Source organism: Aeromonas sp. 602658, from assembly GCF_049173005.1.
In the GTDB taxonomy this organism is placed as follows: Bacteria; Pseudomonadota; Gammaproteobacteria; order Enterobacterales; family Aeromonadaceae; genus Aeromonas; species Aeromonas veronii_A.
In genome coordinates, this window is sequence record NZ_JAAKRF010000026.1 from 1 (window position 1) to 50138 (window position 50138).

General features: G+C 59.5%; 45 protein-coding genes. 18 read left to right on the forward strand and 27 right to left on the reverse strand.

Annotation, left to right across the window (positions count from 1 at the left end; translation table 11 throughout):
• Positions 1-755, reverse strand: a 755-nt coding sequence (gene metF, locus G5253_RS15605; protein ID WP_421203699.1) for a methylenetetrahydrofolate reductase, incomplete at its 3' end; no start/stop codon positions are given.
• Positions 756-1084: 329 nt separating this feature from the next.
• Between metF and G5253_RS15610 the strand changes: the two genes are divergently transcribed.
• Complete coding sequence (locus G5253_RS15610) at positions 1085-1885, forward strand: GNAT family N-acetyltransferase (protein ID WP_201952761.1); 801 nt, start codon at positions 1085-1087, stop codon at positions 1883-1885.
• 73 nt (positions 1886-1958) lie between these two features.
• Here G5253_RS15610 and G5253_RS15615 read toward each other — a convergent pair whose 3' ends face one another.
• The 12 genes from G5253_RS15615 to G5253_RS15670 all read right to left on the reverse strand — a co-directional run bounded on the left by G5253_RS15615 (position 1959) and on the right by G5253_RS15670 (position 16376).
• Entirely contained in the window at positions 1959-3428 is a 1470-nt protein-coding gene (locus G5253_RS15615) for an ABC transporter substrate-binding protein (RefSeq protein ID WP_266134876.1), read from the reverse strand.
• Between the two features lie 8 nt (positions 3429-3436).
• A complete protein-coding gene (locus G5253_RS15620; protein ID WP_201952765.1) occupies positions 3437-5416 on the reverse strand; it encodes a HAMP domain-containing methyl-accepting chemotaxis protein in 1980 nt (659 codons plus the stop codon).
• Between the two features lie 222 nt (positions 5417-5638).
• Positions 5639-6235, reverse strand: a complete 597-nt coding sequence (locus G5253_RS15625; protein WP_005340187.1) for an OmpW family outer membrane protein — start codon at positions 6233-6235, stop codon at positions 5639-5641.
• A 458-nt stretch (positions 6236-6693) separates the two neighbouring features.
• Positions 6694-8367 carry a diguanylate cyclase gene (locus G5253_RS15630; protein WP_266134877.1) on the reverse strand — a complete coding sequence of 558 codons (1674 nt, stop codon included), beginning with the start codon at positions 8365-8367 and terminating at the stop codon, positions 6694-6696.
• A gap of 121 nt (positions 8368-8488) precedes the next feature.
• A complete protein-coding gene (uvrA, locus tag G5253_RS15635; protein WP_266134878.1) occupies positions 8489-11317 on the reverse strand; it encodes an excinuclease ABC subunit UvrA in 2829 nt (942 codons plus the stop codon).
• Between the two features lie 89 nt (positions 11318-11406).
• Complete coding sequence (gene csgH / locus G5253_RS15640; protein ID WP_266134879.1) at positions 11407-11697, reverse strand: curli-like amyloid fiber formation chaperone CsgH; 291 nt, start codon at positions 11695-11697, stop codon at positions 11407-11409.
• A 134-nt stretch (positions 11698-11831) separates the two neighbouring features.
• A complete protein-coding gene (locus G5253_RS15645; RefSeq protein ID WP_227341854.1) occupies positions 11832-13283 on the reverse strand; it encodes a curlin in 1452 nt (483 codons plus the stop codon).
• A gap of 34 nt (positions 13284-13317) precedes the next feature.
• Entirely contained in the window at positions 13318-13839 is a 522-nt protein-coding gene (locus G5253_RS15650) for a curlin (RefSeq protein ID WP_201952781.1), read from the reverse strand.
• 186 nt (positions 13840-14025) lie between these two features.
• Positions 14026-14865 (reverse strand): CsgG/HfaB family protein, encoded by an 840-nt coding sequence (locus tag G5253_RS15655; protein WP_005355003.1) that lies wholly within the window; start codon positions 14863-14865, stop codon positions 14026-14028.
• 7 nt (positions 14866-14872) lie between these two features.
• Positions 14873-15274 (reverse strand): curli assembly protein CsgF, encoded by a 402-nt coding sequence (locus tag G5253_RS15660; protein ID WP_042063493.1) that lies wholly within the window; start codon positions 15272-15274, stop codon positions 14873-14875.
• Positions 15275-15285: 11 nt separating this feature from the next.
• Positions 15286-15729, reverse strand: a complete 444-nt coding sequence (locus tag G5253_RS15665) for a curli production assembly/transport protein CsgE (protein ID WP_201952785.1) — start codon at positions 15727-15729, stop codon at positions 15286-15288.
• A complete protein-coding gene (locus tag G5253_RS15670; protein ID WP_042080923.1) occupies positions 15729-16376 on the reverse strand; it encodes a LuxR C-terminal-related transcriptional regulator in 648 nt (215 codons plus the stop codon). Before G5253_RS15670 ends, G5253_RS15665 begins: the two co-directional genes overlap by 1 nt.
• Positions 16377-16802: 426 nt before the next feature.
• Here G5253_RS15670 and G5253_RS15675 point away from each other — a divergent pair, with 426 nt between their 5' ends.
• Positions 16803-17390 carry a single-stranded DNA-binding protein gene (locus tag G5253_RS15675; RefSeq protein WP_005340181.1) on the forward strand — a complete coding sequence of 196 codons (588 nt, stop codon included), beginning with the start codon at positions 16803-16805 and terminating at the stop codon, positions 17388-17390.
• 149 nt (positions 17391-17539) lie between these two features.
• Positions 17540-18283, forward strand: a complete 744-nt coding sequence (locus G5253_RS15680; RefSeq protein WP_266134923.1) for a substrate-binding periplasmic protein — start codon at positions 17540-17542, stop codon at positions 18281-18283.
• Positions 18284-18355: 72 nt separating this feature from the next.
• Here the strand turns inward: G5253_RS15680 and G5253_RS15685 are convergent, their stop codons facing one another.
• Complete coding sequence (locus G5253_RS15685) at positions 18356-18478, reverse strand: hypothetical protein (protein WP_005306071.1); 123 nt, start codon at positions 18476-18478, stop codon at positions 18356-18358.
• A gap of 464 nt (positions 18479-18942) precedes the next feature.
• Here G5253_RS15685 and G5253_RS15690 point away from each other — a divergent pair, with 464 nt between their 5' ends.
• From G5253_RS15690 to G5253_RS15725, 8 genes are all read left to right on the forward strand, one after another.
• Entirely contained in the window at positions 18943-19845 is a 903-nt protein-coding gene (locus G5253_RS15690) for a cation diffusion facilitator family transporter (RefSeq protein ID WP_266134882.1), read from the forward strand.
• A 146-nt stretch (positions 19846-19991) separates the two neighbouring features.
• Positions 19992-20276 carry a DUF3811 domain-containing protein gene (yjbD, locus tag G5253_RS15695; RefSeq protein WP_005340165.1) on the forward strand — a complete coding sequence of 95 codons (285 nt, stop codon included), beginning with the start codon at positions 19992-19994 and terminating at the stop codon, positions 20274-20276.
• A gap of 596 nt (positions 20277-20872) precedes the next feature.
• Positions 20873-21085: a transcription antiterminator/RNA stability regulator CspE gene (gene cspE, locus G5253_RS15700; protein WP_005316548.1), complete on the forward strand. Its 213-nt coding sequence runs from the start codon at positions 20873-20875 to the stop codon at positions 21083-21085.
• 304 nt (positions 21086-21389) lie between these two features.
• Positions 21390-22748 (forward strand): NCS2 family permease, encoded by a 1359-nt coding sequence (locus G5253_RS15705; RefSeq protein WP_005356503.1) that lies wholly within the window; start codon positions 21390-21392, stop codon positions 22746-22748.
• Between the two features lie 238 nt (positions 22749-22986).
• Entirely contained in the window at positions 22987-24057 is a 1071-nt protein-coding gene (gene dhaK, locus G5253_RS15710) for a dihydroxyacetone kinase subunit DhaK (RefSeq protein WP_064341830.1), read from the forward strand.
• A 9-nt stretch (positions 24058-24066) separates the two neighbouring features.
• On the forward strand, positions 24067-24696 hold the full coding sequence (gene dhaL / locus G5253_RS15715) for a dihydroxyacetone kinase subunit DhaL (protein WP_021231630.1): 630 nt from the start codon (positions 24067-24069) through the stop codon (positions 24694-24696).
• A gap of 1 nt (position 24697) precedes the next feature.
• Positions 24698-25414: a dihydroxyacetone kinase phosphoryl donor subunit DhaM gene (gene dhaM, locus G5253_RS15720; protein ID WP_216952176.1), complete on the forward strand. Its 717-nt coding sequence runs from the start codon at positions 24698-24700 to the stop codon at positions 25412-25414.
• A gap of 131 nt (positions 25415-25545) precedes the next feature.
• The gene (locus tag G5253_RS15725) at positions 25546-26628 is read left to right on the forward strand and encodes a glycerol dehydrogenase (protein WP_216952177.1); all 1083 of its coding nucleotides are present in this window, start codon (positions 25546-25548) and stop codon (positions 26626-26628) included.
• 89 nt (positions 26629-26717) lie between these two features.
• Here G5253_RS15725 and dhaR read toward each other — a convergent pair whose 3' ends face one another.
• The 5 genes from dhaR to G5253_RS15750 form a co-directional block, all read right to left on the reverse strand.
• On the reverse strand, positions 26718-28619 hold the full coding sequence (dhaR, locus tag G5253_RS15730) for a dihydroxyacetone kinase operon transcriptional regulator DhaR (protein ID WP_216952178.1): 1902 nt from the start codon (positions 28617-28619) through the stop codon (positions 26718-26720).
• Between the two features lie 110 nt (positions 28620-28729).
• Positions 28730-29590: a patatin-like phospholipase family protein gene (locus G5253_RS15735; RefSeq protein ID WP_216952179.1), complete on the reverse strand. Its 861-nt coding sequence runs from the start codon at positions 29588-29590 to the stop codon at positions 28730-28732.
• 277 nt (positions 29591-29867) lie between these two features.
• A complete protein-coding gene (locus tag G5253_RS15740; protein ID WP_227341848.1) occupies positions 29868-30767 on the reverse strand; it encodes a hypothetical protein in 900 nt (299 codons plus the stop codon).
• 74 nt (positions 30768-30841) lie between these two features.
• Entirely contained in the window at positions 30842-31531 is a 690-nt protein-coding gene (locus tag G5253_RS15745) for an LrgB family protein (RefSeq protein WP_005341581.1), read from the reverse strand.
• A complete protein-coding gene (locus G5253_RS15750) occupies positions 31524-31925 on the reverse strand; it encodes a CidA/LrgA family protein (protein WP_041202734.1) in 402 nt (133 codons plus the stop codon). Before G5253_RS15750 ends, G5253_RS15745 begins: the two co-directional genes overlap by 8 nt.
• 134 nt (positions 31926-32059) lie before the next feature.
• Between G5253_RS15750 and G5253_RS15755 the strand changes: the two genes are divergently transcribed.
• Positions 32060-32944, forward strand: coding sequence for a LysR family transcriptional regulator (locus tag G5253_RS15755; protein ID WP_103252113.1), 885 nt, complete (start codon positions 32060-32062; stop codon positions 32942-32944).
• Here G5253_RS15755 and G5253_RS15760 read toward each other — a convergent pair.
• From G5253_RS15760 to argE, 6 genes are all read right to left on the reverse strand, one after another.
• Entirely contained in the window at positions 32938-33822 is an 885-nt protein-coding gene (locus tag G5253_RS15760; protein ID WP_216952182.1) for a transporter substrate-binding domain-containing protein, read from the reverse strand. The genes G5253_RS15755 and G5253_RS15760 overlap by 7 nt on opposite strands.
• A gap of 111 nt (positions 33823-33933) precedes the next feature.
• On the reverse strand, positions 33934-34725 hold the full coding sequence (locus tag G5253_RS15765; protein ID WP_216952183.1) for a substrate-binding periplasmic protein: 792 nt from the start codon (positions 34723-34725) through the stop codon (positions 33934-33936).
• 67 nt (positions 34726-34792) lie between these two features.
• A complete protein-coding gene (locus G5253_RS15770; protein WP_216952184.1) occupies positions 34793-35686 on the reverse strand; it encodes a hypothetical protein in 894 nt (297 codons plus the stop codon).
• 136 nt (positions 35687-35822) lie between these two features.
• Positions 35823-36287 (reverse strand): Cys-tRNA(Pro) deacylase, encoded by a 465-nt coding sequence (gene ybaK, locus G5253_RS15775; RefSeq protein WP_005336092.1) that lies wholly within the window; start codon positions 36285-36287, stop codon positions 35823-35825.
• A 351-nt stretch (positions 36288-36638) separates the two neighbouring features.
• Positions 36639-39272: a phosphoenolpyruvate carboxylase gene (gene ppc, locus G5253_RS15780; RefSeq protein WP_216952185.1), complete on the reverse strand. Its 2634-nt coding sequence runs from the start codon at positions 39270-39272 to the stop codon at positions 36639-36641.
• A 231-nt stretch (positions 39273-39503) separates the two neighbouring features.
• Positions 39504-40649: an acetylornithine deacetylase gene (argE, locus tag G5253_RS15785; protein WP_101530028.1), complete on the reverse strand. Its 1146-nt coding sequence runs from the start codon at positions 40647-40649 to the stop codon at positions 39504-39506.
• Positions 40650-40920: 271 nt separating this feature from the next.
• Here argE and argC point away from each other — a divergent pair, with 271 nt between their 5' ends.
• The 5 genes from argC to argH all read left to right on the forward strand — a co-directional run bounded on the left by argC (position 40921) and on the right by argH (position 46699).
• Complete coding sequence (gene argC / locus G5253_RS15790) at positions 40921-41928, forward strand: N-acetyl-gamma-glutamyl-phosphate reductase (RefSeq protein ID WP_110304444.1); 1008 nt, start codon at positions 40921-40923, stop codon at positions 41926-41928.
• Positions 41929-42058: 130 nt separating this feature from the next.
• Positions 42059-42862 (forward strand): acetylglutamate kinase, encoded by an 804-nt coding sequence (argB, locus tag G5253_RS15795; RefSeq protein WP_266134883.1) that lies wholly within the window; start codon positions 42059-42061, stop codon positions 42860-42862.
• 25 nt (positions 42863-42887) lie between these two features.
• Positions 42888-43799, forward strand: coding sequence for an ornithine carbamoyltransferase (locus G5253_RS15800; protein ID WP_104016515.1), 912 nt, complete (start codon positions 42888-42890; stop codon positions 43797-43799).
• Positions 43800-43867: 68 nt separating this feature from the next.
• A complete protein-coding gene (locus G5253_RS15805; protein ID WP_033115910.1) occupies positions 43868-45103 on the forward strand; it encodes an argininosuccinate synthase in 1236 nt (411 codons plus the stop codon).
• Positions 45104-45313: 210 nt separating this feature from the next.
• Entirely contained in the window at positions 45314-46699 is a 1386-nt protein-coding gene (gene argH / locus G5253_RS15810) for an argininosuccinate lyase (RefSeq protein ID WP_266134884.1), read from the forward strand.
• Between the two features lie 434 nt (positions 46700-47133).
• Here argH and G5253_RS15815 read toward each other — a convergent pair whose 3' ends face one another.
• Positions 47134-47589 (reverse strand): hypothetical protein, encoded by a 456-nt coding sequence (locus G5253_RS15815; protein WP_266134885.1) that lies wholly within the window; start codon positions 47587-47589, stop codon positions 47134-47136.
• 442 nt (positions 47590-48031) lie between these two features.
• On the opposite strand from G5253_RS15815, the gene G5253_RS15820 reads away from it, so the two are divergent.
• Positions 48032-48724: a B3/4 domain-containing protein gene (locus tag G5253_RS15820; protein WP_266134886.1), complete on the forward strand. Its 693-nt coding sequence runs from the start codon at positions 48032-48034 to the stop codon at positions 48722-48724.
• A 63-nt stretch (positions 48725-48787) separates the two neighbouring features.
• On the opposite strand, the gene G5253_RS15825 is transcribed toward G5253_RS15820, so the two are convergent.
• Complete coding sequence (locus G5253_RS15825) at positions 48788-49960, reverse strand: CD0519/CD1768 family membrane protein (RefSeq protein ID WP_005336104.1); 1173 nt, start codon at positions 49958-49960, stop codon at positions 48788-48790.
• Between the last annotated feature and the right edge of the window lie 178 nt (positions 49961-50138).

The following is a 50138-nucleotide window of genomic DNA, read 5'->3' on the forward strand; positions in this document are numbered from 1 at the left end:
ACCAGATTGCGGGTCATCTGATCGTTATCCAGCCCCTCGAAACGCTGATGCATCCAGCGCGGGATCTTCACGTTGGTAAAACCGGCAAACTTGGCCAGGGTCTGATAGTTGGAGACCGGCAGGATCCCCGGCACGATTTCGGCATCGATACCGATGGCAGCGCAGCGATCCCGAAATCGCAGATAGGTCTCCACATCGAAGAAGAACTGGGTGATGGCGCGGTTGGCACCGGCATCAATCTTGCGCTTGAGGTTGAGCAGGTCGGATTGCGCACTCTTGGCCTCCGGGTGCCCTTCCGGATAGGCAGCAACCGAGATATCGAAGTCCGCCTCTGACTTGAGCAGGGCAACCAGGTCGGTGGCATACATATCCGGCTTCTCCAACCCCTGCGGCAAGTCACCGCGCAGAGCCACAATATGGCGAATGCCGCTGTTCCAGTAATCGCGGGCGATGGTGCGCAGCTCGTCGCGACTGGCATCGATACAGGTCAGGTGCGGCGCCGCAATCAGGCCTGTCCGTTCCTTGATGTCCTTTATCACCTTGTGGGTGCGATCACGGGTGCCAGAGTTGGCGCCATAGGTGACGGAGACGAACTTGGGTTCCAGCACTTTCAGCCGTTCGATGGACTGCCAGAGGGTATTCTCCATCCCTTCACTGTTGGGCGGAAAAAACTCGAAACTGACCGATATATCGCCATTCAAATCTGCCAAGCTCTGGTTGAGCGCCTCAACCTGACGTGCACTGTGAAATCCCATCTGCTCTTCTCCCTGTCCTGCAATCCATCTGCCTACGTCAAAACGGATGTTTGGACGTCTAAACGTCTTTATATTTATGAGCAAAACGACACAAAGTCAACAGGGATTTACCTCACATCCGATCTGACGAACTTCATATTTACAAAATTAACGGTACGTAACCGAAAAGTGCCCATCCCAAAATCGCCCCAGTCGAGTTATGATGGGGGTAGATCGTCCTGGACGTTCTGAATCTGCGTGTGATTGTTTGGCCGGAGGTTTCTCCGGCCCCTTTTCATCTATTTCCCACTCCTGCCGATAACAGAATGAGTCTTTGCAGGAGCACCATCATGGATACCCACCCCGGCTTTGCCACCGACTTGCTGTTCGATCGCTACCAGGGCGAGGTAACCCAGCATGAGCAGTTCTGGGCGGTTCGCACGCCGGATGCTCCCGACTATTACTTCGGCAACTACCTGCTGCTCCCCACCCCGCCCAGCGACCGCGACAAAGGCTGGCTGGAAGCCGCATTCGATCAGTTGATCGGCCAGGATCCTCGGGTGCGCCACCGCACCTTCCAATGGCCACTCGCAGCCGGACAAAACAGCCGGATCGCAGGTTTTGTCGCAACGGGTTACCAATATATGGAGTGCGTGGTACTGGCGCTGGATGAACAGAGCTGCCCACCTCCTCACGACGACATGAACAAGGTTGAGGCACGCACCTTCACCACTGCTGATTGGCCTGAGTGGCTCGACTTCGAACTCCATGAGCGGGATGAGGGGCACTCGGAACAGAGTTACCTCCCCTATCTTCGATCCCGTCAGGCGCTCTATCAGGCCATGATTGCCGATGGTCTCGGGGACTGGTGGGGGATCTGGCAAGAGGGGCAACTGGTCGCTAGCTGTGGCCTCTTCTTTTGCGGCACACTTGGGCGCTTCCAGTTGGTACGCACGCACCATGCCTGGCGCAACCAGGGGTTATGCAGCCAGCTGCTGAGTCAAGTGGCTCGCGCAGGATTGTCCCGCGCCAAACAACTCATCATAGTGGCTGACGAGCACTACCATGCCCAGCGCATTTACCGCTCTCTGGGGTTTGCCCCGGTAGCCCGCATCGGCAGCCTCTGCCGCTGGCCCCACGAAGCACAATAAAGCGATACCTGCTGGCCGCGAGCCATAAAAAAACGGGAGGCTGATGCCTCCCGCTCTTATTGATGCAGATGACCTATTGCTGTGGCTGCTGTGGCGCCTCCAGCTCGTTGGAAAGCGCCTGCTCCACCTCATCCGACGGCGCCGGTAATGGGGCAGCGGCCGCTGATGCGGGTTCTGCGGGAGTCACAGCTGGTGCCACCACGGCCGGTGTTTCACTGGTCGCGGGGGCTGCTGACACCTCAGCTGTCGGTGTTGAAACCGAGGCAGGGGCAACCGTATCACACTGACAATCCGCGCTCTTGGCCTTATTGCCCTGATGAGGGGCATACCACCCCTTCAAACCACTTTCCAGTCGATCCGCGGCAGCTTTGGGCTCCATCTTGCCAAGCAGCACAGCCTGACTCACCTCTGCCAGTTCATCCCCCAACTTGGGCGTACCACGGGAGAGGATCTGGGTCGCCACCCGAATGGTGGAGTCACACAGATCGCGCCACTCCATCATCTCTTTGGCCGCCGGATTGGTGACATCGAAGAAGTGGTTGGAGAGGGAGAAGAATCCCGGCAGCGAGTTGGTATAGAGCTCGGCAAATTGCGGCGTCGTCAGCCACTGCAGGAAGGCCATTGCCCCCTCTTTGTTCTTGCTGGCCGGGTTCATCCCCATACCGATATCGGTGTGGTCGGTAAAGAAACAGCCATCACCCTGTTTGGCCACCGGCGGACGCATGACGCCAAAATCGACCTTGCCGGTGAAGGGGGCAATCTCCCAGGAGCCCGCCACGTAGAAGGCGGCCTTGCCCGAGGTGAACAGCTCGTTACTGGTCGCATAATCGCGGCTCTCGCCACCTTCACCGAGGTAGGAGCGCCAGCGCGCCAGCTCATCGAACACCTTCACATATTGCGGGTTGTCCAACCGCTCCTGCCCGCCGATCAGTGCCAGACGGCCGTCCTCTCCCTTCCAGTAGTTGGGGCCAATGTTCTGGAACCCCAGTTCGGAGGCAACCCAACTCTCGGAACCGCTCATGGCCAGCGGCACATAGCGACCGTCGGCCTTGATCTTGTCCAGCACGGCAAAGAACTGATCGCGGGTTTGCGGCAAGGTGAGCCCCAACTCACTGAAGATCTTCTTGTTATAGAAGAAGCCATGAATCACCGAGGCCATGGGTACGCAGAAGGTCTGGGCACCGGAGTCAGTCTGCCAGGGTGACTGGGCAAAACTCGGGAAGTTCTCCATCCCTGCCATTTCGGTCAGCTCGGCCAGATGGCCCGCCTTGAACAGGGCGAGCGAGTCATCAAACGGACGACAGGTAATGAGATCCCCCGCCTTACCGCCTTTCAGGCTCTCCCACAGGGTGGGCATGTAGTTAACGTTCTGTACCGGATGAAAACTCACCTTGATACCGGGATGCGCCGCTTCAAAGGCCGGGATAATTTTCTGCTCCCACAACGCCTTGTCATCGGTTCGCCAGCTTTCAATCACCAGCTCGCTGGCCATCAGCTGGCCACACAACAGGAGACTCAGGGCTCCAATCCACTTTTTAGACATAAGCCCTCCTAGACCTTGAAATGTGCGATCAATTGCTGCTGTTTGGCGACCAGGTCGGCCAGTACTTCACTGCTGCTGGCGGATTCGCGCGCCTCCCGCTCGGTCTCATATGCCACATCGGCAATACCGGCGATATGACGAGCGACCCCCTGACTGACGGAGATCTGCTCCTGAGCGGCATGGGCCACCTGATCAGCCATCGATTTGATGGCACCCATCCGATCAGCAATGGATTGCAGCGCCACATCCATCTCGCGAGTCTGCTCAACACAGCTCTGGGTCTGCTCCTGGCTACGCCCCATCACTTCAACCACATGCTTGCTGGAGTTCTGCAGATTCTCAATCATCCCCTGGATCTCTTCGGTCGAAGTCTGGGTGCGATTGGCCAGCGCCCGCACCTCATCGGCTACCACCGCGAAACCGCGGCCGGCATCGCCAGCACGGGCAGCTTCGATGGCGGCGTTCAAGGCCAGCAGGTTGGTCTGCTCGGCAATACTGCGGATCACATCGAGAATGCTGCCGATGTTGTTGCTGAATTCGCCCAGCTTGTAGGTGATCCCGACCGCCTCCTCCATGGCGCCAGCCAGCTGCTCGGTGATCCGGCGAGTGGTGGCCACTTTCTGGCGACCATTGCGCGCCTCTTCATCGGCCAGATCCACTTCCCGCTTGGTGCCATCGGTAGAGCGGGCCACCTCGGTGGCGCTCACTTCCAGCTCGGTAATGGCGGCGGCCACCTGATCGGTCTGGCTCTTCTGCTCCTGTACCCGGGACATGGCCCGTTCGCTGATCTCGGCGGCGCGGCTCGCTTCATCCACCAGATGACGGGAGCCCGCATTGATTTGAGAGAGCAGCTCGCCGGTCTTGCCCGCCAGCGTATCGATGGAGCGAGAGAGGCTGCCAAATTCGCAACTGCTGCGGTAGTTGATGCGGCGGGTCATGTCGCCGGCCGCCATGCAATCGAGCTCCTTGTTGATCATCTGCAACGGGCGCTGAATGCTGCGCGCCGTGGTATAGCCGATCACCAGTGCGGCAGCGGCCGACATCGCGGCAACCACCAGGATCCAGAAGCTGGCACTGCTGACCGCGGCATCGGCGTTGATCCGACTATCGCTAGCGATGGCACCGGCGGACTTGCCCATCTCATCGAGCAAATTGAGGCTGTTGACCAGACTGGCATCCAGCTGCTGATTTTGCGTGGCCAGCGACAGCTCCAGTTGCTGAGCCTGACGCATGGTCGCCAGCAAGCCCTGAGCGCCGAGCGCCAACTCCTGCATCCGATCCAGATTGGAGACAAAGCGCGCTTTTACATCATCGGGCACCACTACCCGCTCCAACCGCTTGCGGGCCATCTCGATATCCTTGCTGAGTACCTTTTCCAGCTCGTTCAGGTCGGTTTTGGCATCGGCACGGCGAATATTCTTCAGATCGCGGGCGATACCCGAGGTAATAAGCTCCGCCTTGTTGCGCATGGAGCGTTTGCTGGCGGTCTGTTGCAGCAGCAGATCTGCCGCCCACTGGTAGGTATCCTCAAGGCGGATAAATTCCATCTCCAGCTTGTGGCGCTGCTCCAGCGCGCTGACCCACTGCCGATGCTGGGCCAACACCTGATCTGCCAAGCCATAAAATTGGGTGGTAGCACTCTCGACCTGTTGGAAGCGGGCACGAGCATCCGCTACGTCGGTAAATTTACCCATCTCCTGACTCAGCTGGGCGAAGCGGTTCTGCTGCTCCTTGAACTGATTGGCCAGCTGCGGCAACTGGGCGGCATCTTCACTGGTGCGGTAGACCAGCACCCAGCGGTTACTATCCTGCAGTGCCCCCTTTAGACCTGCGACAGCCACTACCAGCGGGGTTGCCCGGTCAGATACGGCAGAGAGGCCGTCATTTATACCCTTGATTTTAAAGGTACTGATCACACCAAGCAGGATCAGCAACAGCAGCATCAACACGAATCCGGCGATGATCCGCTGCACAATAGATAAGCCCATGGAGACATCCTCACTCATTGGGGGAAGGTAAAGTGAACATAGTCACTATCGGCAAGGGTGGCGAATAACTGAAATAAAGCGACAGGGATTTAATTGATTTGTATCGGGTTGGATCACAGTCCAGACAAAATCAGCAATACGAAAAAAGCCCGGCAAAAGCCGGGCTGAAAGAGACGTACTTTGCTATCTTCCGCGGTCCGATCAGAGCCGCAGTCAGAATCATTAGAAGCGGTAGCCAACACCCACCATAAAGGCCATCGGGTCGACCTTGGTATTAATGGTGCCAATCGCAGTATGCACATCGGTATCGATATCCATGATCCAGGCTGAACCGTTGACAAACCAGCGGTCAGTGATCGCCATATCGATACCAACTTGTCCGGCAACACCCCAGGAGTCATCGACTTTGACATCGGTTCCTGACAGTGCACCACGACCCTCTTCATCAAAGAAGGTGGTGTAGTTCACGCCAATACCGACATACGGGCGAACCTTGCTTTGAGCATCGCCAAAATAGTACTGACCCATCAGAGTCGGCGGCAGATGCTTGATCTTGGCAACTTCAGCGCCACCCAGTTTGACTGAATGAGAGAAGGGGGTTGCAGCCAGCAATTCGACACCCCAGTTATCAGTAATCATGTAAGAGAGAGTCAATCCCAATTGCATGTTGTCATTAATTTCCAGCTCTACAGGCGTGCTGCTTTCCTGCGGCGATACAAATGCCAAACCACCACGAACCAGAATATCACCAGCCTGATGGGCCATGGCGAAAGGAGAGGTCACTGCAGCGGCAATCATCAGAGGAAGTAATTTTTTCATCACGTAATCCCTTTTTTTGTTTTCATTTGATGCTGTAAGCCCGCTGACTATATGCCCTTGTAAATGCAAAGTTATTGACTTGGAGCAAAGGTTGCACAGAAATAAATCGATTGGTGTGACATCTTTACGCGCCATCTCAATCTCGTTGAGCCCCCAGACAACAAGCTGAAATACCTGTTTCGACAGGTTGTTACTACCCGCATCCAGCGCCAAAAGGAGCAAACAAACCACATCTTATTGCGCGGCAGAGTGGCTATTAATTGTTGTTAATGTGGGCAAATCAGCGTATTTTTTGCGCCATGCAAGTTACTGGGAAGTAATGGTTTATTTATGAAAAATGAGTCGAAATGGCAAAAGGTGGGGGCCTTTCTCGCGGCCGTGTGGGGAATCGGATCCTTTCTCTTTATCCTGCTCGGTTTTATTGTCGCTCTGGCCTATCTGGTATTGGTACGGCAGGGTTAATCCGGATTGACAGAGTGCAGCAGGGTGATATGCCCCCCTTCGGCAAGCTGTTCCGGAGTCTGGCCCATTCCCTCCACAGAGAGGCTACCAGCGTAGCCACACCACCGATTTCGCCCGCCGACTTTGGCCTGATACAGCGCCATGTCCGCCAGTTTGAAGCTGTGACTCCAGAATGAATCCGGACACTCCGGGTGCAACGGATAGCGGCAGAACCCCAGAGACACCGTCAACCAGAGTGGCGCATCCTCTCTGCCAAAGCGGTGCTGAGCGACACGCTGGCGCAGATATTCGACCCGCAACGCCAACTCTTGCTCGTCATCCACTTGTAGCAGCAACAAGAACTCCTCCCCGCCCAGCCGGATGATCGGCTCGCGCTCTCCTGTCACCACCTTGCGCATCAGATCCGCCAACTGTTTCAGCACCAGATCCCCGATGTCATGGCCAAGGCGGTCATTGATCCGCTTGAAATGATCCAGATCCAGCAGCAATAACAGACAAGGTTTGGCCCGGTTGGCCTGCAACCAACCATCGAGATAGCGACGATTGAAGCAACGGGTCAAGGGATCGGTGAATGCAGCCATCTCCATCTGGCTGGATTTTTCCAACAAATCATCGTGTTGCTGACTAACCTTGCTGGCCATCTCCTTGAACTTGCTGCTCAGGGTCGCCATCTCGGCGCTGCTGTCGATATAGGGGATCAAGGTGGCATCTGGCCGATCGCCAAAGCGTTGCAGCGCCGATACCAGCTGCTGCAACGGGGTAAGCACAATGCTGTTGAGCCGGTACATGGCGATCATGACGCAGATAAAACTGATAAACAGCATGCCGATAAAGGTCCAGAGCGCCCCCTCCATGACGCCACTCAAGATCTTTCTCTCCTCCTCAATCACCAGGGTCAGTACCGGCTGGTTATCGCTGTTGAGCAGTCGCACCTCTCCCCTGAGCCGGGTCAGCCCCAGGTCGATCAGGCGATACGTTATTTGCGGTTTCAGTGGTTTGAAGGTAGCTGTGACATCCAGATTGGCGTGGGAGATCGCCAGTGGCAGCGCGGTACGCTCCGATACTTGCTCGAGGTAGGCCTTGTCGAGCCAACGAACAACCAGCAAGAAACCGTTGAACGGTGCCGACTCGTCACTGTTTCTGATCGGCTGCCACGAATACATCAGCGGTCCCCATTGGGAGGCTCTGATGCCGTGCACGTTGATACCTCCTTGCGCCACTGACCGGGCTCTCAACTGCTTTTTCAGCTCATCAAGGAAATAGGGAAACTGATCAGGGTTGATCCCCGGCGCATCAGGCAGCAGAGTGCGCGTCCAGACCTCGTAACCAGTGAGGTCAATGAAACTCATCAGATTAAGGCGAAAGTCCTGCATTGGCATATCACTAAGCAGATTGGATTCGATATATGTCCTGCTTTTGTTGCCCATAAAGCGGTGACTGTCATCCCAGATGCCCCAATCACGACTGAATGCGTCCAGAGCGGCCACATCCGCCTGCACCGCCTTGGTCACGCGCAGCAGATGTTCCTTCATTCGCTGCTCTTCAATCCGGCTGGCTGCCGGGATCTGGGCCCACGCCAGCAGGACCAGCAATAGCAGGATAGCCCCCAGCCAGATAGGGAGCATGGAGTAAGCCAACTGATGATCAATCGTACGCGGAGCCTGAGCCATAACCCGATATATCCATTACCATGATGCTGAGATGCCAAGCCTGCCCACACTTGACGAGCTTCCCCCTATGCTCCCGATTTTTATAACAAAAAGGGGCCAAAGGCCCCTCGATTATAACGGCTTATCGCGCCAATAGTGGCCGCAAAAAACGAGCTGTATGAGACTCTTTATTGGTGCAAATCTCTTCCGGCGTCCCCGTCACCAGAATGCGGCCACCACCGGCGCCCCCCTCCGGACCCAAATCGACGATCCAGTCGGCAGTTTTGATGACATCCAGATTGTGCTCGATGATGACGATGGTGTTGCCACGATCCCGCAGCTGGTGCAGCACCTTGAGTAGCTGCTGGATATCGTGGAAGTGCAGCCCGGTGGTCGGCTCGTCCAGAATGTAGAGAGTCTGACCGGTATCCCGCTTGGAGAGCTCCCGCGCCAGCTTGACCCGCTGTGCCTCACCGCCAGACAAGGTTGTGGCCGACTGGCCGAGGCGGATATAGGAGAGGCCCACGTCCATCAGGGTCTGCAGCTTGCGCGCCACTGCCGGTACCGGATCGAAGAACTCGCGGGCATCTTCCACCGTCATCTCGAGGATTTCGTGGATGTTCTTGCCCTTGTACTTCACCTCCAGCGTCTCGCGGTTGTAGCGCTTGCCCTTGCAGACGTCGCACGGTACGTAGACGTCCGGCAGGAAGTGCATCTCCACCTTGATGACTCCATCCCCTTGGCACGCCTCGCAGCGGCCCCCTTTCACGTTGAAGGAGAAGCGGCCCGGCTGGTAGCCTCGGGAACGCGCCTCCTGAGTGCCGGAGAGCAGCTCGCGGATCGGGGTAAACAGGCCGGTGTAGGTGGCCGGGTTGGAGCGTGGGGTACGACCGATGGGGCTCTGGTCGATATCCACCACCTTGTCCAGATGTTCCAGCCCCTCCACGCTGCGATAAGGCGCCGGGGTGGATTCGGTGGCCTTGTTCAACTCGCGGTGAGCAATGCGGAACAGGGTATCGTTAATCAGGGTCGACTTGCCGGAGCCGGAGACGCCGGTGACGCAGGTCATCACTCCGATCGGCAGATCCAGGTTGACGTTGCGCAGGTTGTTGCCGCTCGCCCCCTTGAGCTTCAACCACTTGCCGATGAGCGGCGTGCGCTCGGCAGGAATGGCGATCTGCTTGCGACCGGAGAGGTAGTCACCGGTGAGTGACTCGGGATTGGCAATGATCTCCTCCGGCGTACCCTGCGCGACGATGGCCCCGCCGTGTACCCCGGCTCCCGGGCCGATATCGAGCACATGGTCCGCAAGGCGGATAGCGTCCTCGTCGTGCTCCACCACGATCACCGTGTTGCCGAGATCACGCAGATGAGTGAGGGTTTTGAGTAGCCGTTCATTGTCGCGTTGGTGCAGGCCGATGGAGGGCTCGTCGAGTACATACATCACCCCCACCAGACCGGCACCGATCTGGCTGGCCAGTCGAATGCGCTGCGCTTCCCCACCGGAGAGGGTCTCGGCACTGCGCGACAGGCTCAGGTAGTTAAGGCCAACGTTTACCAGGAAGCCGAGCCGCTCGACGATCTCTTTCAGGATCTTCTCGGCGATCTGGGCGCGCTGGCCGGTCAGATTCAGCCCCTCGAAGAAGGCGAGCGCATCGCCAATGGACTGCTCGGCGATGGCCGGCAGGTTGCGGTTGTCGACGAAGACGTGGCGCGCCTCCTCCCGCAGCCGGCTGCCACCGCAGCTTGAGCAAGACTTGTTGGCGATGTATTTGGAGAGCTCTTCACGCACCGAATTGGACTCGGTTTCCCGGTAGCGCCGCTCCATGTTGTGCAGGATCCCCTCGAACGGGTGCTTGCGCACCACCACATCGCCGCGGTCGTTCATGTAACGGAACTCGATCTCGGTGCGACCGGAGCCACGCAGGATCACCTCCTGGGTCTTGAGCGGCAGATCCTCCCACGGCGTCTCCAGATCGAACTTGTAGTGCTCGGAGAGAGATTTCAGCATCTGGAAGTAGTAGAAGCTGCGCTTGTCCCAGCCACGGATGGCGCCGTTGGCCAGGCTGATGGCCGGATCGCCGATCACCTTGGCCGGGTCGAAATATTGCTGCACGCCCAAACCATCACAGGTGGGACAGGCACCGGCCGGGTTGTTGAAAGAGAAGATGCGCGGCTCCAGCTCCGACATGGAGTAGCCGCACTCCGGGCAGGCGAAGTTGGCGGAGAAGGTCATGGGATCGACCCCCTCCTCGCCATCCATCGGCACCACCAACACGATACCACCGGATAGGGTCAGCGCCGTCTCGAACGACTCGGCCAGACGCAAGGCAAGGTCATCGCGCACCTTGAAGCGGTCCACCACCACCTCGATGGTGTGCTTCTTGTGCAGCTCCAGCGCGGGAGGGTCGGAGAGATCGCACACCTCGCCGTCGATACGGGCACGGATGTAGCCCTGGGCCGCCAGGTTCTCCAGCAGCTTGGTGTGCTCCCCCTTGCGATCGCGCACCACCGGGGCCAGCAGCATCAGCTTGCTCCCCTCCGGCTGGGCCAGCACCTGATCCACCATCTGGCTGATGGTCTGGGCGGCGAGCGGAATGGCGTGGGTCGGGCAGCGCGGCTCACCAACCCGGGCAAACAGCAGACGCAGGTAGTCGTAGATCTCGGTGATGGTACCGACGGTCGAGCGCGGGTTGTGGGAAGTGGACTTCTGTTCGATGGAGATGGCGGGCGAGAGCCCCTCGATATGGTCGACGTCCGGCTTCTCCATCAAGGAGAGGAACTGGCGGGCATAGGCGGAGAGGGACTCCACATAGCGGCGCTGCCCCTCGGCATAGAGGGTATCGAACGCCAGAGAGGATTTGCCCGAACCGGAGAGGCCGGTGACCACGATCAGCTTGTCGCGGGGCAGGGTCAGATTGATGTTCTTGAGGTTGTGGGTGCGAGCACCCCGGACCACGATCTTTTCCATCTTGTTGCACGCTCGATACAGAAACCTGAGCGAGTCAGTATGGCATAGAGACTACTGGATGAATAGACAGTCATGAGAGGAAATGCGCATCATCCGGCGCACGCCATCTGCTCTGTTTTCTCCACCAGCAGCCGCTCGTTTTGCCATATCCGGGCGGTGACCTCGACCCGATAGGGGCAACGCAAACCCAGCCCTATTTTGCCAACCGCCATGACCACTCCAGCCTGCAGCGACAGATTACGGCTCTGGCGCTGAGTCGTGCTCCCGGCCGCCCCTTCGCTGCGCACCAGCAACCTGACACTCACCGTCACGTCGCGCTTGCTGAACAGCGTCGGTGCAAGTGACAGCCCCTGCTCGTTCTGCGCAATATTGAGGGACAAGCGGATCGACGGATCGGGCTCCCTCTCGTTTCCCCTGGCGCTTGCTGGGGAAGCGACGCGATGAACCAGCATCAACCCACAGAGCAGCACCAATAAAAGAGGGGCCCGCAGGCCCCTGAATCCGGAGATGACCATCAGTTGCTACCAGCCCCTTGATAGACATAGGCATGGTTATCGCTGCCCAATACGGTCACATTGGCAGTATTAAAGCTTTCGTTTTGCACCACATCAACGGTGTTGCGCCCCCCACCAACCCCAGCATTGACGTAGACATTGGCCTCGTGCTCAGCGCCGTTCTGGGTCACGGTGAGCTTGTTCTCGCTACCCAAGTAGGACTCAACCTTGGCATTGTTCAACTCACCATCCTGGGTCACTTTGACCACAGACTCAGAGTGAGACGCATCGGCATAGGCCCAGTTGTCAGTGCCTTTCTGAGCAACGACCAGCTCGTTGTCCGAGCCCCAGGTCCAGGCGCCTTTGCCTTCACTATCACGAGCAGAGGCAACCTGGTTGCCAGTTCCGTTCTGGTCGATATCGATGGTATTGCCGCTGCCTGCTTGTTGCACTGCATTGGCATAGTTGTCATTACCTACCTGATCAATGGTGACCGCACCATCGGTACTGCTGGCTAACTGGTTGACCACGGCCTTGTTGTCATCACCTGTCTGGTTGACCAAGGCATCATTGCCAGTACCTTGCTGGTCGGTCTCAATCCGGTTGCGATTACCATCCTGTGTCAGGTCAGCAAACTCCCCGGTTCCAGACTGTTTGGCCAACAGGCCGTTGCCATTCCCGGCATCAGACCCTTGCTGCAGAGTCACCACTTCACCGCGGGTTCCACTTTGCTCAACAGTCGCTACGTTGGCACTATCGTATTGAGTGACGTCTGCATTGTTCAAAGAACCACTCTGAGTCACCACTGCAGATGTTCCTTCCGCCGGTGCATAGTCATAGTTACCGGTTGCCTGCAGCACCTTGGTGATATTGCTCTCTCCACGTTGTACCACTTCGGCGTTGGCTCCATCAGCCGCTGTCTGGGTCACGTCAGCCTGGTGAGCCCCCCCTTCTAGCTGCTGTACACTCGCCCGAGCGAAATCGGATATCTGGTTATTAATGACAGCCCGATTACCATCCGAGATTTGAGTGATCCTGGAGTCAGCTAAGTCACCATTATCTTGCTTGATCTTGGCGTCGTTGCGATCCCCATCCTGCACAACCCCGGCAACCGCACCGCCATTCTCAAATTGCTGAATCACATCAGCAAAGTTGTCGTTCCCCTTTGTATCGATGGAGGCTTTGGAGAGGTTAGTGTCACCTTGTTGCAAGATGTAACCCTCGTTACTGTCACCTACCTGCCGAGTATCGGCATCTGACTGGCCGGTATTCTTTTGAGTGGTAACAGCTGTGTTGTTGTTACCAGCTTGATCGATGTTAGCCTTGTTATCGACGCTTCCCACCACCTGGTTAATGGTGGCGATATTGCCGCTCTGGGCCTGGTTCACCGTAGCCTGGTTGCCAGTAGATGCCGCCCAAGCGGTGCTGGTCGCCAGAAGAACTGCCGAGGCAATGATGGTACGTTTAAACATGATTTCCCTCTCGTGCTAATGGTTGAGCCTAGGCTCAGTTGGTTTGAACGACATTTACTTGCTGATTGGCCCCCATCTGGATGACGGTGGCCGTTAATCCGATTCCGTTCTGCTCGATGCTGGCCTGATTGCCATCACCCAGCTGGATCGCCCGGGCCTGATTGTCTGCCCCTTGCTGACTGATCCAGGCTTCATTGCCGCTGCCTTGTTGCAGCAGCCAAATCCGGTTATTGATGCCCGCCTGATAGAGTTCGGCGCTATTGCCCTCACCCAGTTGCGCACCATTGACCCAGTTCTCATCTCCTACCTGGGAGAGCGCCAACTCATTGGCCCAACCCTGTTGCAGCAGGCGCGCCTGATTCAGCTCCCCTTGTTGGGTGAGGTGCAGTTGCTGCTCGCTACCGAGTTGCCACAACAGCGCCTGATTCCCGTCGTTCTGCAGACCGGAATCCAGCTCGCTTGCCATCGCCAGCTCATCAAAGACGGCAGGCTCTGCGGCGAGTTGCGGGGCGCCCGATATCAGCAGAAAAAAGAGAGCACTCAACAGATGTTTCATCGCGCCATCGCCTTGTTGGAAAACGCCCACAGTATCCCTGTCAGACAAGAGGCGGCCTATCAGGCACTCCGCTGATTCGAGGATGAAAAACACCGCCCTGTCGCTGAGCAGAAAGTCTTAAGTCGTATTCGATAGAGGCCAAAAAAAAGCCCTCCACTAGGGAGGGCATTGCGAGAGAGGGAAAACTCAAAGCAGCGGGGCGTTGTCTTGCAGGTACTCCTGCAGGATCGGATTGTCGATATCCCGCTGGTCGGCCAGTTGCCACAGATTGTCCCGTACACCATTGGCTATCAGCCGGATCACTCCGGACTCGATAGCCGACATGACACACATCTGTACCGGTTCGTTGGTGCTGAAACCGGCCTCGGCCTCCAGCAGGCGCTTGTACTCGACGAAGCGGAATACCCCGGCCTGCACCTGTTGCGACAATACTGTCTTGGAGGTGGTGACACTGTTCAGGATCCGGCCTGAACGGATATCGACGGCACGCAGATTGACCGTCACCTGATCGACCCGGTACTCCCCGCTGGCGCCAATGCCAAAATACTTGGCTCCCGCCCCACCGGTTCGTACATTGCTGTCATAGGCGACGATCCCCCCCTCGATCAGGATGTTGGCGGCGACCAGCGAGGGCAGTTGATTGGCATTGTTGCCGGGAACGTTGGGCTTGTTCTGGGCCGCCCGCACAATCTTGCGTTCGGTCAGCAGGTTCTGCAGCCCCTCCCGCTCCAGAGGCACAAACCATTGGGAATCCCACAAAGCCGTGCTCAGCATGGCTACCCCGCCCTGGGTGACCGCCGTGGAGAAGTTGGATGCCGGTGCGGGCAGGTACTGACCGGTCTGATCGCGAAAATCGTAGACGGCCGCGACAATTTTCCCTTTTGGCTTGGGCAGACTGATCAGCTCCTTGTAAGAGACGGATCGCGGCATCAGGGTTGCCTTCTCATCGGCAACGGGCGAGCCAATATGGGTCGCACAGCCAGCCAGCGCAAGCAGGGGCACTATCAATAACAGTTGTCGTTTCATCGCGCCCTCAATCAGCAATCAGGCCATTCACTTCGATCATGGTGGTCTGGTTGGTCACCCGGTCGGTGATCGAAACCACCAGGGTGCCATCTTCATCCACCACATTGATGGCAAAATCATCGGTCACCAGACTGCCGCTCTGGCTGCCATCCTTGCCGATATCGGCCAACAGCTGGCTGATCAGGCGGGATTGCAGGTTGGAGGTCAGGCGATCCAGCGCCGAGGTGCCGCTGCTACCACTGCCACTGGCGGGATCCTTGTAATCATTCTGCGCATTGGCGGTGCCAAGCAGATGACTGCTGTTGAGAGGGTTACCCCCAAAGCTGGGGTTGACGGGGCGATAGACAAGCTCCGACGCATGGAGCGCTGGCGCTATCAGTGCTGCAACTAGCCATAACCGGGCACGCATGAGAAATATCCTTATAGTTCATCATGTTCCAAATCGAAGGTATCCATGAACAGGGTCGCGATCTTCTGCTGTTCGAGGGTCTGCCTGACCTGTGACCAAGCCAGTTTGGCACTCTGCTCCTGCTGATTGCGGCCGGGAGAGAGCGCGGTTTTAAAAATCACCTTCCGGTTATGGGTGATCCAGATCAGGCTGCCCCAGCGAGCAGTCGGGCGCTCATGAATCGTCAGATTTTCTCTGGCATTCGGGTCTTCATCACTGCGCAACCGGGTAAATTCGTTATAAAAGCCCTGACCGAAGCGGGTAAAAGTGCGGTCCAGCACCAAACCATCTACATCCAGCCGATCACTCTCCTGCTCCGGCTGTACCGACTCCAGCGGAGCATCGGCCTCGGCCGCCACAACGGTCGTGAAGCCCCAGAGCAGCACAAGGCAACATGCCAGAGAGAACGCTTTCATCAGTGGGAGTCCGGAGCATCGAGATACTCTTTGGCCCAGCTCACCGCCTGGATCCGGTTCTTCACATTCAGCTTTTTAAAGACGTTATAGAGGTGGGATTTGACGGTGTGCTCGCTGACAAACAGGCTGTCGGCGATCTCGACATTGGAGGCACCCGTCATCAGATAACGGATGATCTCCTGCTCTCTGGCGGTCAGCAGGGTGTCGTTACGCAGCAGGTAGCTATTGCCCTGGCGATAGTATTCGACCAGCTCGCACAGCAGGTGACGCGGCATCCAGTACTCGCCCAACAGGATTTTCTGCAACCCGGCAACCAGTCGGTCGAGCGGATCCTGACGGAAAAACAGACCACAGATCTGCGGCCACATCAGCAGCAGGTCGCGATCCGTCGCAGTAGGAGCATTGAGCAGCACGGTGGTCGCCATGCCAAAGCGTTCGGAGATCGCCCGGTTCCAGCCCAGTGACTGGCCAGAGCGGATATAGTCGAGATCGATGAGAAACAGCGTGCCGTCACACTGGTTATCTAGCTGATTAATCTCGTGGATTAGCTGGACGGGACGGCTCAAATGAGAGATGAGATAGGCAGCAAATGTGCTGGCCTGCACATTATTTTCAGTGACCAGTGCGATCGGGCATGCGGCTTTCATTGTGTGCTCTTCCTTGAACCTGTAAACCACCTAATCTGGCCGACTGAGTCTACCAAGGAGGTATGGGAGCACAATATTAAAAAAGTATGAGAATGGATCTCATAAATATCGTAACCATATGTTTTTAGTCGATTTAAAAACCGATTACAATTCGCCAATCTGCCAGCATAACAGGAATATATGGCAGAAATGTGATGCCGGACGCGCCGGAAACAGCTGCAACCCGACCATCACTACAGCAGGAGCCAACAGTTACCTTTGGCACATCAAGCCGGTTAAGGATGCTGCCAATCCGCTTCGCAACTGTTACTATGACCGTCACATGCGTCTGCGGGACATTGCGCCTCGCACACAGCAACTAATCAGGTATCTAGTCGTGTTGGACCAGGTTTCGACCTGGCCGGTAAATAAGGTGGAAGAGAGATTATGGCCAGTCGAGGCATCAATAAAGTCATTCTGATCGGTAACCTCGGGCAAGACCCGGAAGTACGCTACATGCCGAGTGGCGGTGCCGTGACCAACATTACTCTGGCTACCTCCGAAACCTGGCGCGACAAGCAGACCGGTGAGCAGAAAGAGCGTACCGAATGGCATCGCGTCGTCTTCATGGGCAAGCTGGCCGAAGTGGCTGGCGAGTACCTGAAGAAGGGCTCCCAGGTCTATGTGGAAGGCAAACTGCAAACCCGCAAATGGCAGGATCAGAGCGGCCAGGAGCGCTACACCACTGAAGTGCTGGTCGACAGCTTCACTGGCGTGATGCAGATGCTGGGTGGCCGTCCGCAAGGCGGTCAGGGTATGGGCCAGAACATGGGTGGCCAATCCCAGGGTAACTGGGGTCAGCCGCAGCAGAGCATGCCTGCCCAGCAGCCGATGAATCAACAGCGCCCGGCACCAGCTCCGCAGCAGAACATGCAGCCGCAAGGCGGTTATGGCCGTCCTGCCCAGCAGCCGCAATCTGCGCCGCCGGTATATAACGAGCCACCGATGGATTTCGACGACGATATCCCGTTCTAAGAACAGAATATTGAAAAGGCCCTGATAACTCAGGGTCTTTTTTTATGCACTCTGGCTGAACCTCTCAGCCCGAAAGGGATATAACGCTTTTTGGTTGCCTCCCCTACAGTGATGGATATTCTCCACAGGAACGCTTTGTGAAAAGTGCAATGAAACTGCTCACCCCTTTATTGCTAATGCTGACCAGCATTCTCTCCGGCCAGTTGCAGGCAAAGCCACTCAAGGTCGGGGTCAGCTTTGCCATCCCCCCTTATGTCATCGAAGGCGAGAATCGCGGCATTGAGCTGGATCTGCTGAAAGAGGCGTTCGCTGGCAGCGGCTATGAGCCCAGCTTTGAATTTCTGCCACTGGAGCGTACCTTCCGCCTGTTCGAGTCAGGAAAGCTGGATGCCATCATCAACGTCAGACCCGGTATGGTTGATCCTCACGTTCTGACCCAGCCCGTTATCACCTTCCATAACCGAATCTTCACCCTGCGCAGCACCCACATCAGTACTCTGGACGACCTGCATTCAAAACGGGTCACCGCCTTTCAACGGGCAAGGATCATTCTGGGGGGCGCGTTCGCCACCATGGCCAACCAGAATCCCCACTATGAGGAGGTAGCCAAGCAGCAGGTGCAGGTACATCAGCTGATGCGCGGCAGGGTGGATGCAGTCGTACTGGAGGAGCGGGTGTTCTACTACTACCTCGACCAGCTGATCGCCACCGCCCAGGCAGGCGAGCACTACGAGCGCAATCAGGTCAGGCAAGCAGACCTCTTCCCGCCCACCGTCTATCACTTTGCCTTCCGAACGGCCGATGCCCGCAATCTGTTTGATAAGCGCCTTGAGGCGATGCGTCAGGATGGTCGTTATCACCAGATTTTCGCGGCTTACGGCGCCACGCCGTGAGCCACAAACATAAAAGCCAGCCGGTAAGGGCTGGCTTTGTACTGGCTCCGAAGGAACAGCTGTAGGGGAGCGTTACTTCATTGCGCTGCCGTTTTTCAGTTCTGCTTTCTGACGTTTGGCTTCGCGTTTCTCTTTCAGTGACATCTGCGGTTTTTTCTTGGCATCTTTGCCGTTGTGATGTTCTTTGTTACTCATCATCAAACTCCAAAAATGTTACCCAGACAGTTGGTTCCTCATGGGAGCCAGCATGCCATCCGAATCATCAACTTCAGTACGCTTGGTGGGATAGTGCAAGACCATCACCAGACCCAGCATACCCTCCAGCGGCATCCGGATCCAGCCTCATTCTCGTCCAAAAGATGTCGCGTGCAGCCCCTTGAGAGGGGAGGCCAAACGACCTCAACAGGAAAGACCAAAAAAGAGTAATTCGCATTATTAAATGTTGTCACGCTTATATTAAGTCATCGTTGGCTAGATATTTTCACGGAGAAATATAAATCCCTCTCATTATTTATTTCCGCGCAAGAGGTCACCATTTTAATAAGCATTCGCAATATCATCGGAAACATCAGGTTACAACACCGAATAGGTTATTTCCGGTCAGCCGGATATAATACGCGCCGCACCGAAATATCCGTTTTTATTCAGGAAGCTGTGACATGAACAGAAAAACCAGAGCCGCCATGGTGTCGGTCTGCTCCAATATCAGTCTGATCATCATGAAAATGGTGGCCGGGTTCGCCAGCGGCTCGGTCAGTATCATCTCGGAGGCGATCCACTCCGCCATGGATCTGGTGGCGGCCCTGATCGCCCTGTTCGCGGTGAAAAAGTCCGATCTCCCGCCTGATGAGCGCCACCCCTATGGTCACGACAAGATTGAAAATGTCTCCGGCGTCATCGAAGCACTGCTTATCTTGCTGGCCGCGGGCTGGATCATATTCGAAGCCGTCGACAAGCTGATCACCCCCAGCCCCATCGAGAGCATTGGCTGGGGCGTACTGGTGATGGTGATCTCGGCGCTGGTCAACAGCGGCGTCTCTGCCTACCTCTACAAGGTGGCCCGAGAGGAGGAGTCGGTCGCGCTGGCTGCCGATGCGCTTCATCTCAAGGCGGACGTGCTCACCTCCACCGGGGTCGCCGTCGGTCTTGGCGGGATCTGGCTGGCCGGTCTGTTCGGCCATTCACTCGCCATCCTCGACCCGATGGCCGCCATTGCGGTCGCCATCTTTATTGTCAGAGAGGCGATCAGCATGCTCAACGAGGCCTTCCAGCCGCTGATCGACCAGAGCATGAGCCCGGAAGAGCTGGCAATGACCAGCCGCATCATCACCGAATGCTGCCCTGCCGCCAGCGGTTTCCACGATCTGCGCAGCCGTCGTGCCGGACGCCGCCGCCATATCGACTTCCATCTCACCCTGCCCCCGGAGATGAGCATCGGCGAAGCCCACGATATCTGTGATCGCATCGAACACGCCATCATGGCGCAGTTGCCCCACGCCATCGTGCTGATCCACGTCGAGCCGGAGGAGCAAGAGCTGCCCTCACCGCTCGCCATAAATTGAAATGTGGCAAACAGGCGGGAAAGTGGCAGCGAAATAACAGAAAGTTGGCACAAACCCGCATTTTTACTGCCGGAAAGCCGATTGCATAAGAAGTGATCGGCACAACTGTGTTAGGGTGTCTAACCACCCTGCCGCAGGAGCGCGCCGTGAAAAAGCTGGAAATGAAAGATCTGACCGAGGCCGAAAAAGCCGAGATAGCCTTGTTATTGCAAAAGGCACAAGCCAATGCAGACCACCAGCTGACCAACGGAGAGCGGAACAAGATCCGCGAAGAGGGTCGCCTGAAAATTGTGGCCGACCGCGCCGAAGCGGCCAAGGCAGCCTCCAAGCTGGCTCGCGAGAAAGCCAAAGAGCGCGCCAAGAACCAGGTACTGCCGGAAACCTTCAGCTGGATTGATTCGGTCAGCAACAAGTTTCGCAGCAAGCGCTGATCCCCTCTTGCAAAACGCCCGCTGGCACTTGTGCCTGCGGGCGTTTGTATGTCTGGGCAATGCTCGATGGGCCAGATTTGGCGCCGCCATTGATTTGCAGCCCAGAAGCTAATCGCAGCAGCAAAGAAGTGATTTACATTGTGAGTTAGAGAGAACGCCAACTGACAATCCCCGGTCTATCGCCACCTTTTTCATTTTTTCTCATATTTTTTGCCAGAACTGGCTACATAGTCAGGACAAAAAAGCCGAATCTGACTTGCCACAGGGTGATATGAGTCTGCACTGATTTTTCTATGCCGTTGAAATGCATCATATTTACTATAAAAAATGATATTTTTGGCTGTTACAAAACATTAATATCGAGATAAAGTTTGCTTTAAAAATGAGAGCGTGTTTTAATCTTTCTCGATGGTTCGGCAGTTCAGACCTGATTATGTTAGGCAGTCATTTTAGTAAAGCAGTGATTAGCATAAGCGTTATCCTCGGATAATTCTTATCAAATAATTCTCCTTCTTTAGTGCTCCCCATACGTATTGCTGACGAAAAATCAAAAATTGCCATTTAGGTGGCATTCAACACTATTTAAGGAAATTATTATGTCTAACAAAATGACTGGTACCGTTAAGTTCTTCAACGCTGAGAAAGGTTTTGGTTTCATCTCCCCGGCTGACGGCAGCAAAGACGTGTTCGTACACTTCTCCGCTATCCAGTCCACCAGCTTCAAAACCCTGGACGAAGGTCAGCGCGTTGAGTTCACCATCGAGCAAGGCCAGAAAGGCCCGGCTGCTGCCAACGTAGTTGGTCTGTAATTCAAGCCGGAGCATGCTGCTGATGGCTCATGCCAACTGCTGACAGCTCTGCAAGAATTAAAAAAACCCGCTTAGGCGGGTTTTTTGTTTTTCCCCGCTTTTTCCTCACTGATCTCCACTCCCCCGACCACTTGATCCCTCCCTTACACACTCTCACCGCTTGAGCCTTAGAATGAGCTCCGAATGGACCCAAAATGTAAAATAGTGACGAAAAAGTCAGGTTATCCGCTGTATTTGCCGCGAATTCTTGCTATTTTGCGCGCCACCAACGCAAACGATTTCCTTCACACTTTCAGGATTAGTTATGGCAAAGCAAGATATGGCCGCCCAAACAGGGACAGGCGGCTTTCTGGACTCTTATTTTTCCATTTCTGCGCGCGGCAGCAGCGTGCGTCAGGAGCTGGTCGCGGGGCTGACCACCTTCCTGGCGATGGTCTACAGCATCATAGTGGTGCCGAACATGCTGGGTGCCGCCGGCTTTGAGCAGGGCCCGGTGTTTGTGGCCACCTGTTTGATCGCCGCCTTCGGCTCCCTGCTGATGGGGCTGTGGGCCAAGCTGCCAATGGCTATCGGTTGCGCCATCTCCCTCACCGCCTTTACCGCATTCAGTCTGGTACTGGGTCAGGGACTGAGTATTCCGGTCGCGCTGGGCGCGATCTTCCTGATGGGTGTGCTGTTCACCCTGATCAGCGTCACCGGCGTGCGCCAGTGGATCCTGGACAACCTCCCCTCCGGCATCGCCCACGGTACCGGCATCGGTATCGGTCTGTTCCTGCTGCTGATCGCCACCAACGGTGTTGGCATGGTGATCAAGAACGAAGGGGCCGGTCTGCCGGTACAGCTCGGTGAAGTGACCGCCTTCCCGGTCATCATGACGGTGCTGGGTCTGGCTGCCATCTTCGGTCTGGAGCGTCGCAAGGTGCCGGGCGGCATCCTGATGGTGATTATCGCCATCTCCATCCTCGGTCTTATCTTCGACCCGAAAGTGACCTGGCAGGGCTTCTTCGCCATGCCGAGCCTGACTGGTGAGAAAGGCTCGCTGGTTGGCAGCATGGATCTGCTGGGCGCCCTCAATCCGGTGGTCATTCCGACCGTACTGGCGCTGGTGATGACCGCCGTGTTTGACGCCACCGGTACCATCCGTGCCGTGGCCGGACAGGCGGGTCTCATCAACGAACGTGGCCACATCATCAGCGGCGGCAAGGCCCTGACTGCCGACTCCGTCAGCAGCATGGTGGCAGGCGCCGTTGGCGGTGCTCCGGCTGCCGTCTACATCGAATCCGCCGCAGGCACCGCGGCCGGTGGCAAGACCGGCCTGACCGCCGCGCTGGTCGGCGTGCTGTTCCTGCTGATGATCTTCCTCTCCCCGCTCAGCTATCTGGTACCGGCTTACGCCACCGCACCGGCGCTGATGTATGTCGGTCTGCTGATGCTGGGCAACGTCACCAAGCTGGACTTCAGCGACTCGGTTGATGCCCTCTCCGGCATGCTGTGCGCCGTCTTTATCGTGCTCACCTGCAACATCGTCACCGGCATCATGCTGGGCTTCGTGGCGCTGGTCGTTGGCCGCATCTTCGCTGCCGAGTGGAAGAAGCTCAATGTCGGCACCGTCATCATCGCCGTGGCGCTGGTGGTCTTCTACGCCGGTGGCTGGGCCATCTAACCCGTCCGCATATTCCGGTTGTAGCGAAGGGCCCTGCGGGGCCCTTTTTCATGGCTGTGAGTCAGCTAACAGTTTCCCGCCCGCCAGCCCTGCGCCGTTTCAGATTGAAACACCGAGCCCCCTTCTGCTGTTTCAAATCCGAACCAAATCACCCGTCATTTTTATCCCTTTTTCTGTCGTTAGACTGGCTCCATCAACCATTTGCCCACCCGTGCGGTGGCAAGCCAAGGAGTGAGCCATGAAGAAACTGATCAATGCCGTCGATGCTGTGGTCCGTGAACAACTGATGGGGATGGCAGCCGCCCACCCCGAGCTCAAGGTACGTATCGAACCCCACTACATCACCCGCGCCGACTCCCCCGTGATGGGTAAGGTGGCGCTGGTCTCCGGCGGTGGCAGCGGCCACGAGCCGATGCACGGCGGTCTGGTGGGCAAAGGGATGCTGGATGGCGCCTGCCCCGGCGAGATCTTTACCTCTCCGACCCCGGATCAGATGTACGAGTGCGGTCAGGCCGTTGATGGCGGCGCGGGCGTGCTGTTTCTGGTGAAGAACTACACCGGTGACGTGCTCAACTTCGAGACCGCGGTCGAGCTCCTGCACGGCGACGGCGTAAAAGTGGGCTTCGCCCTGATCGATGACGACGTGGCGGTCAAAGACAGCCTCTACACCGCCGGTCGCCGTGGGGTTGCCACGACCGTGCTGTGCGAGAAGCTGGTCGGTGCCGCAGCCGAGGCGGGCTATGACCTTGCCCGCTGCGAGGCGCTGGCCCGCCGCATCAACAACCAGAGCCGCACCATAGGCGTGGCCATGCATGCCTGCACCGTGCCGGCCGCTGGCAAGCCCTCCTTCACTCTGGCGGACAACGAGATGGAGTTCGGCGTCGGTATCCACGGCGAACCGGGCATCGAACGTCGCCCCTTCACCGACCTCAATACCCTGGTGGACGACATGTTCAGCGAGCTGGCGGACAACACTCCCTACGGCCGTACCCTGCGCCACTGGGATCGCACCAGCGGCAGCTGGCAGGAAGAGCACACCTTTATTGAACCACTCAACAAGGGCGATCGGGTTATCGCGCTGGTTAACAGCCTCGGCGGCACCCCCATCTCCGAGCTCTATGGCGTCTATGGTCGCCTTGCCACCCTGTGCGAGGAGGCGGGCATCCATCTGGTGCGCAACCTGATTGGCCCCTACTGCACCTCGCTCGACATGACCGGCATCTCCATCACATTGCTCAAGGTGGATGATGAACTGATGACCCTGTGGGATGCCCCCGTTCACACCCCCGCCCTGCGTCGCGGCTGCTAAGGAGAACCCATGTTAAGCAAGCATCACATCGTCAACTGGCTGCTCGACTGCGAGCATATCTTCACCGAGCAGCGTGACTACCTCACCGCGCTGGATACCGACATCGGCGACGGCGACCACGGCCTCAACATGCAGCGCGGCTTCGCCAAGGTGGCCGAGAAGCTGCCAGCAGTGGCGGACAAGGATATCGGGCAGGTACTGAAAACCACCGGCATGACCCTGCTCTCCTCGGTCGGCGGTGCCAGCGGCCCGCTCTACGGCACCTTCTTCATCCGGGCGGCGGCCAGCAGTGACGCCTGCCAGAGCCTGAGCCTCAGTCAGCTGTGCAAAATGCTGAGCGACGGGGTCGAGGGGATCGTCTCCCGCGGCCGTGCCGAGCCGGGCGACAAGACCATGTGCGACGCCTGGTGGCCGGCACTGGCCGCCCTGCAACAGGCGCAGCAGCAAGAGCTGCCGCTCAACGAAGCACTGGATAAAGCGGTGGCAGCCGCCGCGGCCGGTACCGAGGCGACCATCCAGATGCAGGCCCGCAAGGGGCGCGCCAGCTATCTTGGCGAGCGCAGCATCGGCCATCAGGATGCTGGGGCCACCTCGACCCTGCTGCTGCTGACCGCCCTGCGTGACAGAGCGAGGTTGTGACATGATCGGAATCGTAGTTGTCTCTCACAGCGCCATGCTGGCGGCCGGTTTGAAAGCGCTGGCCGACCAGCTCGGCAGCCCGGCCCGATTGCTGCTGGCGGCCGGGGTCGATGACCCCGACCACCCCATCGGTACCGATGCCATCGCGGTGATGAGTGCGATTGAAGAAGCGGACGACGGCAGCGGCGTGCTGGTGCTGATGGACTTGGGCAGCGCCCTGCTCAGCGCCGAGACCGCCCTCGAACTGCTGCCCCCGGAGCTGAGCGCGAGGGTGCGACTCTGCCCCGCCCCGCTGGTCGAGGGTACCCTGGCCGCCATGGTGGCGGCCGGTTCCGGCCTGACGCTGGATGAGGTGGCCGCCGAGGCGATCGGCGCGCTGGGCCCGAAACAGGCGATGCTGCCTGCCAGCGCGGCGCAGGCCGCCACCGAGACAGCCCCCGTTGTCGACGACGGCTGGCTGCGCTGCGAGGTGGTGGTGGATAACCCCCACGGCCTGCATGTGCGCCCCGCCGCCCGACTGGTGGCCGCCCTCAAGCCCTTTGCCGCCGAACTCAAGCTGCAAAAGGGGGATAAAGAGGCCAATCCCCGCAGCCTGACCCGGCTCGCCATGCTCAACGTGCGTCAGGGCGATGCGCTCACCCTGCTGGCGCGCGGCGAGGATGCCACCGCAGCATTGACCTGCTTCCAGCAGCTGGCCGACGAGCGTTTCGGCGACTGACGCCGCACGCCACTGTTTCAAGGGCTGCACTCGCTCGCTGAGCCTGTGCAGCTTCATTCAAGACGAAGGAGTCCCCGGCACAGCCGCCCCTTCGCCCCGATTCTTAATTCATAAAGAGAGAGGGATAAAATATGGACCGCATTATCATCAGCCCCAGCAAATACGTGCAAGGCAACGGGGCCCTCGCCAATATCGGCAACTACGTCAAGGCGCTCGGCAGCAAGCCGCTTATTCTGGCCGACGCCTTCGTCACCAAGCTGGTGGGCGATACCGTAGCCACCAGCTTCCACGGCGCCGGTATCAAGCCGGAGTTCGACTGCTTCAACGGCGAGTGCTCCCGCCCCGAGATCGACCGCCTGCTGGCCCGCTGCCAGCAGACCCCGTTTGACGTCATCATCGGCATCGGCGGCGGCAAAACGCTGGATACCGCCAAGTCGGTCGCCTTCTACCAGAAGGTGCCGGTGGTCATAGTACCCACCATCGCCTCCACCGATGCCCCCACCAGCGCGCTGGCGGTCATCTACACCCCGGAGGGGCAGTTCAGCGAATACCTGATGATCCCGACCAACCCCAACATGGTCATCATGGATACCGGCGTGGTCTCCCGCGCCCCGGTACGGCTGTTGGTCTCCGGCATGGGTGATGCGCTCTCCACCTACTTCGAGGCGCGGGCCAACAAGGTGTCAGGTTGCCAGACCATGGCCGGTGGCGCCTCCACCCTGGCGGCGCAGGCCATTGCCGAGCTCTGCTACAAGACTCTGCTGGCCGATGGTTACAAGGCCAAGCTGGCGGTAGAGCAGGGGCTATGCACCAAGGCGGTGGAGAATATCATCGAGGCCAACACCTACCTGAGCGGAATCGGCTTCGAGAGCAGCGGACTGGCCGCCGCTCACGCCATCCACAACGGTCTGACCCAGCTGGCCGAGTGTCACCACCTCTATCACGGTGAAAAAGTGGCGTTCGGTACGTTGGTGCAGCTGGTGCTGGAGAACGCGCCGATGGCGGAGATCGAAACCGTTCTGGGTTTCTGCCGCTCGGTGGGCCTGCCGACCAACCTGCATATGATGGGGGTCAAGGAGCTGGATATGACGCGCCTGATGGAGGTAGCCAAAGCCTCCACTGCCGAGGGCGAGACCATCCACAATATGCCGTTCAAGGTCACCGCCGAGGATGTGCTGGCGGCCATCGTCACCGCCCACCAGCTGGGGCTGTAACCACACCACGACTGACCTAGCCATTTAACACGGCCCCGCATCTGCGGGGCCGTTTCGTTTTCTACGGGCCAGTTGGCGACGGCTCACCGTCAACCGTGATAGTCAGCGGGATCGATCTCGAGCAGCTTGAGCCGTCGCCACAGGGTGGTGCGGCTGATACCAAGATGCTGGGCCATCTGGCTCACCTGCCCCTTGCAGGCGTGAGCGCAGCGCAAGATGGCTTGCCGCTCCAGCTCCGCCAGCGTGAGCAGCGGTTGTCCCACCACCTCGTCCGCCACCCGCTGATAACCGTGCCGAATGGCGGCAGGCAGCGCCTCGGGCGGGATCAGCCCCTGACCGGCGTGGAGCAGCGCATGCTCCACCGCACTGCGCAGCTCCCCCAGATTGCCGGGCCAGGGATAGGCCAGCAGACAATCGAGGGCCGCCGGACTGAACTGGCGTACCGGCTCGCGCCCCTGCGCCGCCAACTGCTGGCTGATAAGGCCCGGCAGATCGGCCGCGCGCTCCCGCAGCCCCGGCAGCCACAGCTCGCACGCCTGCAAGGCATAGAGCAGCTGGCGGCCAAACAGCCCCTCCTGCACCAGCTGCTCCAGCGGGGCGCTGCTGGTGGCGATGATCCGCACCTTGAGCGGCAGAATGCGGGCCGAATCGAAGCGCTGGATGCGGCCGGTCTTGAGCAGTTGCAGCAGCGCCGCCTGCATGGGGGCAGAGAGGCACTCCACCTGCTCCAGCACCAGGGTGCCGCCGTGGGCCAGCTCGAACTTGCCCGCCCGCTCCTGCCCCGCCTCGTCGGAGCCCATCAGCTCCAGCGCCATCCGCTCGCTCGGCAGCGCCTTGCAGTTGAGGGTAATAAGCGGCCCGGCGGCCCGCTCGCTGCCAAAGTGGATCGCCTCCGCCAGCTGGGCCTTGCCCACCTCCTCCTCGCCGCGCAGCAGGATCGGCCCCTGACTCTGGGCCGCCTGCCGGGCGTAGCGCAGCAACTTGCGCATGGCGCTCGACTCCGCCACCAGCGCCGACAGCTCGGGCACCGTCTGGCGCAGCTGATGAATGGCCCGCAGCCGATCGACCGGGTGCAGCAGGGCGATAAAGCTGACCCCCTCCGGCCCTGGCAGCGGCTTGAGGCTCACCAGCGCATTGATAAACTCCCCCTCCTGCGCGCCGAGCCGCTCCAGCGTTACCTCCACATGGCTGAGTGGCGTCTGCCCCTTGATGGCCAACTGCAACCGCTGGGGCAACAGCAGGTGCTGCTCCAGCGGTTGGCCGAGACAGAGCGCCGGATCGAGCCGCAGCCGGTGGGCCGCCAGCGCATTGAGGTAGCGCAAGCGCCCCTGAGGGTCCCAGGCCAGCACACCGTCATCCATGCCATCGAGCAGGGCATAAAGTTCGCTCAGGTGGTGCTGGGACTCCTGCATCAGGGTCTCCATCTGCAGCAGATGGGCCAGCTCGCGCCCGGCGCTGACGGTGAGCGCCAGATCGCCGGCGCTCGCCTCCTCCACCTTGCAGATCAACGCGATGATGGCGACCTGACGGCCATTGCTGTTGTAGACCGGGCTGGCACAGCTGTGCCACGGGTGGAGGGTCTGATTGAAGTGTTGAGCACCGCTGACGCAGAGCGGCACGCCCTCCAGCGCGGCCAGATTGATGGCATTGGTGCCGATACGCCCCTCGCTGAAAAAGGCGCCGGGGCCAAACCCCAGCGCCGCCAGCTCGCGCAGGGTGGCGGGGTGGCCGGTCCGGGCCAGCAGGCAGCCGCTCTCGTCGGTGAGCAGCAGGGCGCAGGGGCGCCCCTCCATAAATTCGTAGAGATCTTCGAGGGCCATCTCGCCGGTGGTGAGCAGATCCCGTTTGCGCTGGCGCAGGCTCTGCAAGGTCTGCCCCTTGGCGCTGTGGGGTGGATGCCAGAGGGTGGCACTGGTCTGGTGGGCGCAGCGCAGCCAGGAGGCCTGCAGATAGTCAGGCCAAGCGAGCAGCGGCTGAAGGTCAGATGGCATGGTCACAACAATATCCGGCAAGATGTGAGCCGACCATTTAACCACGCCAGCGCCCCCGATTCAGTGACCTGCCTCAGAGGGTGGCAACGTTTAAAGACACCAGGTTGCCGCTAAGCGGCACGTACAGTCCTGACTGCCCGCAGCACGCTCTGGCGCCCCTGCCAGTAACCCTGCAGATAGCCGGACTCCAGCTTGATCGGATCCTGGGTAAAACGGGAGACCATGAAATCGGTCGGTGGCGCGATCACCTCGATGTCGCAATCGGCAGGGGGATTGGCGATGAAATCGAGCGCCCGGTTGTAGGCGCGATCCCGCTCCAGCATAGCTTGCGCCAGTGCAGGCTGGGTTTTCAGCAAGGCTTTGACCATCCAGCAGAAACGGGCCGGCTTCTTGCGATAGCCCCGGGGTTCCGACAGCACCACTGTCATCCGCCGTGCACCGCGCCGATAGGCCTCGATCACCGGAATGGAGTCGCTGATGCCGCCATCGGCCATGGGGCGACCATCGACACAGGGGGTATCATGCTGCACCACCGGCAGGGCGCAGGTGGCGGTCAGCACCTCATCCATGTTGTCGGGCCGCACCGGCAGATAGATGGCCTTGCCGCTCGCCACATCGGTCGCCACCGCATAGAAGGGAATGTCGCGGGCGCAGAAAGTCTCGAGATCGAGCGGGAAGCGATGGCGACTGGCTTGCCACAGCCAGCCGATGTCCACCAGATCGCCCCCTTTGACAAAGCGCAGGGGATCGAGAAACCGGGAGCTGCAAGCCAGCTCGGTGATGATGTGGTGGCTGCGGCGCGGCTGCTCGCTCAGATAAGAGACCAGATTGGTGGCACCGGCCGAGACGCCCATGACGAAATCGAACGGGTAGTGGTGACTTTCGACAAACGCATCGAGCACGCCGCTGGCAAAGATGCCGCGCATCGCGCCCCCTTCGACAATCAGGGCGCAAGAGTGGGGATTAAACATAACAAGGCTCCGTCAGCTGTAATACCTGCCGGGATCGATCCCGGCCCAGTGATGGACGCCTTCATGCAGAACATCAAGACGCCGCAGCAGGACGATTCAGGCTCACTCGCGCAAGCCAGAAGCGGACAGGAGCAAACCTGAACCGTGAAGCGACCCCCAGTATATGCAGCGCAACAACCATCAAAAAATGAATTTAAATAATAAAAAACATGCCTTTTTGGCATGGTTTAGCACATCAGCAGAGACGGCCCTTTATCCGCTAACAACACCATCAGGTTCAAGGCAGCCCGGGCCCGAACGTCCCGTCAACGGGGTTGTAGTGGTAGGCCCTATAATCAAAGTCCACCTTATCAAGGCGCGGATTGGCCAACTCGAACAACAGGCGTCTGGGGAGCTGCGCCTGCTCGAGGGAAGGTTTGAAGTGGCACAGCCAGAGCTGTTGCAGCGAGCCATCCCGCCACGCCAGCTTGAGGCCGACCGAGAGGCGGCGGATGGCGGCCTGATTATCCTTGTGGGTGTAGAAGAGATGGAGGAAGGGATAGTGCAGCGCCACTCGCCGATCCACGGTGAGGCCGGGCAGATCACTGTGCTGCTCCTGCTCGATAAAGAGCTCGTTGGCACCGCGGCAGAAGAGATCGATGCGGCCACGGGCCACCAGCTTGAACAGCCGCTCGTAACCGTCGACCTCCTGCACCTTGAATCCCCCATGACGCAGGATCTCCGCATCCTGCCAGCCACGCCCCTGCCCGTGCAGAAATTGCTGCAGCTCGGTCAGGGTATTGACCCTTGCCACTGCGTCGGCCTGCTGCGGACTGACAAAGCAGATGCGATAACCGAGGATGCCCAGCTCCACCGGAAAGCGGACGTAATCCAGCGCTCCGCTCTCTGCGGCCGGACGCAGACTGTCGGCCACAAACAGATTGGGGTATTGCTGAGTCTGCACAATCTGTCTCATCCGGATACGGTTCATAGGCGGTGCGGTCCGCAGCTCGTAGTCACCGAAGCTGTCGCGGGTCTTCTCCAGCGCCAGCTGCAACAGATCGCGAAAATAGAGGGTACGCAAGTCCCGATCGCTCTCGGGGCTGATATGAGTGATGACGTCGCTCGCCCTTAGGGGAGTGGCAAGGAGGGAAAGACTGCACAGCAGCAAGCAGGAAGCGAGGCGATGAAAGGTCATACTGCTCATCCCGGAAATACAGGCTCACTAGAGTGTAGCGCCGGGGCGAGCAGCCTTCTAAAGGGAAGCCAGGCCTACCAGAACATCCGGCCCAGCAGGGGCGCCAGCAGCACGGTCACCATACCGGCGATCATCATCACCATGCTGGAGACCACTCCCTCCTCATTACCCATCTGATAAGCCCTGGCAGTGCCGGCGCCGTGAGCCGAGGCGCCAAACCCCGCCCCCTTGCCGAGGCGACTGCGAATGGCCAGCACGGTGAGCACGCTCTCCCCCACCGCCATACCAATCACCCCGGTCAGCACCACAAACAGCGCGGTGAGATCGCTCTGACCGCCGATGGCGCGGGTCGCCTCCACCGCAAACGGCGTAGTGATGGAGCGCATCGCCAGACTGCGCTGCAACATGTCGGAGAGATCCAGCCAGCGGGCCAGCAGCACGGTACTCCCCACCGCCATGATGACCGATGCGACCACCCCTACCGACAGCGACAGCCAGTGGCGGCGAATGAGCTGGCGGTTCTCGTAGACCGGCACGGCGAAGGCAACGGTGGCGGGGCCCAGCAGCCAGAGCAGCCAGTGGGATTCCGCCATGTAATCCTGATAGGGGATGTGGAACAGCAGCACCACGGCCACCAGCAGGGTCGGCGCCAGCAGCAGCGGCATCAGCGGCAGGATCCGCTTTTTGCCGTAGAGCCATTTGCTGGCGTAGTAGAAGAGCAGGGTGAGGGCGAAACAGATCAGCCCGAGCAGGGTATCAGACATGACGGCGACTCCGGCGGGCCAGTTTCAGTTCGAGGCGGTAAACCCGATCCACCACCAGCGCCGTGGTGCCGAGTACCAGGGTGGTGCTCACCAGCAGCACCACCATGATGCGCCACCCCTCTTGCAGCAGCAGCTCCTGATAGTTGACCACCGCTACCACGGCGGGGACGAAGAAGAGCAGCATCTCGGCCAGCAGCCAGCGCGCACCGGCACTGAACCACTCGGCCTTGACCACTCCGAGCAGGATGCAGGCCAGCAGCAACAACATGCCGGTGAGGTTGGCGGGCAGCGGCAGATGGAGGGTACGCACCGCGGTATCGGCCAGCAGCCAGATGGCTGCCAGCAACACAATCTGGAAGGGAGTCTGTAACCAGCGCAAGCAGAGGGCTTTCATGATCATCGTCTTTCTGTGAACCGGCTCACAGTATAGAGTTGAGCAAAACCTGCCAGAAATGAATTAAAATTATCAAATTCATGCCGCATAGGCATACTTCATCCCGTACCCGCCAACACGAGTCGAGAGAGTCCATGGATATTCGCGCCCTGCGCTATTTTGTCGAACTGGTGCGGGAAAAAAGCTTCACCCGCGCCTCTGAAAAGCTGTTCGTCACCCAGCCCACCATCAGCAAGATGATCCGCAATATCGAAGAGGAGCTGGGCCAACCCCTGCTCAACCGGGAAGGGCGCCGCTTCACCCTGACCGACAGCGGCCAGGTGCTGTTCAACCGGGCCCAGACCATCTTGGCGGAGATGCAGCAGCTGGAGGCCGAACTGGCGGATCTGCAGAGCCTGCAACATGGTCGCCTCACCCTCGGCATTCCCCCCATGGTGGGTCACGTCTATGCAGATCTGATCCGCGCCTACCGCACCCGCTATCCCAAGGTGGAGCTGACCCTGGTGGAGTACGGCGGCCGCCGCATCGAACAGGCGGTGCTGGAGGGAGAGCTGGATCTCGCCATCACCATGCTGCCGACCAAAGAGGGGGGCGCCCTCAGCGCGCTGGAGCTGGATCAATACCCGATCCGGGTGGTGCTGCCGGATCAACCCCGCTGGCATGGCGAAGCGCCGCTGCGGCTGGAGTCTCTGCAGGAGGAGCCCTTCCTGCTCTATACCCAGGCGTTTACCCTGAGCGAGCGGCTGGAGCAGGCGTGTCAGGAAGCGGGCTTTGTGCCTCAGGTGGCGGCGCGCAGCAGCCAGTGGGATTTTCTCACCGCCATGGTACGCAGCGGCATGGGGGTCGCCTTCTTGCCGGAGCCGGTCTGCCACCGGCTGACCCCGGATGGTCTGGTGCTGCGGCCGCTGGAGCCCGAATTGAGCTGGCGACTCGGGGTGATCTGGCCGAGCGAGCGCTATCTCTCCCGCACCGCCGAGGCCTGGTTGGCCCTCTGCCGCCAGCGGCAGGCACCTCAGTAATCGCCGAAGCGATCGGTCTGCGGATTGTAGAAGTAGGGGCGGAAATCGAAGCTGATCCCGTCGAGGAAGGGGTTATCCAGTCGCAGCAGTCGGCGCTGGGAGAGCTTGGCAAAAGCGATGGCCGGGCCAAAGCTCTTGCGCCACAGCGCCTGTAGCGAGCCATCCTGCCACGCCAGCTGCAACCCCCGCTCGACCCGCTGCAGCGCCTCGCGATTGTTGGGATTGGTGTAGAAAACCCGGGGCAGCGGGTAGTAGATCAACAATGCATCATCCACCAGCAGGTCCGTCATCTCCTTGTGGGTCAGCTGCTCGCTGCGCAGCTCGCTCACCCCGCGGCAGAAGAGATCGAAGCGGCCCCGCGCCACCATTTTGAACAGCTTTTCGTACCCCTCCACTTCCACCACCTCCATCCCGGCGTAACGCAGGATATCCACATCCAGCCACCCCTTGCCCTGACCGAAGGTGAACTGGCGCAGCCCCTTGAGGTCGGTCACTTTGCTCACCGCCCCCTTTTGCTGCGGGCTGACAAAACAGATGCGGTAGCTGACGATCCCCAGATGGATGGGAAAACGGACATAGGCGAGCCCCAGATCCTCGCGGGTGCTGCTGTAGCTGTCCATTACAAAGAGGTTGGGATAGTTGTCGAGCTGCATGCTGACCCGCTCGCGCGCCTTGGTCATGGGCGGCGCAGGCTCCAACAGATAGTCGCCAAACTGGTCGCGGGTCTTGTCGAGGGCGAGCCGCAGCAGCTCCCGATCATAAGTGGTGCGCGGGTCCCGCTCGCTCTCCGGGCTGATATAGGTAAACCGGGTGGCCGCCTGTCCGGTCAGCGACAACATGCAGAGCAGAGCGGCAGCCAGCAGATGCAGGGGTGACATAAACCGCGCCTTGGCTGAAGGGGTTCTTTCAGTGTAGCCCCTAGCTTGGCCGCTCGGCCCTGCCGCCACCCCACGCTCTCCTCCACTTTTCGGCCAGTCGCATCCATCAGCCTACTCCCCCACCGGAGGTGTGCTTCTGAGCGATGTGGCATAACGCTGATAGGCAGCAGAGTCGCGCACCTGCTCGATGGCATCCCACGCCTGCCGGCTTTGTCGGGGATGAGATTGATAGAAGCGGTGAGAGAAGACCAGATAGTAGGGCTTCTCCACCAGTACCGGCGACAGCCGCTCGATACGGGCCTGCAACGCGGGATGGGCCGCCAGAATGCTGTCGGCCACCTCGGTCTGGATGGCGGTCGCCTGCGCCCGATCCATCACCAGCTTTTTCAACATGATCAGCGGGTCACGGCTGGAGTCATCCACCTCGGCTCCCGCAGCCTGCAACCAGTCGACGATGGAGAATCCCGACTGGGCCGCCACCATGCCCTTGATCCTGAGGGTGGTGCCATCCCACAGGCTCTTGCCCCCCTTTAGCTGGTAGAGGCTGTAGCTCTCGGTCAGCAGCCGCTTGGCGGGGTCGGGTTTGCCCTCACGCATGGGATAGACCCCCACCCTGGTCGCCCGCTCGACGCTGTAACTCATCTTGATGGCCGCATCCATCTGGCCACTGCTCACCCGAGAGAGGCAGCGCTTCCACGGCAGCGGCGTCAGCACGATCTCGGCATTGAGGGCGGTAGCAACCGCCTTTAGGTGATACTGGACAATCCCCTCCCCCGATTGCAGCAGCCAGGGGTAGGAGTCACTGTTTTCGAGGCAGGTACGCAGCGTAAAGACCGGGGCTGCACCGCCGGTGGCAGGCAGCAGCAACGCGATGAAGAGCAAGGAGAGGGCAGATGCGTGCATGGGCCATCTCCTTTGCGGCAATGATCTCTCCCTTACTCTATCAGAGCTGCGCACCTGATAACCCGGCTCAGGGTTGTGAACCGAAATCATCCGTCAGCGGGTTGTAAAGGTAGGGGCGATAGTCAAAACCGTCCTTGGGTAACTGCGGATTGCCGAGCCGGACAATCTGGCGAGCCCCCAGATTGGCAAACACCAGCGAGGGTTGGAAGTGATGGCGCCAGAGCCGTTTGAGCGAACCATCCTGCCAGGCCAGTTGCAGACCGCGCTCAAGGCGCTCGCGCTCCTGAACGTAGCGGGCATTGCTGTAGAACACGTGGATCAGCGGATAGAAAAGGGCCAGATGGCGATCGACCGTCAAACCGGCCACCTTGCCCTGATGAGATTGCCACTCCGACAGGATCTCGTTGGCCCCACGACAGAAGAGATCGATGCGCCCTCGTGCCACCATACGAAACAGCGACTCGTAGTTATCCACCTCATGCACAGTCAGCCCGCCGTTGCGCAGGATCACCGCATCCTGCCAGCCGGTGCCCACCCCTTGAGTGAAGTGGCGCAACTGATCCAGGGTGTTCACCCGCGCCAGCTCGGCAGCACGATCCGAGCCGACGAAACAGACCCGATAGCCGAGGATCCCCATATCGATCGGGAACGGGATCGATGCCACCTGATCCGCCACTGCCTCCCCCTGATAAGGCCAGCTGTCGACAATAAAGAGGGCGTTTTTGCCCTGCTCCTGCACCTCGATCCGCATCCGCGCCTTGTTCATCGGCAGGGAGTCCAGCAACTCGTAGTCGCCATATTCGGGGCGAGTTTTCTCTAGCGCCAGCTGCATCACCTCACGGTAATAACGCATCCGCATATCCTGACTGTTTTCAGGGCTGAGCAGGGTAAAACGGGTGGCAGCCAGCAAGGCAGAGGGGAGGGATAAACAGAGGCAAAGCAACAGAAGTCGGTACATCATGGCTGAACTCATACAACGGGGTTCACCCATTATAGACTGGCACGCACCCCGTTGAGCACAGGGCACGCGCCCGCTCACAGGTGGGGCTATCCGGGCCACCACAGGCCCGGAGAACAGGTTCACAACGTGCCCGGCACTACTCTTCGCCGATGGGAGCGGCGATCCACTTCATCAGCGTCAGCATATCCTGCGGCGCCACACCGACCGAGAGGCCGCGCTTGCCGCCGCTCACCAGGATCTCGTCAAACTGCAGCGCCGACTCGTCGAGCACGGTGGGCAGCAGCTTCTTCTGGGCCAGCGGGCTGATGCCACCCACCTTGTAACCGGTCAGCTTCTCCGCTTCCGCCGGTTTCATCATCTCCACCTTCTTGAGACCAGTCGCCTTGGCCAGCTGCTTCAGACTGCACATGCCGGATGAGGGAACGATGGCCACCACCGCCTGCTTGTCGTGATGGGCAACCAGAGTCTTGAACACCTGCGCCTCCGGCAACCCGAGCTGGGTCGCGGCATGCTTGCCGAAATCATCGTGGGCTTCGCACTCATAGGGGTAGAGCTTGTGGGGGATTTTGAGCTTCTTCAGCAGGTTGATGGCAGGAGTCATGATGGTTGCCTTGAATCGAATCGCATAAAAACAAGGCCAAACAGTCTGCGCCTGCGTGGCGAGTGATGCAAGCCGGAGGGGAAATCTGTACCCATCACCGGTAATGAGTAGAGAGCAATGAACAAGATGAATTGTGCCGCTTGCCGAATTAAACACAGGACGAGTCAGGGCTAAAATCATTTCCGAGCCGTACAATGCGCTGCGCTTGCTGCACCCTACAAAATACAGTCCAAAACATGGGTGGGGTTCCCATCGAGCCGAATTCTGCTGGGCAACAAAAAACAAAGGGCACCTTGTCGGCGCCCTTTGGCTGGATGGATATCGCTGAAGCCTGCTGGCTTGGGCTGGCGATCAACCGGTGTTGCGCATACCTGCCGCAATGCCGGCGATGGTGACCATCAGCGCCTTGTCCAGCTCGGGGTGCAGGGTCTCCGGGTGGTTGCGGGAGCGGTTGAGCAGCTCGGCTTGCAGCACGTTGAGCGGGTCTGTGTAGGGGTTGCGCAGCTTGATGGACTCCTTGATCCAGGGCTGATCCTCCAGCAGATCCCCGCACGGGCTCAGTTTCAGCACCACCTCGATGGATTCGGCGAGCTCCTGACGCAGCTGTTTGCCAAGGCCCCACAGCTCCTGCGGCACCAGACGGGTGTCGTAGTACTCGGCGAGCCAGACGTCCGCCTTGAGGAACACCATCTCCAGCATCTCGAGGCGAGTGCGGAAGAAGGGCCACTGGGCGCTCATCTCTTCCAGCACCGCCAGCTTGCCGCCGTCGATGGCCTGTTGCAGCGCCTTGTGGGCACCGAGCCAAGCCGGCAGCATCAGGCGGTTCTGGGTCCAGGCGAAGATCCACGGAATGGCGCGCAGGCTCTCGACGCCGCCGTTAGGCTTGCGCTTGGAGGGACGGGAGCCGAGCGGCAGCTTGCCGAGCTCCATCTCCGGGGTGGCGGCACGGAAGTAAGGGACGAAGTCCGGATGACCGCGCACAATGCTTCGGTAGTGATCGCAGGAGTCGGCGGCCAGCTGTTCCATCACCTCGCGCCAGCACTCTTTCGGCTTGGGCGGCGGCAGCAGGTTCCCTTCCAGCACGGCGCTGGTGTAGAGCTCCAGACTCTTGATCGCCACTTTCGGCAGACCGAACTTGAAGCGGATCATTTCCCCTTGTTCGGTGGTACGCAGACCGCCGCGCAGGGATCCCGGCGGCTGGGAGAGGATGGCCTGATGGGCAGGGGCACCACCGCGACCGACGGTACCGCCACGGCCATGGAACAGGGTGAGGCGGATATTGTTGGCTTCGGCCAGCCCCACCAGGGATTCCATGGCGGCGTACTGGGCCCAGCCTGCGGCCATCATGCCCGCATCCTTGGCGGAGTCGGAGTAACCGATCATCACGTACTGACGGCCCTGGATGTAGCCGCGATACCAGTCCACCGAGAGCAGACGCTCCATCACGGCGGTGCCTGCCATCAGGTCATCCTGGGTTTCAAACAGCGGGGCAACCGGCATACGGAACTTGCAGCCCGCCTCTTTGAGCAGCAGTTGCACCGACAGCACGTCGGACGGCGCTCCGGCCATGGAGATGATGTAGATGCCGAACGCATCGGGGTCGTGCTGGGCGATGACCTGACAGGTATCCAGCGTCTCGCGCACCTCGGCGCTCGGCTCCCAGTCGTGGGGAATGAGCGGGCGACGAGAGTTCAGTTCGTTGAGCAGGAAGGCCTGCTTGTCATCTTCACTCCACTCGGCGTAGTCACCCAGACCCAGATAGCGGGTCAGCTCGGAGAAAACCAGCCCGTGGCGCTCGCCATCCTGACGGATATCCAGCTTGACCAGATGGATGCCAAAGCAGGCGACCTTGCGCAGCACGTCCAGCAACATGCCATCGGCGATATTGCCCATGCCGCAAGCGTGCAGTGAGTGGTAGCAGAGCTCCAGCGGCTCGCGCAGCTGGGCGGTGGTCTTGACCAGATCCTGGCTCTCGCTAGCCTGGCCTTGCACCTTGGCGGTGAGGTGCTCCTTGGTTTCGCGCAGCGCTTCACGCAGCTCGCGCACCAGCGCGCGGTAGGGCTCGGGGTGATCGCCAACGCGAGCACGCACGGCGTCGGTACAGTCGGACATGGAGAGCTCGGAGGTGAGCTCCTTGATGTCTTTGTAGAACAGGCTCACCGCCATCCAGCGGCCCAGCTCCAGCACTTCGGCAGTCACCTTGGCGGTAACGAAGGGGTTGCCGTCGCGGTCACCGCCCATCCAGGAGGTGAACTTGACCGGCGCGGCATCCAGCGGCAGCCGCACACCCAGATGGTGTTGCAGACGCTCGTCCAGATTGCGCATGAATTCTGGGATGGCAGGCCACAGGCTGTTCTCCACCACGGCGAAGCCCCACTTGGCCTCGTCGACTGGAGTCGGGCGTTGTTCGCGGATCTCGTTGGTGTGCCACGCCTGATTGATCAGCTGTTCGATGCGATTGAGGATCTTGTCCCGCTCGCGGGGCAGCAGGTCAGAGAGCTCCAGCGCCTCGAGGCAGTCGTTGAGCTGTACGTGCTTGTGGATCAGGGTGCGGCGGGTCACCTCGGTGGGGTGAGCGGTCAGCACCAGATCGATATCCAGCTCGCGCACGGCCTGAATGATGGCCTCTTGCGACAGGTTGGAGGCTTTCAGTTTGTCGAACATCTGCTCCAGCGGGTCCGGGGTGCAGACCTGCTCTTCACAGCGACGGGAGATGGTGTGGAACTGTTCCGCCACGTTGGCCAGATTGAGGAACTGGCTGAAGGCGCGGGCCACCGGCAGCAGTTCATCATCGCTCAGGGTTCGCAGGGTATCGAGCAGACGTTCCCGGTCTGATTCATTGCCCTTGCGGGAGGACTTGGCCAATTGGCGAATGGTTTCGATCTTGTCGAGAAAGGCCTGACCCTGATGATCCTTGATGGATTTACCCAGCAGCTGACCCAGCATACCTACGTTGGCGCGTAGTGCGGCGTACTTTTCGTTCATTCCACATCCTTATCTTGTTGGTGCCTGACACCCATCCGGGGTGCTAGACGACCTCACTTATTGTTGTGCGATTACAACATATGCTCCGTCATCTTAGGGTGACAATCTACCCAGATTGTCTGAGCAAGGTCAAATAACAGGCCGATTCAGAACATGTATTTCCATCACCACTCCACAATCGGCTTGTTATGTAACTTACTTACAGTTCTTACGCCCCTTTCACCGCCGCCGCTACAGGCAAAAACGTCTGATCAGGTGTTGCAACACCGAGGTGGTCGGCTTGACGAAGGAGAGGTCAAGATACTCATCCGGCTGGTGCGCCTGGGTGATATGGCCGGGGCCCATGACGATGGTCTCGCAGCCAAGCTGCTGGATAAACGGCGCCTCGGTGCAGTAGTTGACCGACTCGGCGGCGCGACCGCTCGCCTTCTCAGCTTCGCGCACCAGCACAGAGTCGTCGGCGCAGGCGTAGGCGGGAATGGGTTCATGCAGATGTTGCAGATGCAGACAGCCCGGCTGGTGGATCTCGATGGGCGACAGTGCCTCTTTGAGCATCCCCATCAGCTCATCCGGCCCCACCTGCGGGGTGGGTCGCAGGTCGATATGCAGCTCGCAACAGCCGCAGATGCGGTTCGGGCTGTCGCCCCCCTGAATGTAACCCAGGTTCAGGGTCGGCTGCGGCACGGCAAAGCGGTGGTCGGCGTAGCGATCTTTCAGATCCTGCTGCAAGCGCAGCACCTGCCCCATCGCCTTATGCATGATCTCCATGGCGTTGACGCCGTTGGCGGGATCCGAGCTGTGACCGCTCTTGCCGGTAATGCGGATCGCCTCCGACATGTGCCCTTTGTGGGCCACCACCGGCACCAGTCCGGTCGGCTCGCCAATCACGGCGTAGTCGGGTTTGAGCTCGGCCGCCGCGGCGATGGCGCGGGCCCCCGCCATGGTGGTCTCTTCGTCGGCAGTGGCGAGAATGCGCAGCGGCTTGGTCAGCTTGGTGAGGTCAATATCTTTGAGCGCCTCCACGATAAAGGCGAAGAAGCCCTTCATGTCGATGGTGCCGAGGCCATAGAGACGATTGCCCTCTTCGGTCACCTTGAAGGGATCCTTGCTCCAACCCCCCTCATCGAACGGCACCGTATCTGTGTGACCCGCCAGCAGCAGACCGCCCTCCCCCTGACCCATCGTCGCCACCAGATTGAATTTGCCCGGCAGATCGGGGAGCGCCGTCACCTCGCACTGAAAACCGAGCTGACCGAACCAGTCGGCCAGCAGCCGGATCACCGCCTCATTGCTCTGATCCCACTTGGGATCCGTGCTGCTGATAGAGGGAATCGCAATAATATTCTTATAAAGTGAAAAAAAATCCAGATTGGCCATCAGCTCCTCCTTGCGTCCCCGGAATGTTTCTGTTAGAAAATACAAATGCAAAGTGAGTGCATGAATATTCTGTAATTTTACCTGAATATCTGGCTCATCAACAAAGGCTTCTAGTTGTAAGGGAAAGTTAATGTTCTGTCACCTGATCTATAACCGACGACACACACCCGCCTGAATTGCCCCTCCGCACTTGTGCAAAGGGGCGCTCGAACACCCTTGTGCACTGCAGCGTCATGCTGTGAATCTCGAACTCTGACTTGGAATATTCAACATGCTTAACACCGTTATCGTCGGTGCCAGTGGCTACGCGGGAGCCGAACTGGCCGCACTGGTACAGAACCATCCACAACTCAAACTGTTCGGCCTCTACGTCTCCGCCGGCAGTCAGGATGCCCACAAGCGCTTCTCTTCCCTGCATCCCCAGTGGGTAGGCGCCCTCGATCAGCCGCTGCTGCCGCTGGACGACGATGGCATGACCCGGATCCTGACCCAGGCCGATCTGGTGCTGCTGGCCACCGCCCACGAGGTGAGCGCCGAGCTGGCGCCCAAGTTTCTCGCCAAGGGGCTGCCGGTGTTCGATCTCTCCGGTGCCTTCCGGGTCAAGGATCAGGGCTTTTACGACAGCTTCTACGGCTTCACCCACGACAGCGAACAGTGGCTGGATCAGGCCGTCTATGGTCTGGCGGAGTGGAATGCCGATGCCATCGCTACCGCCCAGCTGATTGCGGTGCCGGGTTGTTATCCGACCGCCTCCCTCTGTGCTCTCAAGCCGCTGCAGCAGGATGGCCTGATTGCCAAGGGGTGGCAGCCCATCATCAACGCCGTCTCAGGGGTTTCCGGTGCCGGGCGCAAGGCAGCCATCAACACCAGCTTCTGCGAAGTGAGCCTCAACCCTTACGGCACCTTCAATCACAGACACCAGCCGGAGATCAGCCATCACCTCGGCAAGGAGGTGCTGTTCCAGCCCCACCTTGGCAACTATGTGCGCGGCATTCTGGCCACCATCTATGTGCAGCTGGCGGACGGCGTCACCCCCACGCAGGTGGATCAGGCCTTCCTCAAGGCTTACGAAGGCAAGCCGCTGGTGCGCCTCACCGGCCAGATGCCCTCTATTCGCGGTGTGGCAAACACCCCTTACTGCGATATCGCCTGGCAACAGCAGGGCAACATGCTGGTGGTGGTATCCGCCATCGACAACCTGCTCAAGGGCGCCGCCTCGCAAGCCATGCAGTGCATAAATATCAAATTTGGTTTTGAACCGGCCACCGGCCTGATTTAAGGACTTAGGAAGGATTTCGAACATGGACAAACAGACGTTGGTAATCACGTTGAGTTCGGTGCCCTTTCCGGTTGGACATAACAGCGCTATTACGCAGGCCAATGCCTGATTTAAGGAAGGATTGAGAGATATGGACAAACAGACGTTGGTAATCAAGCTGGGCGGCGCCCTTATCGAGAACGACGAGGCGCTGACCGCCCTGTTCGCCACCCTCAAAACCTTTCTCGACGATCAGCACCGTCCGCTGGTGCTGGTACACGGCGGTGGCTGTCTGGTGGATGACCTGCTCAAGGGGCTGGGTCTCACCTCTACCAAGAAGAACGGCCTGCGGGTGACCCCGTTCGAGCAGATCCCCTTTATTGCCGGTGCACTGGCGGGGACCGCCAACAAGCAGATGATGGCCAAGGCTATCGCCACTGGCATTCCGGCGGTGGGGCTCAGCCTCGCCGACGGCGGCCTCTGTCAGGTGACCCAGCTCGACCCGGATCTCGGCGCGGTCGGCGAGTGCAAGCCGGGCAACCCGGCACTGGTGGCGGGCATCCTCGGTCAGGGCTTCCTACCGGTGGTGAGCTCCATCGGCATCACAGCCGACGGGCAACTGATGAACGTCAACGCGGATCAGGCGGCCACCGCCATTGCCGAGGCCCTCGGCGCCGATCTGGTGATGCTCTCCGATGTGAGCGGCATCCTCGATGGCAAGGGCAAGCTGGTGCCCCAGCTCGACAAGCTGACCGCACTGGATCTGATGGAGAAAGGGGTGATCACGGACGGTATGGCGGTCAAGGTAGAAGCGGCCCTGCACGCCGCCGAGACCCTCGGCAAGCCGGTCTGTGTCGCCAGCTGGCGCTACCCGGATCAGCTGCTCAAGCTGCTGGCGGGCGGCGCGGTCGGCACTCTGGTCAAGATTGCCGATGGCAATCAGGTAGCCCTCTAATCCTCACCGGAACAAGGAACATCCGATGCAACATCTTCTGAAAGACAGTGATCTGAACAAAGCCCAGATTGAAGCGCTGATTGCGCTGGGCAAGGCAGTGAAGGCCGACCCGAAGAAGTACAGCCAGGCGCTGGCGGGCAAGAGCGTGGTCACCCTGTTCGAGAAGCCCTCCCTGCGTACCCGGGTCACTTTCGACATCGGCATCGCCAAGCTGGGCGGCCACAGCGTCTATCTGGATCAGCAGAACGGCGCGCTGGGCAAGCGGGAGTCGGTGAAGGATTTCGCCGCCAACCTGTCGCGCTGGTGTGATGCCATCGTCGCCCGGGTGTTCGATCACCAGACCCTGGTCGAGCTGGCAGAGCACGGCACAGTGCCGGTAGTGAACAGCCTGTGCAACCTCTACCACCCCTGTCAGGGGCTGGCCGACTTTATGACCATTGCCGAGCACTACGACGATCTGTCGAAGGTGAAGCTTGCCTACCTCGGTGATGGCAACAACGTCAGCCACTCTCTGCTGCTGCTGGGGGCGACACTGGGCACCGACGTCACCCTGATCTGCCCGAAAGGCCACGGCCCGGATACCCAGATCTTCCTGCAGGCGCAGGCACTGGCGGCCAAGTCGGGGGCAACCATCCACATCAGCGATGACGTGGCGGATATTGAAGGGTTCGATGTGGCCTACACAGATACCTGGGTCTCCATGGGCGACAACACCCCGATGGAGCAGGTCAAAGACCTCTTTATGCCTTACCAGATCAACCAGGCTCTGCTCGACCGCACCGGCATTGCACATGTGCTGCACTGCCAACCGGCGCACCGGGAGCTGGAGATCACCTCGCAGGTGATGGATGGCCCCGCCTCCCTCATCATGGACGAAGCCGAAAACCGGATGCATATCCAGAACGCCGTGTTGCTGACCCTTCTTGGCGGCAAGTAACGCGGCACTCAACCTGAATCACGACCCTTTTATTGAATCATCATCGAATCATCACGGAGAGAAGTAACATGAGCGGAATCAACAAGATCGTACTGGCTTACTCGGGTGGACTGGATACCTCGGCCATCATTCCCTGGCTGAAAGAGCACTATGACGCCGAAATCATCGCCTTCGTGGCCGATGTGGGTCAGGAGCGCGACGATCTGGAAGGGATCGAGCAGAAGGCCATCGCCTCCGGCGCCACCAAGTGCATCATCAAGGATCTGCGGGAAGAGTTCGTCAAAGAGTACGTCTACCCGACCCTGAAGACCGGCGCCGTCTATGAAGGCACCTATCTGCTGGGCACCTCCATGGCCCGTCCGGTGATCGCCAAGGCGATGGTCGAAGCGGCGCTGGCGGAAGGGGCCGATGCCATCTCCCACGGCTGCACCGGCAAGGGTAACGATCAGGTGCGTTTCGAAGGTGCGGTCGCCGCGCTGGCACCCCAGCTGAAAGTGATCGCCCCGTGGCGGATCTGGGACATGCGCTCCCGGGAAGATCTGCTCTCCTATCTGGAGACCCGCAACATCCCCTGCAAGGCGACCCTGAAGAAGATCTACAGCCGCGACGCCAACGCCTGGCACATCTCCACCGAGGGTGGCGAGCTGGAGAGCACCTGGAACGAGCCGTCCGAAGCGGTCTGGCAGTGGACCGTACCGGCCGAGCAGGCTCCGGATCAGCCGGAGTACGTCAAGCTGACCGTGGCGCAGGGTGAAGTGGTGGCCGTGGATGACCAGCCGCTCAGCCCGCACCAGATCCTGATGACCCTGAACGAGCGTGCCGGCAAGCACGGCGTGGGCCGCATCGACATCACCGAAAACCGGATGGTGGGGATGAAGTCCCGCGGCTGCTACGAAACCCCGGGCGGTACCGTGATGGTCGCCGCGCTGCGCGCCGTGGAAGAGCTGGTACTGGATCGCCCGACCCGCGCCTGGCGGGAGAAGCTGGGTGCCGAGTTCTCCCATCTGGTCTATGACGGCCGCTGGTTCACCCCGCTGTGCAAAGCGATCCTCGCCTCTGCCAACGCCATCGCCGAAGATCTGGATGGTGAAGTGGTGCTGAAGATGTACAAGGGTCAGGTCACCGCTGTGCAGAAGAAGTCGCCGAACAGCCTCTACTCCGAAGATTTCGCCACCTTCGGCGCCGATGAAGTGTATGACCAGAGCCATGCCGAAGGCTTTATCCGTCTCTACACCCTGGCCAGCCGGATCCGCGCCATGAAGGAACAACATCAAGCCATCGGTGGCGATCACACCCACGGCTAAGCAAGCGCGATAACCCGTTGATTCCGTTGAGGGGGCATGGCCCCCTCTTCTATAGGCAGAGGGCATAACCCCTGACCCATCATCGGCGGGTGTGACAAGAGCGGCAGCGCCCCGGCCGCTTCTGTGAGATAACAGGCTCGCAGAAAAACAGGGCACGATTTCAAGCTCGGCGGCCAGGGCGCCGTCGACAACGCATTCAAGGAGAGCAGTATGGCACTTTGGGGTGGACGCTTCAGTCAGGGAGCCGATAGCCGGTTCAAGCAGTTCAACGATTCGCTGCGGTTCGATTACCGGCTGGCGGAGCAGGATATTCAGGGCTCCATGGCCTGGGCCAAAGCGCTGGTCAAGGTGGGCGTATTGACCAGTGACGAGCAGGGCAAACTGCAGCAGGCGATGGAGGTACTGCTCGCCTCGGTGCAGCAGGATCCCCAGCAGATCCTGAGTTCGGACGCCGAAGATATCCACTCCTGGGTCGAGAGCCAGCTGATTGCCGCCGTCGGCGATCTTGGCAAGAAGCTGCACACCGGCCGCTCGCGCAACGATCAGGTCGCCACCGACCTGAAACTCTGGTGCAAGGCGCAGGGTGAGCTGCTGCTCGGCTCCATCACCGCCCTGCAGCAGGGACTGGTCGCCTCCGCCCGTGCCAATCAGGCCGCGGTGCTGCCCGGTTACACCCACCTGCAGCGGGCCCAACCGGTCACCTTCGCTCACTGGGCGCTGGCCTATGTGGAGATGCTGGAGCGGGACTACTCCCGGCTACAGGATGCCCTCAAGCGGCTCGACACCAGCCCGCTCGGCTGCGGCGCGCTGGCGGGCACTGCCTATGCCATCGACCGCGAAGCGCTGGCGCTCGACATGGGCTTTGGTGGCGCCACCCGCAACAGTCTGGATTCGGTCTCGGATCGGGATCACGTGGTGGAGCTGATGCACGTGGCGTCCCTCTCCATGACCCACCTGTCGCGCTTTGCCGAAGACCTTATCTTCTACAACACCGGCGAGGCGGGCTTTGTCGAGCTCTCCGATGCGGTCACTTCCGGCTCGTCGCTGATGCCGCAGAAGAAGAACCCGGATGCGCTGGAGCTGATCCGTGGCAAGACCGGCCGGGTGGTCGGCGCCCAGATGGGCATGCTGATGAGCCTCAAGGCGCTGCCGCTGGCCTACAACAAGGACATGCAGGAAGACAAGGAGGGGCTGTTCGATGCCCTCGACACCTGGCACGACTGCCTCGATATGGCGGCGCTGGTGCTGATCGATCTGAAGGTCAACGGCGAACGCACCATGGCGGCGGCGCAAGGCGGCTACGCCAACGCCACCGAGCTGGCGGACTATCTGGTTGCCAAGGGGATTCCGTTCCGTGAAGCGCACCATATCGTCGGCGAAACCGTGGTCTTTGCCATCAGCGTGGGCAAACCGCTGGAGGAGCTCTCCATCGGTGAATTCCAGCGTTTCAGCCCGGTGATCGAGTTCGACGTCTACCCCAATCTGGAACTGGAAGCGACCCTGGCCAAGCGGGTCGCCAAAGGCGGCGTCGCCCGCGAGCAGGTTGAGGCAGCCCTCACTGCCGCAGAGCTGTGGCTGGCCAAACGGGCGGGTTGATCTCTGATGTATTTGGAAAATAAGAGGGGGAGCAATCGCTCCCCCTCTTGCTTTATCTTGGCTTTAAGCGCTTTTCAACATAATGGCATTTGCAGGTATTGCCTTATCAATGAATTCACCACTTCCATAAACTGACACGATATATCCACAAGCTGGGCAAGCTGCAGTGTATTCACTCATTACGTTGAAAGAACCCAGCACGAACCCTTTGAAGTGGTTACTGCATTTCTTACATTTCATTGATTTGATTGAAAACATCTTTGATTCTCCACGAATAGAAAGATATGAATTCCTCTCTTCTATGGATATGAAACGGGTGGGCTATTCCTAGGAAATAGCCATAGTCACGCTTTGCATCACATCCACACGAATACGCTACCAGATTATTTATTGACAGGCTCGTCATCTACTGAAGTCGATACTGTTCAGGCATTTCACGCACTGGCATTGAGCAGTTTGCCCACCCCCTCCCCCTTGCCATTGGGCAGGGTCTGTTTAAAGGCGCCGAGCAGCTGGTCGAGGTTGAGATTGCTGGCACCGAGGGAATCCTTGAGGGTATCGAGCTCGCTTTGCAGCGCATCGAGGCGGGTGCTCTGGGTACCATTGGCCAACTGGCTACGGGCGCTATCGATGGCGGCAGGGAGGGATTGGCCGCCATTCTCCTGCCCCAGAGTCTGCATCAGCTCCCCCATAAAGTGGTTGATGGCCGAGCGGTTCTGTTCGCTATCGGCATCCTTGATACCGAGTCGCTGGAACAAGCTCTGGACAGTCGGGGCAAGGCGATCCTCCTGTACGGCAGGCTGCACGGGCTGGGGTTTGCTACTGCTGACAAGCAGCTGACTGCCCAGCTTGAGGGCGATAGAGGCAAGGGGAAGCAGGTTGCTGATCATGATATCTCTCCGCGACAACGACCCTTGATGGTGTTGCCAAGAGGAATGCATAAGCGGGGCCAGAACGATGAAAAAACGCCAACCATAGCCAACTCATTGAACAACCGAGCAATTTGAGTGACCGCCTCGTGCTTGGGCATTGCAACTGAGGTCATCACAAGAGAGCCGGGCGGCCAGCGGCTGCCGCTGCAGTTCCAGGCGGCAAAGGGGCATTACCGCAGCAAACCGGAGACGGCAGGGCTCCTCTTCGCTATATACCGCTACATGCCCGCCATCCCCTTGATCACGTCATTTTTCATTCATTAAACTTATGGGCATTAAGATCATGTAAATTTTCTTATCTAACATGTTCGCGCATGATGGCTCTCAAACCGGATTTGCCGTTGCCGCTATGCTGGCCGGCAGCCGCCTTCTCCCAGCCTCTTTCGTTTATGGAGTCGCTATGTCCCTGATCACCCCCTATATCTCCCCCGAAGTCAACCAGCTGGCTCCCGGCTTTCGCGCTTTGAGCATCACGGTGCAGGCCGCCGCCGTGGTCGACCCGAACGTGGGGGCGCGCGCCCTTGATGAAGCCTGCACCGCCATGCTGACCGCCGATGTGCCGTGGGCAGAGGCGCATCTCGCCGCCTGGGGCGAGCTGTTCAGAAAATTTGGCGCCAAGCCGCAGCGGACTCCCTGTTCCGCCGAGGCTCTGAGAAAGCGGGTCGCCCGCGATGGCAACCTGCCCGCCATCGATCCCGTGGTCGATCTCTACAACGCCATCAGTATCCGCTACGCCATTCCGGTGGGGGGCGAAAACCTGCTCACCTATGAGGGACTACCGCGACTGGTGGTAGCCGATGGCAGCGAGCAGTTCGATACCATGAAGGGGGGCGAACCCGCACACGAATCTCCGGAACCCGGCGAGGTGGTCTGGCGGGATGACAAGGGGGTCACCTGTCGGCGCTGGAACTGGCGGCAGGGTGTGCGTACCCGACTCAGTGTCGATTCGGGCCAGATGTGGTTCATTCTGGAGAGCCTGACCGAGATGCCGCTGGCTGCGCTGCATGAGGCGGGGGAAAAACTGATCGCCGGGCTGCGGGAGATGATGCCGGAAGCGGTGATCGCGCAGAACCTGATCGGCCATAACGAATAGGCGATTTTCGTCAGCAGGATACAGAGAGGGGCGCCGCAGCGCCCCTCTCTCTTTTCACTCTGCTCAGCCCAGCAGCAGATAGAGCTGGTGAGCGGCCACACCGGCACACAGGCCGCCGATGGTGTGGGCAACGATGGCGCGGGAGGTGAGGTGGCGATAGCCGAGGGCATCCAGCATGGCGGTGTGGGTGCTCAGGAAGCCACTCCAGCACATCCCCATGGCGGTAAACACCGCGACCTCGTTACCAGTGATCCACCCCTTGGCGATAAAAGGGGGCACCAGCGACATGGCGGCACCGACAGCACCGAGGGAGGTAGCCGGGAAGGCGACCAGCTCCGGCTGCTGGAAACCGAACAGCAGGTCAAACAGCCAGCTCACCTTGGCGGCCAGCACCGGCAGCAGGGCTACCCCCTGAAACGCTTCGCCGGTATAGCCCTTGTCGCCCGGGCCGAAGGTGAGCAGCATCACGAAGGTACTGATGATCAGCACCCCGGGGATCACCGCCATCCCCAGCTCCACGCCAGATTTGCCGCCATCGAGCAGAGAGTTGAGGATCCGCAGCCAGCCGGGAGCCGCCTCTTTGGTCACCCCTACCTTGCGGCCGTCGGACGATATAGCGTCATCGTTCAGCACTTCCCCCACCAAGGGGCGGATCATCCGCTGCATCAGCCGGGTAGAGACCACCGAGCCCACCAGAGCACCCAGCAACCCGATCAGCGCCGCGCTGGCGGTGGATTCACCGCTCGGCAGTTGCAGGGTGGCCATAAAGGTCACCACGATCAGCCCCATGCCGAAGGCGGTGCCGAAGTTGGTGAGCGACACCAGCTGCCAGGGGGTGAAGCCTTTGCGAAAGCGGCTGTCCTTGGCGAGGCTGATCACCGCCGGGTTGTCGGAGAAGAAGGTCATCAGCGCCGCCAGCGCGGTGCGGCCAGGCAGACGAAACACCGGCTTCATCAGCGGGGCCAGCAGCACCTCCAGCAGGCGGATCACCCCGAACTCGCTCAACAGCTGGCTCAGGGCACCGGAGAGCACCGTGATCCCCATGATAAAGAGCACGGTATTGAGCAGCAGCTGGTGGGCGGTATTGAACAGGGTGTTGACCATGGCAGAGAGGCCCATCTGGCTGCCGAGGTAACCGAACAGGCTGCCGAGAATAAGCAGCACCAGCACGGGTTCCATCCAGTTCCGAATGGCGGCAAGTCGCCCCTTTGACTCTATAACTACATGATTTTCCATATCTATCCTGCGGTTCATCTGTGCGTGTGTGGTTGTTTTTATGGTTAAAAAATGGCTGCGCCAAATAGAAAAAAGCCCTTGTCTTGCGACAAGGGCTTTTTGAATTGGCTCCTCCTACTGGACTTGAACCAGTGACATACGGATTAACAGTCCGCCGTTCTACCGACTGAACTAAGGA

Bases quoted from the DNA above. Each gene is read 5' to 3' on its own strand.
- G5253_RS15610 (WP_201952761.1), top strand. From the start codon at position 1,085: ATGGATACCCACCCCGGCTTTGCCACCGACTTGCTGTTCGATCGCTAC.
- G5253_RS15615 (WP_266134876.1), bottom strand. From the start codon at position 3,428: ATGTCTAAAAAGTGGATTGGAGCCCTGAGTCTCCTGTTGTGTGGCCAG.
- G5253_RS15620 (WP_201952765.1), bottom strand. From the start codon at position 5,416: ATGGGCTTATCTATTGTGCAGCGGATCATCGCCGGATTCGTGTTGATG.
- G5253_RS15625 (WP_005340187.1), bottom strand. From the start codon at position 6,235: ATGAAAAAATTACTTCCTCTGATGATTGCCGCTGCAGTGACCTCTCCT.
- G5253_RS15630 (WP_266134877.1), bottom strand. From the start codon at position 8,367: ATGGCTCAGGCTCCGCGTACGATTGATCATCAGTTGGCTTACTCCATG.
- uvrA (WP_266134878.1), bottom strand. From the start codon at position 11,317: ATGGAAAAGATCGTGGTCCGGGGTGCTCGCACCCACAACCTCAAGAAC.
- G5253_RS15645 (WP_227341854.1), bottom strand. From the start codon at position 13,283: ATGTTTAAACGTACCATCATTGCCTCGGCAGTTCTTCTGGCGACCAGC.
- G5253_RS15650 (WP_201952781.1), bottom strand. From the start codon at position 13,839: ATGAAACATCTGTTGAGTGCTCTCTTTTTTCTGCTGATATCGGGCGCC.
- G5253_RS15655 (WP_005355003.1), bottom strand. From the start codon at position 14,865: ATGAAACGACAACTGTTATTGATAGTGCCCCTGCTTGCGCTGGCTGGC.
- G5253_RS15660 (WP_042063493.1), bottom strand. From the start codon at position 15,274: ATGCGTGCCCGGTTATGGCTAGTTGCAGCACTGATAGCGCCAGCGCTC.
- G5253_RS15665 (WP_201952785.1), bottom strand. From the start codon at position 15,729: ATGAAAGCGTTCTCTCTGGCATGTTGCCTTGTGCTGCTCTGGGGCTTC.
- G5253_RS15670 (WP_042080923.1), bottom strand. From the start codon at position 16,376: ATGAAAGCCGCATGCCCGATCGCACTGGTCACTGAAAATAATGTGCAG.
- G5253_RS15675 (WP_005340181.1), top strand. From the start codon at position 16,803: ATGGCCAGTCGAGGCATCAATAAAGTCATTCTGATCGGTAACCTCGGG.
- G5253_RS15680 (WP_266134923.1), top strand. From the start codon at position 17,540: ATGAAACTGCTCACCCCTTTATTGCTAATGCTGACCAGCATTCTCTCC.
- G5253_RS15685 (WP_005306071.1), bottom strand. From the start codon at position 18,478: ATGAGTAACAAAGAACATCACAACGGCAAAGATGCCAAGAAAAAACCG.
- G5253_RS15690 (WP_266134882.1), top strand. From the start codon at position 18,943: ATGAACAGAAAAACCAGAGCCGCCATGGTGTCGGTCTGCTCCAATATC.
- cspE (WP_005316548.1), top strand. From the start codon at position 20,873: ATGTCTAACAAAATGACTGGTACCGTTAAGTTCTTCAACGCTGAGAAA.
- G5253_RS15705 (WP_005356503.1), top strand. From the start codon at position 21,390: ATGGCAAAGCAAGATATGGCCGCCCAAACAGGGACAGGCGGCTTTCTG.
- dhaK (WP_064341830.1), top strand. From the start codon at position 22,987: ATGAAGAAACTGATCAATGCCGTCGATGCTGTGGTCCGTGAACAACTG.
- dhaL (WP_021231630.1), top strand. From the start codon at position 24,067: ATGTTAAGCAAGCATCACATCGTCAACTGGCTGCTCGACTGCGAGCAT.
- dhaM (WP_216952176.1), top strand. From the start codon at position 24,698: ATGATCGGAATCGTAGTTGTCTCTCACAGCGCCATGCTGGCGGCCGGT.
- G5253_RS15725 (WP_216952177.1), top strand. From the start codon at position 25,546: ATGGACCGCATTATCATCAGCCCCAGCAAATACGTGCAAGGCAACGGG.
- dhaR (WP_216952178.1), bottom strand. From the start codon at position 28,619: ATGCCATCTGACCTTCAGCCGCTGCTCGCTTGGCCTGACTATCTGCAG.
- G5253_RS15735 (WP_216952179.1), bottom strand. From the start codon at position 29,590: ATGTTTAATCCCCACTCTTGCGCCCTGATTGTCGAAGGGGGCGCGATG.
- G5253_RS15740 (WP_227341848.1), bottom strand. From the start codon at position 30,767: ATGACCTTTCATCGCCTCGCTTCCTGCTTGCTGCTGTGCAGTCTTTCC.
- G5253_RS15745 (WP_005341581.1), bottom strand. From the start codon at position 31,531: ATGTCTGATACCCTGCTCGGGCTGATCTGTTTCGCCCTCACCCTGCTC.
- G5253_RS15750 (WP_041202734.1), bottom strand. From the start codon at position 31,925: ATGAAAGCCCTCTGCTTGCGCTGGTTACAGACTCCCTTCCAGATTGTG.
- G5253_RS15755 (WP_103252113.1), top strand. From the start codon at position 32,060: ATGGATATTCGCGCCCTGCGCTATTTTGTCGAACTGGTGCGGGAAAAA.
- G5253_RS15760 (WP_216952182.1), bottom strand. From the start codon at position 33,822: ATGTCACCCCTGCATCTGCTGGCTGCCGCTCTGCTCTGCATGTTGTCG.
- G5253_RS15765 (WP_216952183.1), bottom strand. From the start codon at position 34,725: ATGCACGCATCTGCCCTCTCCTTGCTCTTCATCGCGTTGCTGCTGCCT.
- G5253_RS15770 (WP_216952184.1), bottom strand. From the start codon at position 35,686: ATGATGTACCGACTTCTGTTGCTTTGCCTCTGTTTATCCCTCCCCTCT.
- ybaK (WP_005336092.1), bottom strand. From the start codon at position 36,287: ATGACTCCTGCCATCAACCTGCTGAAGAAGCTCAAAATCCCCCACAAG.
- ppc (WP_216952185.1), bottom strand. From the start codon at position 39,272: ATGAACGAAAAGTACGCCGCACTACGCGCCAACGTAGGTATGCTGGGT.
- argE (WP_101530028.1), bottom strand. From the start codon at position 40,649: ATGGCCAATCTGGATTTTTTTTCACTTTATAAGAATATTATTGCGATT.
- argC (WP_110304444.1), top strand. From the start codon at position 40,921: ATGCTTAACACCGTTATCGTCGGTGCCAGTGGCTACGCGGGAGCCGAA.
- argB (WP_266134883.1), top strand. From the start codon at position 42,059: ATGGACAAACAGACGTTGGTAATCAAGCTGGGCGGCGCCCTTATCGAG.
- G5253_RS15800 (WP_104016515.1), top strand. From the start codon at position 42,888: ATGCAACATCTTCTGAAAGACAGTGATCTGAACAAAGCCCAGATTGAA.
- G5253_RS15805 (WP_033115910.1), top strand. From the start codon at position 43,868: ATGAGCGGAATCAACAAGATCGTACTGGCTTACTCGGGTGGACTGGAT.
- argH (WP_266134884.1), top strand. From the start codon at position 45,314: ATGGCACTTTGGGGTGGACGCTTCAGTCAGGGAGCCGATAGCCGGTTC.
- G5253_RS15815 (WP_266134885.1), bottom strand. From the start codon at position 47,589: ATGATCAGCAACCTGCTTCCCCTTGCCTCTATCGCCCTCAAGCTGGGC.
- G5253_RS15820 (WP_266134886.1), top strand. From the start codon at position 48,032: ATGTCCCTGATCACCCCCTATATCTCCCCCGAAGTCAACCAGCTGGCT.
- G5253_RS15825 (WP_005336104.1), bottom strand. From the start codon at position 49,960: ATGGAAAATCATGTAGTTATAGAGTCAAAGGGGCGACTTGCCGCCATT.